Source organism: Klebsiella sp. MISC125, from assembly GCF_051131775.1.
GTDB lineage: Bacteria > Pseudomonadota > Gammaproteobacteria > Enterobacterales > Enterobacteriaceae > Klebsiella.
The window spans coordinates 4,702,055-4,758,574 of record NZ_CP180448.1 but is presented as its reverse complement, the minus strand read 5'-3'; the positions used below and the strand labels follow the sequence as shown (position 1 = coordinate 4,758,574).

Genomic DNA, 56,520 nt, shown 5'->3' with positions numbered 1-56,520 from the left:
GCGCAGCTCGCCGAGTGTCGGATGGCCGGAATGGCTGGCATCACCCTGTGCGCGGTTGTATGCCGACGCGCCGCGCTGAAAATCCTCGTCTTCTCCTTTGTTGGCAAAGCCATTAAAGCAGGCTACTGTTTCCGTTAATTGCCGCGGATCGATTGCACACTGCTGTGCCAGGGCCTCCAGCGTTTCGCCGCTTTGCAGGTAGCCGGTTCGTAACCAGGCTGTCGGTGAAAAGGGAAAGGGGCGCGCGTGGCCTAACCCATAGCGGTGCAGCGCACGACTGTCTGCTATCAGCCACGCCTGCGGCGCTTCGCCCGGTGGAGTCGCATCCAGCAGAGCGGCAATAAAATCGTGGTAGGAGTTAGCCTCGTTGGCGAAGCGTTTGCCGTTGGGCAGAATGGCGATAAAGCCTGGCTTGGCGCGTTCAACCAGATGCGGGAATACCAGTTGCAGACCGCTAGCGAGCGTGACGCGCGAAACCGGTGCCCATGCCATGGCGTGTCTGAGTGAGTCATCAAACTGGCCTCCAGCTGATTCGCCGAGCCGAATGCCATCACCCTGATTACCTGGCGGTGCAGCGGAAAAATGACCGTAGCCGCTGGCGGCGTGGGGGACATTTTGCGCCAGGCGCTGCCTGTCGTGAGGAAATCCACCGCAGGCGAGGATCACCGCCCCGGCGCGAACCGTTATCTCGCCGCCGTCGCTGCGCAATACCGCACCCTCTATGCCTTTGTCGGAAGTGAGCAGCCGTTCTACCGGCGCGTTAAGCTGAAAATTAACCCCGGTATCCAACGCCGAACGCAGCAGGCGAGCAACCAGCGCATTGCCGTTAACCAGATGTTGCCCGCGCCCGGCGCGAAGCCGCTGCCAGCCGTGGCGTAACAGGCGGCGGGTTGCGTATATCGCTGAGCGCGGCGAGCGGGTGGCGTTAAAAAAATGCGCCATGTCCGTGCCGCCAGCGATGCCCATGCCCGCGAGGCTGATGGTTTCCAACGGCGGACGCAGTCGATGCAGCCAGTCACCGAGTAAGCGCCCGTCAAAAGGCTGCGCGGTGACCGAGCGCCCACCCTGCGCATAGCCCGGCGAATTGTGGAAGTCCGGCATTTTGCTGCCGGATAGAAACTGTACCACCGTGTGACGTCGGAAGAAGTCAATCATCTCCGGGCCGTACTTTAAGAAAGTGAGCAGGCGAGCGTCGGCAGGTTGCCCATCCATCTCATGCCGGAGATAGGTGAGCGGCTCATCGAGATCTTCTTCAATGCCTTCCTCGCGCGCCAGCGGATTGCGTGGGATCCACAGCCATCCGCCGGACCACGCGCTGGTGCCGCCAATCACTGACTCTTTTTCCGCAACCAGCACGCTGGCACCGCCTAGCGCGGCGGTGACGGCGGCAGAGAGACCCGCCGCGCCGGAGCCGACCACCAGAACATCCACGTTCATCTGCCCGCTCATGCCTGACTCCTTATTGCAGTGGTGAAAAATCAGTGGGGCGCAGGAGAACTGACTCCAGGCGTTCGACGGCCGCCAGCTCGCGGTTCTTGCGTGAGAAAGTGAGCCAGCGTTCGTCTTGCGCCATCCGTGCACGGCGCACCAGACGATCGTCGAGGCTCTCGTAGGCCCAGATATGCACTACCTGATTGACCACGCCAATTTCGGTGAAGAAAAAGCCGATCAGCTTGCCGAGGTGCTCGGTCTGGACGGCGTAAGCGTCGCTTTTGTACAGCGCCAGCCAGTCGGCCATTTTCAGCGGATTGATGGTGTAGGTACGTTTTTCATAAATCATGGTTTTCTCCAGTTTACAGTGCGTGTTGTTGTGCCATATGGCTGGCTGAGAGGTAGCCGAAGGTTAGCGCCGGGCCGAGGGTGATGCCGGGGCCGGGATAGGTTCCGGCCATGATCGAATCCATATCGTTGCCGACGGCATAGAGCCCTTTAATAGGCAGGCCTTGTTGATTAACCACCTGGGCATCGGCGGTGGTGACCAGCCCGCGTGAGGTACCGAGATCGCCGGTATAGAGCATAACGGCATAAAATGGCGCGTTCGTTAGCGGGGCGTTACAGGCGTTTGGCTGGTGGCTCGGATCGCCCATTGCGCGGTTATAGCTGTTACCGCCTTTGGCAAACTCAGGGTCAAGTCCCTCGGCGGCATCATGGTTATAGCGGGTCACCGTGTCGTTGAGCACCTGCGGGTCCAGCCCTATCTGTTGCGCCAGCTCAGCAAGAGAATCGGCTTTGCGCAGATAACCTGCTTTCACCAGCGCATCGTTATTCACCGGGGCCGGTCGCGCCAGGCCAAGGCCGTAGCGCTTCATGGCCTGGGCATCGCAAATCAGAAAGCAGGGCGCATTTTCAGCCCGGCTTTGCATGGCGCTGGCAAAGTGGTGATAGGAGTTCGATTCGTTGACGAAGCGCACCGCACGTTGGTTGACGGCGATAACGCCGGGCTTTGCCCGGTCGGTGACGAGATGGGGAAAGCGCTCTTCAGTACCATCAGGACGACGTAAAACCGATACCGGGGCCCAGAAAAAGTTGGAGGATAAATTCGCGCCTTCGCAGGCGTGAACTGTTGCCGCCAGGCGAAATGCGGCACCGTCGTTGGCGGTAGGCGACATGGTGTAGTGCTCGCGGGTTTTGGGCCGATATTGCTCGGCCAGCTCACCTGCGGCAAACCCTCCGGCAGCCAGCACCACGCCGCAGCGGGCTTCCAGGGTTTGCTTCTGACCATCATGCTCAATTTCGACGCCGGTTACTTCACCGTTGCGTTCGGTAAGCGAAAGCACGTTGACGTTGAGCTTGAGGGTCATGCCTTTGCGAAAGGCGAGTGTCGCCATGCGGGCGATCAGTGCATTGCCCATTGCCAGTCGGGTACCGCGATGATGCTTCAGGCGGTCGCGACCGTAGCGCAGCAGCAGCTTGCTACAATGCGACAGCGAACGCAGGGAACGACGCATATCTAGAAAGTGCTGGATATCGACGCGGTTAACCATCATCCCGCCAAACAACAGCATTCCCGGTGGCGGCGCGCGCAGGTCGCGAAAATGCTCTCCCAGCTCCCGCCCGTCATACTCCACCACTTCCAGCGCCCGGCCTACATCAACGGCACCGGGCTCATCCGGGTAGTAATCCGGCGAGAGCGGGCGCAGGCTATATTTCACCGCTCCCTCTTTTTCCAGAAACGCCAGCGCCTCGCGACCGGAAGTGACAAAGGCGTCGACCAGATCCTGGCGATAGTTTTGTTCGCCGATAATGGTATGCAGGTAGGTTTTAATCTCCTGTGAAGGGCTGTTTTTTGCCGGTTTCCGTGCCTGATCGCTATCGTGGATCCATACTGCACCGCCGGAAATCGCCGAGGTACCGCCAAACTGAGGGGCTTTTTCCAGCATCAGTACCGACAGCCCTTTACAGCAGGCAGTCACCGCGGCGGCAAAGCCCGCGGCGCCGCTGCCGATGACAATGACATCCCAGCTTTTCATGCCGCGGCTCCTTGTTCATGCGGGATTGCGCCAATGAACTCTCCCATCAGCTTCATCTGTGCCAGCGCCATTTCCGGCCCGGTCTGGATGACGCAGCCGCGATGTTGAGCAAAAGTGAGTAATGGTGTCATTACCGGTGCGGTGACTACGTCTGCGACGTGAGTCGATGACTGGAGCGTTTCCAGTAGCGCCTGCGGTAGCGGTAAGGGATCAAAACCGGTCATTCCCGCCGGGGAGCCGTTGACCACTAAATCAAGGTCCGCGAGCGTTGCGGGCAGCTCGGTGAGATGAACCTGTGGAAAATGGGTTGCCAGACGATTGTGTAGTAACTGAAGGGTTGCCGGATTCTGGTCATAAAGCGCCAACTGGCTGATGCCTGCTTCGCAGAGTCCCCACGCAATTGCGCTGCCGACGCCGCCGCAGCCGGAGAGAAGCGCGCTTTTACCCGCGGCGTTGAATCCATGAGCCTGAGCGGCGAGTTGAAAGCCGACGCCATCGAGCATATCGCCCTGTAAACGACCATCTGCCAGCTTACGGATCACATTCACGGCGTTGAGGTGACGAGCGCGCGGCGTTAGCTCATCCACCAGCGAGGCTGCACGCTGTTTATGCGGGACGGTGACCAGCACGCCGCTCATGTTGTGCCAACCGCGTAGCGTTTTCAGGTAATCGGCGACGGCGTCGGGGGCGATATCGACCGGGATCATGATGCTGTCCATCTGCTGGTCAGCGAAGTAGCGGTTGAAGTTCTCCGGCGATTTAACCTGGGTAATCGGATGGCCGATAACGGCGACAACCTGCGTGAATCCACTGACCATTTCAAACCTCATTTTGTTAAATGAATGTTGTGAAAGTATTTCAGTGGAAGCTGAGAGCGGCAACGCAGAATTCGACCATATTGGTTGTTAATCGCACCATCACTGCGATAATCGCGCTAAACTGATTGTGTTGTTGCGAAAGTGTGAACAACTATGCAAAACGAAATACATTCCCGCGATCTGATCGTCGGCCTGCAAAAAGGACTGGCGTTGATTCAGCTGTTCTCTAAAGAGTTTCCAAGGCTCACCGTACCGCAGGCGGCGAAAATGAGTGGGCTGACGCAAAGCGCGGCGCGGCGGTTTCTTCTCACACTGCTGCACGATCGCTATTTGCAGACTGACGGACGCTATTACTGGCTAACGCCCAAAGCGTTACGTCTGGGGCAGGCGTATGTTGATTCAGCACAGTTCCCGCGCATGGTAAGGCCAATTGTTGAGTACATTGCCAGCCGAACCGAAGAACATGCCTCGGTCGGCGTGATTGATGATGATGAACTGGTGTACATCGCTCGCAGCAAACATACGCCGTTTAACTCGACCTCCGTGCGTCTGGGGGAGAGGGTGCCGATTTACTGTACTGCCGGAGGGCGGCTGTGGCTGGCTTCGTTGCCGGAAGCTGAATGCGAAGCCGTATTGCAGCGGATTAGGCGCGAGCAGCGAACGCCGTATACGGTGACGGACGTCGCGGCGCTGATGGAGAAAATCGCCCTGGTTCGTCGCCAGGGATATGCCTCTATTGAGCAGGAGTTTGAAATAGGCATGCTGGTGCTGGCGGTACCGTTGTCTGACAGAGAGGGGACTTACTGGGGAGCGCTGAGCTTAACCAGCCATCTGTCGCGTACTTCCCTTGAGGCATTGTGTCGAGACCATCTTGATTTGCTGTACAGCGCCCAGGCGATGCTGGTGGGGTAATGACTGCGAGGAGCGTTGGGCAGGTTTCAGCACCTGCCCGTTGTACTATTACGCGTTAGCGCCGTCGATAAAGCTGTTCCAGTCAGCTCCCGCGTTATTGACGAAATTTGACCAGCTATTTGCCGCGGTGTTCACAAAGCCATTCCAGTTGTTCGAACCGGCTGACACGAAGGTGTTCCAGTTCGATTGACCGATAACAAACTTGCCAAACTCTACCGCGCTGTCAATGACGAAGTTGGCGAAGGCAGCACCCGAGGTGGCAACAAACGATCCAAACCCCAGCCCGGAGTTCACTACAAAATTCGTAAAGCCGGTGGCAGCGTTCATCAGATTAAAACCACCTGAAACATATTCCATTTCGCTGAATGTTAACTCTTTCATTTTTATTCCCTTATAAAACGGATTGCGATAAGTGAGCCACTCGCTCACCGTGAAAGACTAACACCGTTAAATAAAGGCAAACCAGCCAGAGACTTAAGCATGATACTGATTTATTTATTATTTTTATGTGAACCTAATGAGCGAACGACTAATGATGGTTTTACCGGATATGAAATGATGTCGGTGATTTTTCATCTGAAGTGAATTCAGGTAGGAGAGGGGGAGTCAGACTGGCGGACAAAAAAACAACCTCCGGTCTTGCGAGCGGAGGCTGTTGAGCGGTTGCTAAATGTGGTCTTATCTGACCATCGTCAGCAGGTTATGTGAATCTGGCACCATGAAGTCAACGGACATCATCACTGATAGCGCGGTAATGGCAACGATGGAAAAGACGAACAGCTTGCGCGCCCAGACTTTATCATCCACCACTTTATAACCGCGCAGCGCCATCCCAAGCCACCAGACGCTCACTGCCGCAGCGACAACCAGATATTTATATCCAGCGTAGCCGCCCAGAGAGAGCATCAGCGTCGCGACGGCGAAAGCGATGATGTAAACGGTGATATGGTTTTTAGCCACTGAAATGCCTTTCACTACCGGCAGAACCGGAATATTCGCCGCCTGATAATCCTTGAAGCGGAAAATCGCGATGGCGTAAGAGTGAGGCATCTGCCACAGGCTGAAAATAGCCAGCAGAATGGCGGCACCGCTGTCAAAGTCACCGGTCACCGCGCAGTAGCCAATCACCGGCGGCGCAGCGCCGGAGAGAGAACCAATCAGCGTGCCGTAGACGGAGTGGCGCTTCATGTACAGGCTGTAAACGCCGACATAAACGACAAACCCCATCACTCCCAGCCAGCAGGCCAATGGGTTAGCGCCAAACCACAGGAGCATGAAGCCAGCAATACCCAGCAGGGTGGCGTATACCAGCGACGTTTTTGGCGAGATCAGCCCTTTGACCAGCACCCGGTTTTTCGTCCGTTCCATCTTTCTGTCGATATCACGGTCGATATAGTTGTTGAAAACACAACCCGAGGCGACCACCAGGGAGACTCCAAGGAGCGTCCAGATGAACAGCGGATAGTCGATGTGGCCTTTGGAGGCCAGCAGGAAACCGCCGATCACGGAGATCAGGTTGCCAAAAATGATGCCTGGTTTCGTTACTTGCAGGTATTGCTTAAACATACTCGCCGCTCTTAGTGCATCATCATGTTGTAGTTCAGGTTCCACATAATCCAGATGGAGCCGACAACTACGATAGCAATGATGATTACGGTGAAGATAAATGCGGTCAGGTTCCAACCTTCGTCCGACTTACTGTTCATGTGCAGGAAGTACACGAGATGTACCACAATCTGCACAACTGCAGTAATCAGGATGGTTCCCAGAATAACCGCATGCGATGCGGAGCCACTCATAACCATAGCAAACGGAATAACCGTCAGAATGATCGACAGGATAAAACCTGTCATATAGCTCTTTACGCTGCCGTGAGAAGCGCCGTTATGATCGCTAGAATGACTCATTACATTGCCCCCATCAGATAGACTACAGAGAACACGCAGATCCACACTACGTCCAGGAAGTGCCAGAACAGGCTCAGGCACATGATACGGGTGCGGTTAGTGCTGGTCAGGCCGCGACGTGAAACCTGTACCATCAGCACCGCCATCCAGATAAGACCCGAGGTCACGTGCAGACCGTGGGTGCCGACCAGCGCGAAGAATGCTGACAGGAATCCGCTGCGATCCGGGCCCATACCTTCAACAATCAGGTGATGGAATTCATAGATTTCCATCGCGATGAACCCTGCCCCGAAGAGGAAGGTCAGCGCCAGCCAGGAAACCACCTGGCTCTTGTTGTTTTTGTACATGGCGATCGCCGCCATGCCGTAGGTGATGGAGCTGAACAGCAGCAGAGCGGTTTCAACCAGAACGAACGGCAGTTCGAAAATATCTTTACCTGTCGGGCCGCCCGCGGTGCCGTTCACCAGAACGGCATAGGTTGCGAACAGAGTGGCGAAGATAATGCAGTCGCTCATCAGGTAGATCCAGAAACCGAATACCTTCATCGGTCCTGTATCATGGTGCCCGTGTTCGTGCGCGTGGGCGTTGTGCGCAAGAGTATCAGTTGCCATTTTTCAGCCCTGCTTTGTTAATCTCATCGAAATGCTGATTTTCCAGTTTTTCGACTACTGCAACCGGCACGTAGTAATCCACGTCCTCGTCAAAGCTCTTAATAATCCAGGTCACCAGGATACCGACGAAGCTTGCAATCGCCATCCACCAGATGTGCCAGATCATTGCGAAACCAAACACCGTTGCGAAAGCAGCAATAACGATGCCCGCGCCGCTGTTTTTCGGCATATGAATCTCTTCATAGCCTGCTGGTTTCTTATACGCATCGCCTTTTTCTTTCATTTCCCAGAACGCATCGCGCTCGTGGACGTTCGGAACAATAGCGAAGTTATAGAACGGCGGAGGAGAAGAGGTTGCCCACTCCAGAGTACGGCCGCCCCATGGGTCACCAGTCAGGTCGCGGTTCTGTTCGCGATCGCGGATGGACACATAGAACTGAATCAGCTGGCAAAGAATACCGCAGGCGATCAGCGCTGCACCACAAGCTGCAACAACCAGCATTGGGTGGAACTGCGGGTCAATCTGCTGGCTCAGGCGACGGGTCATACCCATAAAGCCCAGCACGTACAGCGGCATAAATGCAACGAAGAAGCCGATGATCCACAACCAGAAAGCGCGTTTGCCCCAGGTTTCGTTCAGCGTAAAGCCAAAGGCTTTCGGCCACCAGTAGGTCAGACCTGCGAAGCAACCGAACACCACGCCGCCGATGATGACGTTATGGAAGTGTGCGATCAGGAACAGACTGTTGTGCAGCACGAAGTCTGCGCCCGGTACCGCCAGCAGAACGCCGGTCATACCACCTACAGAGAAGGTCACGATAAAGCCAATCGTCCACAGCATTGCAGAGTTGAAGACGATGCGGCCCTGGTACATGGTAAACAGCCAGTTGAAGATCTTAACCCCGGTCGGGATGGCGATAATCATGGTGGTAATACCGAAGAAGGCGTTTACGTTCGCGCCCGCACCCATAGTAAAGAAGTGGTGCAGCCAAACGATGAACGACAGAACGGTAATACACACTGTTGCCCACACCAGTGAGGTATAGCCAAACAGACGCTTACGCGAGAAGGTTGCAGCGATTTCGGAGAAGACACCGAATACTGGCAGAACCAGGATATACACTTCCGGGTGGCCCCAGGCCCAAATCAGGTTGATGTACATCATCATGTTGCCACCCATATCGTTGGTAAAGAAATGGGTGCCCAGGTAGCGGTCCAGGGTCAGCAGCGCGACGGTGACGGTCAGAATTGGGAAGGAGGCGATAATCAGGATGTTGGCGCACAGAGATGCCCAGGTAAATACCGGCATCTTGAACATGGTCATGCCAGGGGCACGCATCTTGATAATCGTCACGAAGAAGTTAATACCGGTTAACGTGGTACCAATACCGGAGAGCTGAAGCGCCCAGATCCAGTAATCGACCCCGACTCCCGGACTGTACTCGATTCCCGATAGCGGCGGATAGGCCAACCAACCGGTCTGCGCGAATTCACCGACGCCCAGAGAGAGGTTAACCAGAATCACGCCCACAACGGTGAACCAGAAGCTCAGGTTGTTAAGGAATGGGAAGGCAACGTCGCGCGCACCGATCTGCAGTGGAACCACCAGGTTCATCAGACCGATAACAAACGGCATCGCTACGAAGAAGATCATGATAACGCCGTGGGCGGTAAAGATCTGATCGTAGTGGTGAGGCGGCAGGAAGCCTGCTTCCCCGGCCGAGGCCAGCACTTGCTGGCTACGCATCATTACGGCGTCAGCAAAGCCACGCAGCAACATCACGATTGCTACGATAACGTACATGATACCGAGACGTTTGTGGTCAACCGAAGTCAGCCACTCGTTCCATAGGTAGGACCACTTACCGAAGTAAGTAATAGCCGCCAGAAGCGCCAGTCCCCCAAGGATAATCGCAGCCACCGTAACCACAATAATGGGTTCATGGTAGGGCACTGCATCCAGTGTAAGTTTTCCGAACATCGTTTTCTTCCTCGGCCCCTTAGTGAGCGGTTTCCGCGTGGCTCATGTCCATGCCTTCCATTCCTTCGTGCGCTGTGTGCTCGCCTTCAGGTTGGGACATATCCATGCTCTTACCGTGAGACATAAATTTGTTAACAACATCTTTGAACAAATCAGGTTTCACGTTAGAGAAGTATTCCACTTTGTTGTATTCGCTAGGCGCTGCCAGTTTGTCGAACGTATCCATAGAATCCATGGCATTCGCAGACTGTTTTGCTTTCGCTACCCACTGATCGAAGGTTGCACGATCCGGCGTGGCGATAGCTTTGAACTTCATTCCAGAGAAGCCCGGGCCGCTATAGCTGGCGGAGATACCGTCGTAAGTACCAGCTTCGTTCGCAATGAGGTGCAGCTGAGTCTGCATCCCGGCCATTGCGTAAATCTGGCTGCCTAAACGTGGGATAAAGAACGAGTTCATCACGGAATTGGAGGTCACTTTAAAGTGTACCGGTACGTTCGCCGGGAAGGCGATTTCGTTGACGGTAGCAATACCTTGTTCCGGATAGATGAAGAACCATTTCCAGTCCATCGAAACGACTTCGATAACGATTGGTTTTTCATCGTGAGCAAGCGGTTTGCTTGGCTCTAATGCGTGAGTTGTTTTCCAGGTCAGAACGGCCAGGAACAGGATGATCAGAATAGGAACCGTCCAGACCACAGCTTCAACTTTGTTGGAGTGTGACCAGTTCGGGCTATACTTCGCATCTTTATTGCTCGCACGATACTTCCAGGCAAATCCTACTGCCATCAAGACGGCTGGAATAACGACAATCATCATCAGGCCAAAGGCCGTCAGAATCAGAGAGCGTTGCTCCAGTCCAATCTGTCCTTTTGGGTCGAGGAGCGCAGAATCACAACCACTGAGTAATACAGTACCTGCGATTAATGACATCCATCCCAAACTTTTATTGTATTTCCTAAGTCTCATTGAACGACCTCAATTCCACGGAATCTGGTGGCGCTTAAAGTGTACGGGCATTTTACGGGAAGGTTGCATTACTGTAAACATCATTGGATCTGTGTCTGTTCCGTGTTAGCGGCTTCTGCTTGGTTTGTCACATATGTTACGGAGTGTGACATAATAGCTTGCAAAGCTTGATTTATGCGGGATTGATAGCGAAAGAGATAAGAATGGAGTGACTTATAAGAGAATGAGTATAACCATACGTAAAATAAAACAAATAATTAACAATTACGCATCAAATAAAAGACGTGATAAAAGCGGAAAAATAAATCACGCGAGCTGAATCGGTTAAATTTTTTATAAAACAGAATGAAAATTGTCAATAATTTCCAGAAATCTAAAACGCACAAAACAACAAATGAAGTATGATGAATATAAAATCGTTAATAAGACGTTATAATTACGTTTCGTAATTACAACGTCCCCTAACGTTTTCTGGATGATTTAAATCAGCTCAGTTTTGCGTAACGCCAGATAATCAAGGAGAGCACCGAGCAAAATACCGCCAACGGCTGTTAGCACGGCGATCTCCAGCAGGCCAGCAAGGAAGGAAAAGTTGGTGTAATCCAGCGCATTTAGCACCAGTAAAAGCAGCCATATTGACAGCATCAAACACCCTATCGCCAGAATCATTAATGCCAGCGAATAAGTCTGTGGAAAGTGCGTGCGTGGCATGAAACTCTCCGAGCGCTGGGTATGTTCCAGCGTCCGTCGGCAGACCAGCAGCAGTAAAATCCCCGGCACAGCGGCAACCACAGAGAAGAGATAGAACGTAGGCCAGCCGTGCGCTTCAACAAACCAACCCGCAATAGGGCCGACGTACACGCGCCCGACGGCGGAAAGTGCGGAGAGCAGCGCAAATTGCGTGGCTGAGAAGGATTTATTGCACAGCGTCATCAGCAGCGCGACGAATGCTGCCGTACCCATCCCGCCGCACAGGTTTTCGAAAAACACAGCCGTCGCCATCGAGAAAAGGTGTTTATCGGTAATCGACAGCAGCCAGTAACCGGCGTTGGACACGCCCTGCAAGAGCCCAAAAATGAACAGCGCGCGGAACAGCGTCAGGCGCTGCATTAATACTCCACCATATAGTGCGCCAACAATGGTGGCGAACAGGCCCAGCGTTTTATTGACCATACCCACTTCGCCAGCATCGAAGCCGACGCCGCGAATCAGGAATGTTGTGGTCAGGCTCATGGCAAAGGCATCGCCAAGCTTATAAAGGACGATCAGCAGCAGAATCAGCCAGGCGTTATTGCGCCCAAAGAAGTCACGCAGCGGCGCGGCAACGGCCTGCTCCAGCGTTTTTGGCACAGGAATAACGTCGCTGGGCTCCGGGGCTAACAGGGTGGCGATGATGCAGGGGATCAGCAGTGCGGCCATCAGCCAGTACATCCCCTGCCAGCCTAACCAGCGATCGGCAAGCCAAAGGGCGAGTCCGCCGGAAACCAGCATCCCCAGGCGATAGCCCAGTACGCTAATCGCCGCGCCGGTACCGCGTTCTTCCGCTGCCAGCACATCCGTTTTCCACGCATCGAAGACGATATCCTGAGAGGCGGAGCAGAAGGCGATAACCACCGCCAGCGCCGCCATCCAGCGCAATTGCGTGGACGGCTCAAGGAATCCCATTGCCGCAATAGCGATAAGTAACAGGAACTGGGTAGCTAACAGCCAGCCGCGACGGCGACCAAGAAAAGGCGGCGTGTAGCGGTCCATCAGCGGCGACCAAAGAAACTTAAAGACGTAGGCCTGGCCGACGAGGGAGAAAAAACCAATCGTTTTTAGATCGATATTCTCAACGGTCATCCAGGCTTGCAGCGTACCGGATGTGAGGGCGAGGGGTAACCCAGAAGCAAAGCCAAGGATCAGCAAAATGGCCGATTTAGGCTGTGTGAAAATGCGTAAGTAATGATTGGACATAAGGTATATAGCGCAGACCCGGCGCGAGGCCGGGTCTGCGGTTAATTAACGAGCGTTTTGTTTGATGAAATCGTGAATGCTGGTGTCCTGTGCCATATCGGCGATGGTATCGGTCAGGACGCTATTAACCGCGTTGGCGATATTCTGGTTGGAGGCCTGGAATGCGCCTTCAACGGTGTAGCTGGCACGATAGTTTTTGTTCATTTTATTGCCGTTTGCAGCGGTCGCGATGATCGCAATATCGGCTTTGGTTGCGATGTTGTAACGCACATTGCCCTGGGAGACGTCAGCGTACAATTTGTTAACGATAATTTGCAGATCAACAGCGCCGTTCGGACCAATCATATAGCCGCGAGAGGTCATCTGTTTTTCCAGCACTTCCTGCAGTAAGAAACGCAGGTCGCGGGAGGCCGTCAGCGTGACCTGCTGGTTGTCGCGAGTGACTTTTGCCAGCGCCTGGTCTGGACGCTGATCGGCGCCGTTGATGCTGACGGTCACGCCCATCAGGCTTGGATCCTGCTGCGGCAGGGTTATTTTTGGTGAAACATCAATAGTGGTCGGCGGAGTGGCGCATCCGGCCAGCATAAACAGCGCGACCAAAGGAAAAAGAATTTTCTTAAACATGTTCAGGGTCTCAACGCGTGGTGGAGTGGTAATTGAGGAAATTCCCGTCATCATAACATCGCCAACGGCAAGGGGAAGTAGCAACGCATGTAAATTCATCGTCTTGTGCGTTTTCTGTTCTTGCCTCATTTATTATCATGATTTTGGCGGTTGTTCTGACGGACTGAGTGAGTAAACCCGATACTTTTGAATGAAAATATCGGAGGAATGCTAATTTTTTGTTGTTTTCCCCTAATGGAAGCGGTAAAAGCGGCTAACATTTAAAGGGAATGGCGGCAATACAGCGTTGTCGGAGGAGAAAATTCATGATGATACGTGAACAGATCGAAGCAAAACTTAGAGCAGCGTTCGACCCGGTGTATCTTGAAGTCGTGGATGAAAGTTATCGCCACAACGTTCCTGCGGGCTCTGAAAGTCATTTTAAAGTGGTGTTGGTGAGCGATCGCTTCCTTGGCGAGCGTTTTCTCAATCGTCATCGCATGATTTATGGGACGTTGACAGAGGAACTCTCAAGCACCGTGCATGCTCTGGCGCTGCATACCTATACGATTAAAGAGTGGGAAGGACTGCAGGATACCATCTTCGCTTCTCCTCCTTGTCGCGGAGCTGGAAGTATCGCGTAGAAATCGCATTTGCAACCGCTGGAGCTTTTCCAGTATGTTGCGTGAAGATTTATCAGAAAACGGCCTACGGGCCGTTTTGTTTTGCCTGGAAAACATTCAGCTTGAGCGTTTTTACAGGCAGATTTGCTCGGGAAATGTGAAAAATGCCGCAACAGTGGGCGACAACCGTTCTCGACTCACAAAAGTGATGCCGCTATAATGCCGCGTCTTTTATTATGAATGTCTTCGGGATGATTCTGACGACAGGGAATGTGTTTCTGATTTGAAGAGGGCATCCCGGTTCTGCGAAGCAACCTACACGCGCTTCCAGAGTTGACCGAGCACTGTGATTTTTTTGAGGTAACAAGATGCAAGTTTCAGTTGAAACCACTCAGGGCCTTGGGCGCCGTGTAACGATTACTATCGCCGCTGACAGCATCGAGAATGCTGTCAAAAGCGAGCTGGTCAACGTAGCGAAAAAAGTTCGCATTGACGGCTTCCGTAAAGGCAAAGTGCCGATGAATGTCGTTGCTCAGCGTTATGGCGCTTCTGTTCGCCAGGACGTGCTGGGTGACCTGATGAGCCGCAACTTTGTTGACGCGATCATCAAAGAGAAGATTAATCCGGCTGGCGCACCGAACTACGTTCCGGGCGAATACAAGCTGGGTGAAGATTTCACTTACGCAGTTGAGTTCGAAGTCTATCCGGAAGTTGAACTGCAGGGTCTGGAAGCAATCGAAGTTGAAAAACCGGTTGTTGAAGTCACTGACGCTGACGTTGATACCATGCTGGATACCCTGCGCAAGCAGCAGGCTAACTGGAAAGATAAAGACGGCGCTGTTGATGCAGAAGATCGCGTTACCGTTGACTTCACCGGTTCCGTTGACGGCGAAGAGTTTGAAGGCGGCAAAGCGTCTGACTTCGTACTGGCGATGGGCCAGGGTCGTATGATCCCAGGCTTTGAAGACGGTATTAAAGGCCACAAAGCGGGCGAAGAATTCACTATCGACGTGACCTTCCCGGAAGAGTACCACGCAGAAAACCTGAAAGGTAAAGCGGCTAAATTCGTTATCAACCTGAAGAAAGTTGAAGAACGTGAACTGCCGGAACTGACTGAAGAATTCATCAAGCGTTTCGGCGTTGAAGATGGTTCTGTAGCGGGTCTGCGCGCTGAAGTGCGTAAAAACATGGAGCGCGAGCTGAAAGGCGCAGTACGTAACCGCGTTAAGTCTCAGGCTATCGAAGGTCTGGTAAAAGCTAACGATATCGACGTACCGTCTGCACTGATCGACAGCGAAATCGACGTTCTGCGTCGCCAGGCTGCTCAGCGCTTTGGTGGTAACGAGCAACAGGCTCTGGAACTGCCGCGTGAACTGTTCGAAGAACAGGCTAAACGCCGCGTTGTTGTTGGTCTGCTGCTGGGCGAAGTGATTCGTACCCACGAGCTGAAAGCTGACGAAGATCGCGTAAAAGGCCTGATCGAAGAGATGGCTTCTGCTTACGAAGATCCGAAAGAAGTTGTTGAGTTCTACAGCAAAAACAAAGAGCTGATGGACAACATGCGCAACGTCGCTCTGGAAGAGCAGGCTGTTGAAGCCGTGCTGGCGAAAGCTAAAGTGTCTGAAGCGGCCACTTCCTTCAGCGAGCTGATGAACCAGCAGGCGTAATTTCGCCCCAAGGTTTAAGGTTTGAGCAAAAACCCGTTGCCGAAAGGCGGCGGGTTTTTTATTGCAATGATAGCCTTAGGATGAGTGCGAAAAGCCGATTTCAGTGATAGCGTTACGCCAAAAGGTTGTTATGCTTGAATTATGGCAACGCCATCCCCATAACCGAGAGACGTAACTGCATCGGCATGATCATGCTTTGTCATAAAGTATGCATATATGCACTTCTGCCTGAGGCAGAAATTCTGGCTGATAATCCGTCCATAAGGTTACAATCAGTGCAGCGGTTTTTTTCAAATTAATCCAGGAGACGGAAATGTCATACAGTGGCGAACGAGATAACTTTGCACCCCATATGGCCCTGGTGCCGATGGTCATTGAACAGACCTCACGCGGCGAACGTTCATTTGATATTTACTCCCGTCTGCTCAAGGAGCGCGTCATTTTTATGACCGGCCAGGTAGAAGACCACATGGCTAACCTGATCGTGGCGCAGATGCTGTTTCTGGAAGCGGAAAACCCGGAAAAAGATATCTACCTGTACATTAACTCGCCGGGTGGGGTGATCACCGCCGGGATGTCTATCTACGACACCATGCAGTTTATTAAGCCTGACGTCAGCACCATCTGTATGGGGCAGGCGTGCTCAATGGGCGCGTTCCTGCTGACTGCCGGGGCGAAAGATAAACGTTTCTGTCTGCCAAACTCCCGTGTGATGATTCACCAACCGCTGGGCGGCTACCAGGGCCAGGCGACGGATATTGAAATCCACGCCCGTGAAATCCTGAAAGTGAAAGGGCGCATGAATGAACTGATGGCGCACCATACGGGTCAATCCCTTGAGCAGATCGAGCGCGACACCGAGCGTGACCGCTTCCTTTCTGCCTCGGAAGCAGTGGAATACGGCCTCGTCGACTCCATTTTGACTCATCGTAATTGATGCCCCTGGCGCAAGGGTGCCGCTATACTTGTTTGAAAGAGGGCGGCACAACGCTTGCGAGCGGCTTGCGCCTGAGAATGGCATTTGCGTCGTCGTGTGCGGCACAAAGAACTTAATAAGAGGTTTGGACTCATGACAGATAAACGCAAAGATGGTTCGGGCAAACTGTTGTACTGCTCTTTTTGCGGCAAAAGCCAGCATGAAGTGCGTAAGCTAATTGCCGGGCCATCCGTGTATATCTGCGACGAATGCGTTGATTTATGTAACGACATCATTCGCGAAGAAATCAAAGAAGTCGCGCCGCATCGCGAGCGCAGTGCACTGCCGACTCCGCACGAAATTCGCCACCATCTTGACGATTATGTTATCGGCCAGGAACCGGCGAAAAAAGTGTTGGCAGTGGCGGTATACAACCACTACAAACGTCTGCGTAATGGCGATACCAGCAATGGCGTTGAACTGGGTAAAAGTAACATTCTGCTGATCGGGCCGACCGGTTCCGGTAAAACGCTGCTGGCGGAAACGCTGGCGCGCCTGTTGGATGTTCCGTTCACCATGGCTGATGCGACCACCCTGACCGAAGCCGGTTATGTGGGTGAAGACGTTGAGAACATCATCCAGAAGCTGTTGCAGAAGTGCGATTACGACGTGCAGAAAGCGCAGCGCGGCATTGTCTATATTGATGAAATCGACAAGATTTCCCGTAAATCGGATAACCCGTCGATTACCCGCGATGTTTCTGGCGAAGGCGTGCAGCAGGCGCTGCTGAAGCTTATCGAAGGCACCGTTGCTGCCGTACCGCCGCAGGGCGGGCGTAAGCATCCGCAGCAGGAGTTCTTGCAGGTTGATACCTCCAAGATTCTGTTTATCTGCGGTGGCGCATTTGCCGGGCTGGATAAAGTCATTTCCCACCGCGTAGAAACCGGTTCAGGTATTGGTTTCGGCGCGACGGTTAAGGCTAAATCCGACAAAGCCAGCGAAGGCGAGCTGCTGTCTCAGGTTGAGCCGGAAGATCTGATCAAATTTGGTCTGATTCCGGAATTCATCGGTCGTCTGCCGGTAGTGGCAACGCTGACAGAGCTGAGCGAAGAAGCGCTGATTCAGATCCTGAAAGAGCCGAAAAACGCCCTGACCAAGCAGTATCAGGCGTTGTTCAACCTGGAAGGCGCTGAGCTGGAGTTCCGCGAAGAAGCGCTGGACGCCATCGCTAAGAAAGCGATGGCGCGTAAAACCGGTGCTCGTGGCCTGCGTTCCATCGTCGAAGCTGCGTTGCTTGATACCATGTACGATCTTCCATCAATGGAAGATGTCGAAAAAGTGGTTATCGACGCATCAGTCATCGACGGGCAAAGCAAGCCGCTGCTGATTTACGGTAAACCGGAAGCGCAACAAGCATCTGGTGAATAATTAGCCAACTTGCTCAAGCAGTTAACCAAAAAGGGGGGATTTTATCTCCCCTTTTATTTTTCCTGCATTCCCGCCGTTGAATGTGTGGAATACATCCCCATATACTGGTTTACATATTAACGGCGACGCGTCGTTGAATTGCGTCGTCGGCTACCTGGCGGACTTTAAACTAAGAGAGAGCTCTATGAATCCTGAGCGTTCTGAACGCATTGAAATCCCCGTATTGCCGTTGCGCGATGTGGTGGTTTATCCGCACATGGTCATACCCCTGTTTGTAGGGCGGGAAAAATCTATCCGTTGTCTCGAAGCGGCCATGGACCATGATAAAAAAATCATGTTGGTTGCGCAGAAAGAAGCGTCGACGGATGAGCCGGGTGTAAACGATCTTTTCACCGTCGGGACCGTGGCGTCTATTTTGCAAATGCTGAAGCTTCCGGACGGTACGGTAAAAGTACTGGTCGAAGGTTTGCAGCGTGCGCGTATTTCTGCACTGTCTGATAACGGCGAGCATTTTTCGGCGAAAGCGGAATATCTTGAATCGCCGGCGATTGACGAGCGCGAGCAGGAAGTACTGGTTCGCACCGCTATCAGCCAGTTCGAAGGCTACATCAAGCTGAACAAAAAAATCCCACCAGAAGTGCTGACGTCGCTCAATAGCATCGACGATCCGGCACGCCTGGCGGATACCATCGCTGCGCATATGCCGCTGAAGCTGGCGGACAAACAGTCCGTGCTGGAGATGTCCGACGTTAACGAACGTCTGGAATATCTGATGGCGATGATGGAGTCAGAAATCGATCTGCTGCAGGTTGAAAAGCGTATTCGCAACCGCGTGAAAAAGCAGATGGAGAAATCTCAGCGCGAGTACTATCTGAATGAGCAAATGAAAGCCATTCAAAAAGAGCTCGGCGAGATGGACGACGCCCCGGACGAGAACGAAGCGCTGAAGCGTAAGATCGACGCGGCGAAAATGCCGAAAGAGGCAAAAGAAAAAACCGAAGCGGAACTGCAAAAACTGAAGATGATGTCCCCGATGTCGGCGGAAGCGACCGTCGTTCGTGGCTACATCGACTGGATGGTGCAGGTGCCGTGGAACGCCCGTAGCAAGGTCAAAAAAGATCTGCGTCAGGCGCAGGAGATCCTCGACACCGACCACTACGGTTTGGAGCGCGTGAAGGATCGTATTCTTGAGTACCTCGCAGTGCAAAGCCGCGTAAACAAACTCAAAGGGCCGATCCTGTGCCTGGTTGGGCCGCCGGGGGTGGGTAAAACCTCGCTGGGCCAGTCCATTGCCAAAGCAACCGGACGTAAATACGTGCGTATGGCGCTGGGCGGTGTGCGTGATGAAGCGGAAATTCGTGGCCACCGTCGCACCTATATTGGTTCTATGCCGGGCAAGCTTATCCAGAAGATGGCGAAAGTGGGCGTTAAAAACCCTCTGTTCCTGCTCGATGAGATTGACAAAATGTCCTCCGACATGCGCGGCGATCCGGCCTCGGCATTGCTGGAAGTCTTGGATCCGGAACAGAACGTGGCCTTTAACGACCACTATCTGGAAGTGGATTACGATCTCAGCGACGTGATGTTTGTTGCGACCTCTAACTCCATGAACATTCCGGCACCGCTGCTGGACCGTATGGAAGTGATTCGTCTCTCCGGCTATACCGAAGATGAAAAGCTGAACATCGCTAAACGTCACCTGTTGTCGAAACAGATTGAGCGTAACGCGCTGAAAAAAGGCGAACTGACGGTTGATGATAGCGCTATTGTTGGCATCATTCGTTATTACACCCGTGAAGCGGGCGTGCGTGGTCTGGAACGTGAAATCTCTAAACTGTGCCGTAAGGCGGTTAAACAGCTGTTGCTGGATAAAACGCTGAAACACATCGAGATTAACGGCGACAACCTGCATGATTTCCTTGGCGTACAGCGCTATGACTATGGCCGTGCGGATAACGAAAACCGTGTCGGTCAGGTGACCGGCCTGGCGTGGACGGAAGTGGGTGGCGATCTGCTGACTATTGAAACCGCCTGCGTCCCAGGTAAAGGCAAATTGACCTATACCGGATCGCTCGGTGAAGTCATGCAGGAATCCATCCAGGCAGCGTTGACCGTGGTGCGTTCGCGTGCGGATAAGCTGGGAATTAACTCAGATTTTTACGAAAAACGCGATATCCACGTTCACGTACCGGAAGGGGCAACGCCGAAAGATGGTCCAAGCGCCGGTATTGCGATGTGTACCGCGCTGGTTTCCTGTCTGACGGGGAATCCGGTGCGTGCCGATGTGGCAATGACCGGGGAAATTACCCTGCGCGGTCTGGTGCTGCCAATTGGTGGTCTGAAGGAAAAACTGCTGGCTGCACATCGCGGCGGTATTAAGACTGTTCTGATTCCTGATGAAAATAAACGTGACCTTGAAGAAATTCCAGATAACGTTATTGCCGATTTAGATATCCATCCGGTGAAACGAATCGAGGAAGTTCTGGCACTTGCGCTGCAGAACGAACCGTTCGGCATGGAAGTCGTCACGGCAAAATAGTGACTTTGCGCAAATAGCGCTAAGAAAAATAGGGCTGGTAAGTAAATTCGCACTTGCCAGCCTTTTTTTGTATCGCTAACTTAGATCGCTGGCAGGGGGGTCATTTACAACGCTGTTGTAAGGGCATGACAGTCCTGATATAACTGCTGCGCGGTCGCACCACGAAGGATTCTGGTGCGATATAAATTATAAAGAGAGGAAGAGAACAGTGAATAAATCTCAACTGATTGACAAAATTGCTGCCGGTGCGGACATTTCTAAAGCCGCAGCTGGACGTGCGTTAGATGCTTTAATCGCTTCTGTTACTGAATCTCTGCAGGCTGGGGATGACGTTGCGCTGGTAGGGTTTGGTACTTTTGCTGTTAAAGAGCGCGCCGCCCGTACTGGCCGCAATCCGCAAACAGGTAAAGAAATCACCATCGCCGCTGCTAAAGTACCGGGTTTCCGTGCAGGTAAAGCGCTGAAAGACGCGGTAAACTGATCGACTTCCCCACTGGGGTCTGTGACGAAGTACAAGGGCGCATCGTGAGATGTGCCTTTTTTATTTGCCAGAATGCGACTTAATGTGAGTTTATACGCACTTGTGGGCTGACAATCACCCTGTTTTCTTGTCAAAATACGTCCTCACGCGCAGTAGCCATCACATGCTATGCTGCGCGAGCAAAAGTCATCTACAGCGGAGCGTTGTTACACCATGATGGACAACCTACGCACGGCCGCCAATAGCGTCGTGCTCAAGATTATTTTCGGTATCATTATTGTCTCGTTCATTTTGACCGGGGTGAGTGGTTACCTGATTGGCGGTGGTAACAACTATGCCGCGAAAATTAATGACCAGGAGATTGGTCGCGCCCAATTTGAAAATGCCGTTGCCAGCGAACGTAATCGCATGCAGCAGCAGCTTGGCGATCAGTTCTCTGAACTGGCGGCCAATGAAAATTACATGAAGACCATGCGCCAGCAGGTGCTGAATCGTCTGATTGACGAGGCGCTGCTTGACCAGTATGCCCGTGAACTCGGTCTTAATGTCAGTGACGACCAGGTTAAGCAGGCCATCTTCCAGACCCAGGCTTTCCAGGCTGATGGCAAATTTGATAACGAGCGCTTCAGCCGTATCGTTAATCAGATGGGTATGACTACGGACCAGTATGCACAAGCGCTGCGTAATCAGTTGACCACGCAGCAACTGATTACCGCTGTAGCGGGTACCGACTTTATGCTGCCGGGCGAGTCCGATCAGCTGGCGGCACTGGTTTCCCAACAGCGCGTGGTGCGTGAAGCAACCATCGACGTGAACGCGCTGGCGGCGAAGCAGTCCGTAACCGACGACGAAATTAACGCTTTCTATCAGCAGAATCAGGCGCGTTTTATGTCGCCGGAACAGTTCCGCGTAAGCTACATCCAGATGGATGCCGCGAGCATGCAGGAAAACGTCTCTGACGAAGAAATTCAGTCATGGTATGACCAGCATCAGGAACAGTTCACTCAGCCGCAGCGTAACCGCTACAGCATCATTCAGACCAAGACTGAAGCGGATGCTCAGGCGGTGCTTGATGAGCTGAAGAAGGGGGCTGATTTCGCCACCCTGGCGAAAGAAAAGTCCACCGATATCATCTCTGCTCGTAACGGCGGCGATATGGGGTGGCTGGAAGATGCAGCGACCGTGCCTGAGCTGAAAGATGCGGGCCTGAAAGACAAAGGCCAGCTGTCTGGCGTAATTAAATCTTCCGTGGGTTTCCTGGTGGCGCGCCTTGATGACGTTCAGGCAGCACAACTTAAACCGCTGGCTGACGTGCGCGCTGATATCGCGGCGAAAGTGAAACAGGATAAAGCTCTGGACGCTTACTACGCGCTACAGCAGAAAGTGAGCGATGCGGCGAGCAACGATAACGAGTCTTTGGCGGGTGCCGCACAGGTTGCCGGACTAAAAGTCGTTGAAACCGGCTGGTTTGGTCGTGACAACCTTCCGCAAGAGCTGAACTTCAAACCGGTTTCTGACGCTATCTTCAACGGTGGTTTGGTTGGTGAAAGCGGTACTCCTGGTAGTAACTCCGACATCATCACCGTTGATGGCGATCGTGCATTTGTTCTGCGCATCAGTGAGCATAAACCGGAAGCGGTGAAACCGCTGGCGGATGTGAAAGCGCAGGTCAGCGATATCGTCAAGCACAGCAAGGCGGAGCAGCAGGCTAAACTGGACGCCGACAAGCTTCTGGTGGCGCTTAAAGAGGGCAAAGGCGATGAGGCGATGAAAGCCGCTGGCCTGAGCTTCGGCGCTCCGCAGACGCTGTCCCGCACCGGTCAGGAAGCGCTGAGCCAGGCAGTATTTGCACTGCCGTTGCCGCAGTCGGGCAAACCGAGCTACGGTGTGAGTTCTGATATGCAAGGCAACGTCGTACTGCTGGCGCTGGACGAAGTGAAAGCAGGCACGATGCCGGAAGAGCAGAAAAAAGCGATGGTTCAGGGGATCACCCAGAATAACGCTCAAATCGCTTTCGAAGCGCTGATGAGTAACCTGCGTAAAGCAGCGAAAATTAAGCTCGGTGACATCATCGATCAGCAGCAATAATTTCGCGTAGCTTCGCAAAAGCAAGTAACGTGATGTAATTCTCAAAGGCCGCTTTCGCGGCCTTTTCCATTTCTGCATTTTGCCTTTTGTACTCTTTTTCTCCACTCGCTATCGTGCCCTTGCTGTCAACAAACAAGGAGATAACAGCATGAAACGAGGAATGAGAACGCTTATTGCCGCCGCCGTACTGGTTTGCGCGGCGGGGGGGCAGGTAGTGTTAGCTGCACCTTCGAGTGGTAAAGCGTCGGCGGCGACGAGTAAGGAGAGTGTGCAAGCGCCGCAGGCGAAATCGCCTGATGCGATAAACGCGGCTGATAGTGAAGGAACCAGGGTTAGTATTAATAACGCCAGTGCAGAAGAACTCGCCCAGGCTTTGAATGGCGTTGGCCTAAAGAAAGCGCAGGCTATTGTGAGCTATCGCGAGGAATACGGACCGTTTAAAACCGTTGACGATCTTAAACAGGTTCCGGGGATGGGCAACTCGCTGGTGGAGAGAAATCTGTCTCATCTGAAGCTATAAATTTTCAGTTGAAGTTTGCACAGTCGTAAATATTTGCCAGACTGAAGAGGTCGCACAAGTGGTGTGACCTCTGACCTCAAAATAACAATTCAAGTAAGGCATTTGCGCTATGCAGACACAAATCAAAGTTCGTGGCTATCATCTGGATGTTTACCAGCATGTGAATAATGCACGTTATCTGGAGTTTCTCGAAGAGGCGCGCTGGGATGGGCTGGAAAATAGCGCTGCCTTTCACTGGATGACCGGGCACAACATCGCCTTTGTGGTGGTGAACATCAATATCAACTATCGCCGCCCGGCGGTATTGGGTGATGTTCTTACCGTTACCAGCAAGCTGGAGCAGTTGAATGGGAAAAGCGGGACGTTAAGCCAGGTCGTGACCCTGAACCCTAATGGAGAAGTGGTCGCTGATGCGCTCATCACCTTTGTCTGCATTGATTTAAAAACGCAGAAAGCGCTGCCGCTTGAAGGTGAACTGCGTGAAAAGCTCGATCAAATGAATTTACGCTAATATAGCTTCCGCTTTCTTCCCGGTGGCGCTGCGCTAACCGGGCTACGGGTTCACAGTCGCCAGCAGGCCGGTAGCCCGGACAAGGCGCGTCGAGCGCCGCCTCCGGGGAAATAGCTGATTACTTCAGCCCTGTTTTGCGCTTCATCACCGCCATAATACCCAGCTTATCAGCCTGATATTGATTCAACCCGTTAGCGCGAAGATGACAGGCGGCGCATTGTCCGCAGCCGTCGCCTTTAATGCCGTTATAGCAGGTCAGGGTTTCCTGGCGCACCAGATCTAACTGACCCCAATAATCGGCCAAGGCCCAGGTCTCGGCTTTATTCAGCCACATCAGCGGCGTCTCAAAGCGGATCTCCTTTGCCATTCCCAGGCTAACCGCGTGGTGCAGCGCTTTTACAAACTCATCGCGGCAGTCCGGGTAGCCCGAAAAATCGGTCTCGCAAACGCCGGTAATAATCGCTTCCGCCTTAACCTGATATGCGTAAATCGCCGTCAGAGTTAAAAACAGAATGTTGCGTCCGGGCACGAAGGTATTGGGAATACCGTTGGCATCCGGTTCATAATCCGGCACCGGAATGCTATCGCGAGTTAAGCTACTGATCGCCAGTTCGTTAAGCAGGGTGACATCAAGCACTTTGTGAGCGACCGCCCCCAGTTTCATCGCCAGCTCACGAGCGACATCAATCTCGGCGCGATGGCGTTGGCCATAATCAAACGTGACGCAATGCACTTCATCATACTGTTGCAGAGCCTGCACCAGGCAGGTCGTTGAATCCTGTCCTCCACTGAAGACAACTACGGCGCGTTTCATGGTAATTCCTGACTATCAATGTAAAGGGGATATGGTAGCGCCTGATGAGCGCGGCGACCAGCTCTGTCACGGCGTTGATGCCGGGAGCCAGGCGCTGGCAAAATCAAACCAGCCACGAGCGTTCAGACGCAGGCCGTTGACGCCCGGCGGAGCGCTAATACGATAATTATAATTAAATAGCGGCGTCATGATGGCGTCATCCATCAGGTTGTTAAACACATTGCGCAACGCTTCGTTGCGGCTGCGTTCGTCCGGTAGCGCCTGCACGGCATCGAGAGTGGCCTGTAAGTGGGCATATTGTGCCCCGGTCAACAAATTAGGCCACAGTGCATCGCAGCGTAACCACTGTTCCAGCGTGTACTCAGGCGCTTCGCCTATCAGACGATCGCCCATCATCAGGTCCGCTTTCGCAAACTGCTGGCAGCCATCCCAGTTTTTAGCATCGTGAAAAATAATTGTTAACTCGCAGCCTAATGTCGCCAGTCGTTGCCTGAGCTGCTCTGCCATGGCGTGTAGTTCTACGGGAAGGTGATAGAGCAGGATGAGTTTCTCTGGCAGTGATACATCAAGATTTTCCGGCCCTTGCGGAATAGACCAGCCGGGCAGCACCTCATTGCTGGGAGCGATCAGATCTTCGTCCAGGGGGAGGGTTTCCAGTAGCGTTGAATGATGAATTAACGACACCAGCCGCTGAGCTTGCGCTTTGCTTAGGCGATGGCTCTGACGCAGAGTCAGATAGCAAAAACCGAGGCTAATACTATTGCTGACCTGCCGTAAATTGGCCAACTCATCGGGGTCGCCAATCGTTATCTGCACCGGATGACGGCAGCTGGTGCCCAGATCCCGCTCAAATAACTGCGGAGTGATCCAAAACTCAACGGCCTGAATCAAAGGATGGCTAAGGTGATAACGCGGATGATTTTCTAGTCGTACAAGCTCCGGGCTAAATAACTTCAGGCGGAAGGGTCCGCTACCAATGGCCGGATTGTCCGGATGCGCCAATACGCTACAGTAACTCGCCAGGCGAAACGGTAGCCAAAAATCCGCCCGATGCAGGGTGATTGTCAGACATTGGGCATGAGTGACGCTAATCTCGCTGATGCTGGCGAATAGCGTTCGCAGCGCGGGGAGTTCCAGTAGCATGAGTAGCTGCTGGCGTAGTTGTGATGTCTCAACAGGATCGCCGTTATGCCAGAATAGCGTGGAACGGATATAAAAATTCCAGCGTAGGCCATCAGGCGAGACTTCCCAATGGTGCGCTAAATCTCCAATTGGACCGGTGCTTAGCGCATCAAATCGGGTCAGGCCAGAAAAAATCTGTCCGGCCAGATGTTGTTCAGCCCGTCCGGGTAAAAAACCAGGGCGCAGAGGTTCCAGCGGGCGATAGTAAGGAATACGTAGCGTGGGCGTATTGTTTTGCCATTGCCCCCCAAGAAAAGGATAGAGCAGCGCTTTGAGTTCCACCGGTGCAAGCTGGGCCAGCTCAAGCGCATTCTGCTGCTGCCCTTTATTTAACGCCTGCTCCATCATCTCATTGCGTAGCGTCTCCGGCGCTTTATAAAACTGGAGTTGCCCGCGTTTTCCGCGACCAGAGCTGGCCTGCCAGCTTAACCAGCCAGCCTCCTGTGCCTGGCGCAACAGCGTACGAATATGGCGCTCGCTACAAAAACAGCGTTCCGCCAGTTCGCCAACGGTGACCTGCTGCGGCTCGCCCTGAGAGGGTTGCCAGAGGCGCTGGTACTGATTCAGGCGGTTTAATAGCCTCATCTTCGCTTTATCCTGATGTTTACCTAAAAACCCGGAACAATAAAATTCATCTATTCACTATTACTTCCGTATATCTCAGGCAATACTGCAACACAAGCAAAATCCATCACGCTTCGGGGAAGAGAATATGGCAAGACTGGCTGCATTTGATATGGACGGTACGTTACTGATGCCGGACCATCGTCTGGGAGACAAAACGCTTTCGACGCTCAAACGCCTGCGCGATCGTGATATCACCCTGACGTTTGCTACTGGTCGCCATGCGCTGGAAATGCGCCATGTTATTGGCGAGTTCTCGCTTGATGCCTTTCTCATCACTGGTAACGGAACGCGCATTCACTCTCTGGAGGGGGAAGAGCTGCATCGTCGCGATCTCGCTCCGGAAGTGGCGGAAGAGGTATTGCATAGTGCCTGGGAAACGACGGCCAGCATGCATATCTTTAATGACAATGGCTGGTTTACCGGGCGCGAAATCCCAGAAATGCTGAAGGCGCATGTCTATAGCGGCTTCCATTATCAGCTTCGCGATCCGAAACGCATGCCAGCGCATCAGGTAACCAAGATCTGCTTCTGTGGCGATCATGACGATCTGCGTCGGTTGCGGATCCAACTGAACGAAGCGCTGGGGGCTAGCGCGCATTTGTGCTTTTCAGCGATGGATTGCCTGGAAGTGCTGCCAACGGGATGTAACAAAGGTTCTGCGCTGGCGGTGCTGAGCCAGCATCTCGGCCTGACGTTGCAGGACTGCATGGCGTTTGGTGACGCTATGAACGACCGGGAAATGCTTGGCAGCGTCGGGCGCGGCGTGATTATGGGCAATGCCATGGCTCAACTCAAAGCACAGTTACCTCATCTACCGATTATTGGCGACTGCCGCCATCAGGCGGTCTCCCACTTTTTGACGCATTGGCTGGATAATCCTGATCTTCCTTATTCCCCCGAATAGAGAGACCCTACCAGCGAGCCAGATATCTTGTGATATCTGGCTTTTTTTATTTTACGTGCAGCATTTCGGCGATTTTTGCCTGCCATGGGGCGATATCGCCGATATTGGCTGCTACCCACAGTGGGTTGTAATAGCTTTCCAGGTAGCGTTCGCCGCTGTCGCACAGTAACGTGACGATGGAACCAGTGCGGCCTTCTTCGCGCATACGTACTGCCAGTTGCAGTACGCCCCACATATTGGTGCCGGTTGATGCTCCAACCTTACGCCCGAGCAGCGTTTCCAGCCACAGTGCGGTGGCGACGCTGGCTGCATCCGGCACGCGCAGCATCTCGTCGACCACATCGGGAATAAATGAAGGTTCGACGCGCGGGCGACCAATACCTTCAATTTTGCTACCGACCGGGCTGCGCAGGCTGGCATCGCGGCTTTGCCAGTAATCCATGAATACGGAGTTTTGCGGGTCAACCACCATCAACCTGGTATCGTAACCCTGGCTGCGAATATAGCGGCCAATGGTGGCTGAGGTGCCGCCGGTGCCCGCGCTCATCACGATATATGATGGCTGCGGGTGCGGTTCATGGGTCATCTGGCGGAAGATGCTGTCGGCGATATTATTGTTGCCCCGCCAGTCGGTGGCGCGCTCGGCAAAGGTAAACTGATCCATATAATGACCGTTCAGCTCGCGAGCCAACGTTTCGGACGCGGCATAGATTTCGCAGGCGCTATCGACAAAGTGGCAGCGACCGCCGTAGAACTCAATTTGCTCAATTTTGCGCTTTGCGGTGCATGAGGGCATAACGGCAATAAACGGCAGACCCAGTAGTCGAGCGAAGTAGGCTTCCGAAACGGCAGTCGAACCCGAAGAGGACTCAATAATCGTCGTCCCTTCTTTAATCCAGCCGTTGCACAACCCATAGAGAAACAGCGAACGCGCCAGACGATGCTTCAGGCTACCGGTTGGGTGAGTGCTCTCATCTTTAAGGTAGATTTGAATCCCGGTGAATCCCGGCAGCGCCAGACGAATAAGGTGCGTGTCGGCGGAACGCTGATAATCGGCATTAATTTCACTAATCGCGTGTTTTATCCAGGCGCTGTTCATCTTGATTTCCTGTTTGTCATTTTGTGCCCAGCTTAACGGAAATCGAAGGAAAAATTGTTGCCATTTAGCCTTTCAATTACAATAAAAGGAGTAAAATTTTCTCCTGAGGCGCATAATGTTAGATAAAATTGACCGCAAGCTGCTTTCTCTACTACAAACCGACTGTACCCTCTCTTTGCAGGCGCTGGCTGATGCCGTTAATCTGACCACCACGCCCTGCTGGAAACGCCTGAAACGTCTGGAAGACGAAGGTATTCTCCGCGGGCGAGTCGCTCTGCTGGATGCTGAAAAGGTTGGACTTGGCCTGACGGCGTTTGTGCTGATTAAGACTCAGCACCACAGTAGCGACTGGTACTGCCGTTTTGTCAGCGAGGTCACGCAAATGGCGGAGGTCCTCGGCTTCTGGCGTATGGCGGGGGAATATGACTACCTGCTGCGGGTTCAGGTTGCTGACATGAAAAACTATGACAATTTTTATAAACGTCTGGTTAACAGCGTGCCGGGCCTGTCGGATGTCACTTCGAGTTTCGCCATGGAACAGATAAAATACACCACAGCCTTGCCTATTGATTAACGGCATCCGCCGCTACGAATTACATACTCAGGATTTAACTGCTTGCGATTATTTGCTCAACTTAGCTGGTATTTCCGCCGGGAGTGGCGTCGTTACCTCGGCGCTATTGCTCTGCTGATCATCATTGCCATCCTACAACTGGTACCGCCGAAAGTGGTCGGCATCGTGGTTGACGGCGTCACGAAACAACATTACACCGCGGAAAAGGTGTGGATGTGGATCGGCCTGCTGGTGGTTATTGCGGTGATGGTTTACCTGCTGCGCTACGTCTGGCGCGTGCTGCTGTTCGGTGCTTCCTATCAGCTGGCCGTCGAACTGCGTGAAGATTTCTATCGCCAGCTCAGTCGCCAGCATCCGGCTTTTTACCTGCGTCATCGCACCGGGGACCTGATTGCCCGGGCGACTAACGACGTTGACCGGGTCGTTTTCGCCGCAGGGGAAGGGGTGTTGACGTTAGTTGACTCCATGGTGATGGGCTGCGCGGTGCTGATTGTGATGTCCACGCAAATCAGCTGGCAGTTAACCCTGCTGGCGCTGCTGCCGATGCCGATTATGGCTCTGGCAATTAAGCGTAACGGTGATGCGCTGCATGAGCGCTTTCGCGTAGCGCAGGCAGCATTCTCCAGCCTGAACGACCGTACTCAGGAGAGCCTCACCAGCATCCGTATGATCAAAGCCTTTGGCCTTGAAGATCGGCAATCGGCGCAGTTCGCCGCCGATGCCGCGGATACCGGGGCGAAAAATATGCGCGTGGCGCGCATTGATGCCCGCTTTGACCCGACGATCTATATTGCGATTGGTACCGCGAATTTGCTCGCGATCGGTGGCGGTAGCTGGATGGTGCTGCAAGGCAGCATGACCCTGGGTCAGCTTACCAGCTTTATTATGTACCTTGGCCTGATGATTTGGCCGATGCTGGCGCTGGCGTGGATGTTTAATATCGTCGAGCGCGGGAGTGCTGCCTATTCGCGTATTCGTACCATGCTGGAAGAGGCTCCGGTAGTTAAAGACGGAAGCGAACCTACACCTGAAGGCCGCGGTACGCTCAACGTAGCCGTTCGCGAATTTATCTATCCGCAGGCGCATAAATCCTCACTGGAAAAGGTCAACTTTACGCTACAGCCTGGTCAAATGCTGGGGATATGTGGGCCGACGGGTGCCGGTAAAAGTACCATTCTGGCGTTGATTCAGCGTCATTTCGATGTAACCGATGGGGATATCTGTTTCCACGGCGTTCCCCTGACCCGACTCCAGTTGGATAGCTGGCGTGCCCGGCTGGCGGTGGTGAATCAGACCCCGTTTTTATTTTCCGATACCGTCGCCAGCAATATCGCGCTGGGTAGACCGGACGCTACGCAGGAGCAAATCGAACACGTAGCGCGGCTCGCCAGCGTACATGAGGATATTCTGCGCCTGCCGCAGGGATATAACACCGAGGTCGGTGAGCGCGGCGTGATGCTTTCTGGTGGGCAGAAGCAGCGCATTTCCATAGCCCGCGCGCTGCTGCTGGAGGCCGAGATCCTGATTCTTGATGATGCGCTGTCGGCAGTGGATGGCCGTACGGAGCATCAAATTTTGCATAACCTGCGACAGTGGGGTGAGGGGAGAACGGTGATCATCAGCGCCCATCGATTATCGGCGTTGACTGAGGCCAGCGAGATTCTGGTGATGCAGCATGGGCACGTTGCCCAGCGTGGTCGCCACGAAGCCCTGGCCGCACAGCCTGGCTGGTATCGCGATATGTATCGCTATCAGCAGCTCGAAGCGGCGCTGGATGATGTTGTGCAGGAGCACGAGGAGGTCACCGGTGCGTAGTTTCACTCAACTCTGGCCGACGTTAAAACGCCTGCTGGCCTACGGTTCTCCGTGGCGGAAACAGCTGATGATTGCCGTTGCCATCATGTGGGTAGCGGCGGTGGCTGAGGTCAGCGGCCCGCTGCTGATCAGCTACTTCATCGATAATATGGTGGCGAAGAATTCTCTGCCGCTGAAGCTGGTTAGCGGCCTTGCGGTAGCCTATCTTGGCTTGCAACTTCTGGCAGCTGGCCTGCATTACTGCCAGTCTCTGCTGTTTAACCGTGCGGCGGTTGGCGTCGTGCAGCAACTGCGCAGTGACGTGATGGATGCCGCGCTGCGCCAGCCGCTCAGCGAGTTTGATACTCAACCGGTGGGGCAGCTTATTTCGCGAGTCACCAACGATACTGAGGTTATCCGCGATCTGTACGTGACCGTGGTGGCAACGGTGTTGCGCAGCGCCGCACTGATTGGCGCGATGCTGGTGGCGATGTTCAGCCTTGACTGGCGGATGGCGCTGGTGGCGATCGCTATCTTCCCGGCGGTGTTGATCGTGATGATGATTTATCAGCGCTACAGCACGCCAATCGTCAGGCGGGTTCGCGCCTGGCTGGCGGATATCAACGATGGCTTCAACGAAGTGATTAACGGTATGGGCGTCATTCAGCAGTTCCGCCAGCAGGCGCGGTTCGGCGAGCGGATGCGCGAGGCCAGCTACGCGCACTACCTGGCGCGGATGCAAACTTTGCGCCTTGACGGTTTCTTGTTACGCCCGCTGCTGAGCCTGTTCTCTTCACTGATCCTCTGCGGCCTGCTGATGCTGTTTGGTTTCAGCAGCACCGGGACCATCGAAGTGGGGGTCCTCTACGCCTTTATTAGCTACCTTGGTCGTTTGAACGAACCGCTGATCGAACTGACAACTCAACAGTCGATGCTACAGCAGGCGGTTGTGGCGGGGGAGCGAGTTTTTGAACTGATGGACAGGCCGCGTCAGGCGTGGGGAGAGGATAGCGACCCACTGCGTAGCGGGGCCGTCAGTATCGATAATGTCTCTTTTGCCTACCGCGATGACAGTCTGGTATTGCAGGATATCAATCTTGATATCCCATCCCGCAGCTTCGTGGCGCTGGTCGGTCATACTGGTAGCGGCAAAAGTACTCTGGCTAGCCTGATGATGGGCTACTACCCGTTGACCAAAGGTGAAATTCGTATCGATGGCCGTCCGCTCTCTTCATTAAGCCACAGCGCGCTGCGTCAGGGGATTGCGATGGTGCAGCAGGACCCTGTGGTGCTGGCCGATACCTTCTATGCTAACGTTACCCTCGGTCGTGACATCAGCGAAGAGCAGGTTTGGGAGGCGCTGGAAGCGGTGCAGTTGGCAGAGCTGGCCCGCGAAATGGAAGACGGGATTTATACGCAACTGGGCGAGCAGGGGAACAATCTTTCCGTTGGTCAGAAGCAGCTGCTGGCGCTGGCGCGGGTGCTGGTTGATACCCCGCAGGTGCTGATCCTTGATGAAGCAACGGCCAATATCGACTCAGGTACTGAGCAGGCGATCCAGCAGGCCCTGGCGCGAGTTCGCGAGCACACTACGCTTGTCGTTATCGCCCACCGTTTATCGACCATCGTTGAGGCCGATACTATCCTGGTGCTGCATCGCGGCCAGGCCGTAGAGCGCGGGAATCATCAACAGCTGCTGGCGGCAAAAGGTCGTTACTGGCAGATGTACCAGCTGCAGCTGGCTGGCGAAGAGCTGGCGGCCAGCGCGCAGGAAGAGTCGCTTATTGCCTGATGCACCATGAGCAGGCAGCGCGGGTTTGGCGGTTTGCGGTGGTGCAAAAACGTCACATATCACGCACTGAAATGGTGCATTTTTAGGCGGTCATAGCGTTTTCCCGCTTCGTTTCAAGCGATTTCTTTTCTTTATCCCTCCAGAAGGGCCGCTTTGCGGTCCTTTTTCATTTCTGGCATAGCCCTTGCTTTATTCCCTATGTGTTAGCCGTGGCCATTACCGAATTCTGACTGGAGGGGACTTATGAAGCTGGTTACCGTGGTAATCAAACCATTCAAACTGGAAGACGTGCGTGAAGCATTATCTTCGATGGGAATTCAGGGCCTGACGGTCACTGAAGTAAAAGGGTTCGGCCGTCAGAAAGGCCATGCGGAACTTTATCGCGGCGCCGAATACAGCGTCAATTTTTTACCGAAGGTGAAGATTGACGTGGCCATTGCCGACGATCAGCTCGATGAAGTCGTCGATGTCATTAGTAAAGCGGCTTATACCGGAAAAATTGGCGACGGCAAAATCTTTGTCGCCGAGTTGCAGCGCGTCATTCGCATCCGTACCGGCGAATCTGACGAAGCGGCACTGTAACTTTCAGACCACACAGTGATGGGGAACGAAACAATGAAGATAGCAACAATGAAAACAGGTCTGGGAGCGCTGGCGCTTCTTCCGGGGTTGGCAATGGCCGCTCCGGCAGTAGCGGATAAAGCCGACAACGCCTTTATGATGATTTGCACCGCACTGGTGCTGTTTATGACCATTCCGGGCATCGCGCTGTTCTATGGCGGCCTGATTCGCGGTAAAAACGTTCTCTCCATGCTGACTCAGGTTATTGTGACTTTTGCGCTGGTCTGTGTGCTGTGGGTGGTTTACGGATATACATTAGCTTTCGGCACTGGCGGCAGCTTCTTCGGTAGCTTTGACTGGGTCATGCTGAAGAATATTGAACTCAAAGCGCTGATGGGCAGCTTCTATCAATATATTCACGTTGCTTTCCAGGGCTCTTTTGCCTGTATCACCGTCGGCCTGATTGTTGGCGCGCTGGCGGAACGGATCCGTTTCTCTGCGGTATTGATTTTCGTGGTGGTGTGGATGACGCTCTCCTATGTGCCGATTGCGCATATGGTCTGGGGCGGTGGTCTGCTCGCAACGCATGGTGCGCTGGACTTCGCGGGTGGTACCGTTGTACATATCAACGCCGCCGTCGCCGGGTTGGTGGGTGCTTACATGATGGGCAAACGCGTTGGCTTCGGCAAAGAAGCGTTCAAGCCGCATAACTTGCCGATGGTCTTCACCGGTACCGCGATCCTCTACGTTGGTTGGTTTGGCTTCAACGCCGGTTCTGCTGGCGCGGCGAACGAAATTGCGGGCCTGGCTTTCGTCAACACAGTGGTGGCGACTGCGGCGGCTATCCTGGCGTGGACCTTCGGTGAATGGGTTACCCGCGGTAAGCCATCTCTGCTGGGCGCATGTTCTGGGGCGATTGCAGGGCTGGTTGGGGTTACACCAGCATGTGGCTATATCGGCGTCGGTGGTTCTTTGATTGTCGGTATCGCGGCGGGTCTGGCCGGTCTGTGGGGCGTCACCGTACTGAAACGCTGGTTGCGTGTTGATGACCCGTGCGATGTGTTCGGCGTGCACGGTGTCTGCGGTATCGTCGGCTGTATCCTTACCGGCATCTTTGCCGCAACCTCTCTGGGCGGCGTCGGTTACGCAGAAGGCGTGACCATGGGCCATCAGGTTCTGGTACAGCTGGAAAGCATCGCCATCACCATCGTCTGGTCCGGCATCGTCGCGTTCATTGGCTACAAAGTTGCTGATATGACCGTTGGCCTGCGCGTACCGGAAGATCAGGAACGCGAAGGTCTGGATGTGAACAGCCACGGCGAGAACGCCTACAACGCCTGATTCATCGTCATCTTGCTAAAGTGAAAAGCGGAGCCTGGCTCCGCTTTTTTACATGGTTAACTAATAGACTGAATCCACGGTAATAATGTTGAGGCCCACAGCCAGGAGATGGGCATGACGATGATCAATCCAGGGAGTAAGTTGGCCACCGGGAATGATTTAATCCCACAGATTCTTAATCCCGTCACAAACATAATGAAGCCGCCAAGCCCTGAGAAATCAGCAATCATTTCCGGCGTTAGCATGGGCATTATTGATTGTCCGATAAACAGGAGGAGCATTTGGACAATAAATTGTGGGATCGCGATAGTCGCAACTGAAAGGCCAAGCGCGGTGGCGAAAATACCTGCGGTCAGAATATCGAGGAATGATTTGGTTAACAGAATAGAGATATCGCCGGTTATCCCTTCCTGCATCGCCCCAAAAACACCTGTACCTGATGCCACGAAAAGCACCAAAATACCCACAAATTTGTCGAGATATTCCTCTTGCGATAATGGACTACCGCTTTTTTGTGGGGCAATTTTATCGATGATAAAACGCAATTTTGATGCACCACGGCCAATATTTTTCTCGATGGAGAATATTTCACCGATAATGGCACCGAATAATAATGAAGCAACGACAACGGGTAGCGCGTGTAACTTAACGACCACGGTCATCCCCATTCCCATGGATGCCGCACCAAAGGTGAGGGGCAATGCAGTACGGAATTTTTCACTCAGGCGATCGCCAATTAGGCCACCGACGATTCCGCCGATGAGTGTTGATGCGGAGTTAATTATTGGCCCAATCATTACTTTTCCTTGTTAACATTCACAAAATACCTATCTCTGGCGGCGGACCGTAAACAGACTCACCATTCGACAGGTTCTGTAGATAGCGAGCCTGTCAAATGTGAACGACTATTTTTTGAAGCCTGGAATGAAGCGATTAACATCCACTTCAAGGAATTTGCTACGCTGAAAATTTGCTTTCAGATTCCATGGAACGGTGCAGTCAAAAATAGTCTTACAGGCAATACCGTGGCCGAGTATTGATGGGCTGAATGCCGGGTCGGATGAAGGGTCGAGCGGATGGCAGCGCACGCCGGGAATAAATATGGTGCTCACATCGCCCTGATAACGCGTCGTCATGGCCCATATCACATCGTTAATATCAAAAACGTCGACGTCCTCATCGACCAACATAACATGCTTCAATTCTGAGAAGGCTGAAAATGCAAGAAGCGCGGCCTGACGCTGCCTACCTTCATCTGCGGGTGTGCGTTTTTTTACCTGTAAAACAGCGAGGTATTTCCCGGTACCCGGCGATGGACAATGGACATTCTGAACAAAGCCTGGCAGCGCTTTTTCGACCATTTGTAAAATACTGGCTTCGGTAGGGATACCGGCCAGATTGGTGTGCTCATCGCTTGCCCCAATGCAGGTTTGCAGGATGGGATGGCGGCGGTGGGTGATGGCTTTGACTTTGATAATCGGAACCTGAGCCTGGGCGCTGCCGGTGTAGCCTGGAAATTCTGGCATGGCCTTACCGGTGTCGCTATTTTGGTCTTCACGAACCCGAACGTTAGGTAAGAGTTCACCTTCGATAACGATTTCAGCGTTGGCGATAGCAAGGGCATTCACGCTTACGCAATTGGTAAGCTCTACTGCCTGTTTCCTCAGGCCTCCTGCAATCGACAATTCATCAAAACCTAGCGGTGTTGTCGGCGGTTCGAAGCAGGCACCGATTTCAATGGCCGGGTCGACGCCAATACTGATGGAGATGGGTAATGCTTTCCCGGCCGCTTCGGCTTTCTGACGGAAGCTGTCAAGATGGCGTCCTGGAACGAAATACATTGAGATTTCGTCTTTGCTTTGCACACATAAACGATGGATTGTGACGTCATGTTCACCCGTTTCCGGGTCGGCGGCATAGCACATACCGAGGGTAAAGTAGGGGCCTGCATCTTCTGGGGTATTGGTTGGCGCAGGTAATATTTTCAGAATATCGAAATCAGGATCGGTTGCCAGGTGGACAACCTCCTGACATGCCGCCTGGTCACGTGGGATCACAATCGGCGCGATAGCCGTTGCGACGGAATCTTTTAGCATAAAAGCCAAATTTTCGGGTGTGGTGCCAAATAGGCGAGCAACGCGTTTGCGCGAGCAGAGCAGGCCAATCAATACTTTTACATCATCGTACCCTTTGACTTTATTGAATATCATGGCCGGCCCCACCTGAGTTGGGCGCTGTACGGTGCCATGCGCCCCAACATAGCGGTATACCCCGGATAATTCTGCAATAGGGTCGACGGGTTCATCGGTATAAATCAATTCATCATCATATTGGCTTAATACCGCGAGTGCGGAACGAAGATCGGTTACTTTTTGCTGTTCCTTAAACATTAATCTCTCCTTTAATTTTTTACTAAGCGATGACGCGCTGGTCATAAAACACGCATGCTCTGATTTTTATCATCACGGTGAGTTTAATTTTCAATAAATACAAATAAGAGTCCAATAACATTGCCCCGCATTTTAATAAGGATTTATTATTAGTGGCTTCCAGGAGGTTGCTATGGATTATCGGCAGTTACATGCATTTGTTGTACTGGCAGAAGAACTACATTTTGGGCGGGCTGCACAGAGGCTAAACGTCACTCAACCTGCGCTTACCCAGCAAATTAAAAGCCTTGAGAACACGTTGGAACTGATGTTGTTTGTTCGCGACCGGCGTCATGTTTCATTGACCGCTGAGGGGTTGTTTTTAATTGAAGAGGCGCGAACTATTCTTGGTCATTATGATAAGTTTCGCGAGAATGCAAATAGCTTGCGTTCAGGGCATAAGGGGCAATTAAAAGTCGGCTATGTGGGATCCTCTATCCTTGATCCGGCATTAACATTGTTAATAAAAAATTACCGGCACAAAAAATCAGAGGCCGACCTCATTATAGAAGAACATAATGCTCATGATTTATTAACATTTTTGCTGGATAAACGAATAGACCTTGCTTTTGTTCGCTCTCCGATACCGCAATTTGAACAGCTGGAATATATGAATATTGCTACCCGTTCGCTGATTGCCGTGTTACCGCGTCATCATGAACTGGGTCATAGCCGAAAAATCTCTTTGTCATCACTGGCGGGTGAGCAATTCTTTATTCAAAAGGATCCCTACGGCGTGGGATTGGGTTGGTCGGCGATGAGTGCCTGTCAGCAGGCCGGGTTTATTCCTCAGAAAATTCAGTATACGCGTGATGTGTCGGTTGCTATTGGCCTGGTATCCATGGGAATGGGCGTTGCGCTGGTACCTGAAACACAAAGCTCGATGCTGATGTCAGACGTGAGCTACTGTCTGCTGGAGGAGGCATTTGCCACCACGACCTTGACCTTATGCTGGCGACGGCAAATAAAAAATAACCTTTTACGCGACTTTATCAACTATACCCGGGAGCTGACTAGCCGCCAGGAACATCGGGTTACTCAGCGTGTAGCGGCTAAAAATTGACAAGATTTGGCGTGAACCCATTTTTCAGAAGACGATATTCCCTTCTTAGCAGGCCCGTTTCCGGGCCTTGCAGAGATGGGATTAGGCTACTGGGTAGATATTGCGGTTGCGCATGACCCCTTCCTGTACCGTCGAAGCCACCAGAGTGCCGTCCTGGGTATAGAACTCCCCGCGTACAAAACCGCGAGCGCTGGAGGCCGATGTGCTTTCAACGCTATAAAGTAACCATTCGTTAATATTGAACGGACGATGGAACCACATTGAATGATCGATAGTAGCAACCTGCATTCCCGGCTCAAGAAATCCCACGCCGTGCGGCTGCAGAGCTACTGGCAGGAAGTTGAAGTCTGAAGCATAGCCCAGTAAATACTGATGAATACGGAGATCCTCCGGTACTGCGCCGTTAGCGCGGATCCACACCTGACGCGTTGGTTGTGCAACGTGGCCTTTCAGCGGGTTATGGAATTCAGCCGGACGAATCTCCAGTGGTTTATCGCAGAGAAACTTATCTTTAACCTGCGGCGGCAGTAAATGGGCCAGCTTGCGGGCAATATCTGTTTCAGAGGGGAGGTCGTCCGGCGCAGGAGCTGACGGCATCGGTTTCTGATGTTCGTAGCCGGACTCCGGGGCCTGGAAAGAGGCTGTCATGTAGAAAATCGGCTTACCGTTCTGAATGGCCGCGACTCGCCGGGCGCTGAAGCTATTGCCATCACGCAGGACTTCCACATCATAGATTATCGGTTTCTGGCTATCGCCGGGCCGCAGAAAATAGCTATGAAATGAGTGAATCAGGCGTTCAGTGGGGACCGTCTCTTTTGCCGCATACAATGCCTGGCCAACCACCTGGCCACCAAAAACCTGGCGCAATCCCAGATCTTCGCTCTGCCCGCGGAATAGCCCTTCTTCAATTTTTTCCAGATTTAACAATGCCAGCAGATTAGATAGTGCCTGACTCATAGTGACCCTCAATCAATGATAACTGCCTTTTGCAGCGCGTAATTGAGGCAAAGTATAACCTGGAATCGCAAGTGGTCCGATGGGTGTAATAATCTGAATATGAGCTCCTTTCCAGGAAGAGATCTGAGATCTGTGCCACACTTATTCACGATACTAATGTCCTGTCCCTGATTCTGGCAGGATGTACTCCTGTTACAGTAGGGATGAAAAGGAGAACATAATGAAATTTGCCTATATGTTAAGTGCCTTAGCCGTAGCGGCTACGTTGACCGCCTGTGCGAATAATCACAACGGCAATGCAGCAAATCAAACGGCAGCGCCCGATCCTTATGGCATTGCCTCACTGAGCTCCTCGCAGCAGCAGCCTAACGTTTCCGGGACAATCAATATTAGACAGCGCGTGGCGTTGCCGCCGGACGCAGTATTGACCGTCACCTTGTCAGATGCATCTCTGGCTGATGCTCCAGCGCACGTGTTGGCGCAAAAAGCAGTAAGGACGGAAGGGAAGCAGGCGCCGTTTAACTTTGTGCTACCTTACAACCAGGCAGACATTAAGCCTAACGCACGCATTTTGTTAAGTTCTGCAATTACTGTGAATGGCCAGTTGATGTTTATCACTGATACCGTGCAAACGGTGATAAACCAGGGGGGCAATCGTGCCGATCTGTTACTGGTGCCGGTCCAGCAGACGGCTGTTCCGGTAGCCAACGCTGCCCCTGTCGCGCAATAAAATCATCAGCGCCCCTGCCTGTTCAGGGGCCTTTTTTGCCTCTAATAAATCCAACGGTAGTGCTGCAGGTCAATATGACCGCTACCGGAAACCTGCACGCCTTCCGCCAGTAGCGCCTGTCGTTGACGTTGCAGATCGGGACCATTCAGAGAGATGTCCCCGTGACGGTTGACCACCCGATGCCAGGGGAGAGTAGAGCCTTCCGGTAGACGCTTTAACACTCCCCCGACCTGGCGTGCAGCGCGCGGCGAGCCTGCCAAATGGGCAATGTCGCCATAGGTGGCAACGTAGCCTTCCGGTATCGAGGCGATTATCTGCCAGACCCGCTGTGGAAAGGTATCGTGAGAATCCATGGTACGTCCTGCTGCCGGAAAACGTTCAGGATAAGCTTTGGACGGCAGACTGTACAGATGACGACTCAAGCCGTTTTTGCAACGGTAAATTCCAGTGCCAGGCCAAGGATCTGCATACCATGGATATTTTCGTTCGGGGTATTGCTCAGCAGGCTTTCAAGAAACTTCAGGCGTTTGGACTGAGCGTTAATGATAAGTTTAGCCCGCATCGCCGGGAGCTTAAGCGTTGATATCGGGTACACCACGCGGCCGCTAACTTCGATGGGCAACTTGCGCAGTTCAACGTGCTGGAGCACGCCGACGCTGGAGTAAAGCAGCGCAACCGGCGTCACAGCCAGCAGTTGGGCATCGCTAATCGTGATGAAATCCAGCATCAGCTCTGGGCGCAGGAAGTTTAAACCGTGGAAAGGAACGGTGACTTCATCGATAGGGGGCATCGCCAGGGTGGTGATTAAACGCGGTAATTCACTCATTCAGGTACCATTGGGATAACGTATTGATTAAAAAGGATACAAAGCATGTATGGTATTATGAATGACGACGGGAAATTGTGCTGAGAGTATGCTCGCAATCTCTTTATTTCACCCCGCTGAAGTGTATCGATAAGTATCCTGTGATACTCATTTGCTGGTTTTGCGCAATAAATCAGCAGCCGATCGGCAGCAGCTTGCAATTCACTGGTTCAGCAGGGATAATGCGCCAGCGCGTTAGGTAACTAACGCTCTCAATGGGGGCTCTGTTGGTTCTCCCGCAATGCTACTCTGTTTACCAGGTCAGATCCGGAAGGAAGCAGCCAGAGCAGACGACGTGTGTGCCGGGATGTAGCTGGCAGGGCCCCCACCCATTTCTGGGTCTCAAAATTTTCTATCCCACAGTAAAGTGGCGACTTTTCCCTCTCTCAATATTTAATATCCACAGTTATTCTGTGTATTTTTTTATTCCTAAAATGCCTGGTTCTTATGCCAAAAAATTATTATGTCATAAAATTGAAATTTAACTGAAATATTAATGTCATTTTCGTGTCATATATGGCGTGCAAATTAGTTATGGGAAAATGTTGTTAGATATAAGCTGGAAATATATCTCTGGATCAGCATGTTAACTTCGTGTATTAATTATATGATAATTTTATTTCACGGGAAGCGTGATTATGACCACTGTGGTTCTGAACGTAAAAATTGATAGCGAGTTAAAAGAAAAACTGCGTCAGTATGCGGAAGAAAATAACGAGAATTTAGGGACAGCGACGGAGAAACTACTGTTGCTAGCTTTTCAGGTAGTGGATTCAGCAGACGAGGCGGGGGTTTCGGAAGAAGATATCGATAGCCAGCATACCGAAGAGGAAACGTCTCCATTGACCCCTAAAGAAATCAAAGCATTACGTAAAATTCTGAAGAAGAGAAAATGAAACAACAACTCTCTACAGCCAGCAACTATAGCGAAGCCTGCGACATGCTACGATCCGGCTACGTTAAGCATGTACGTCTGAACTGGAATATTGGTAGCGATGAGTTTTTTCGCATTGCATCCGATTGGTGTGATACCGGTGCAAAAATTAAAAAAGATGAAGATGGTTTTATTATATCGCTAAAAGGTTTTGCGATTCCGCGCCAGCATTGATGAAATTATTTCATTTTTGTCATCGGACTGACATGTCGTAATGACAAGATTGAATGGCAATTTTATAAAAACATCTCATATGCATCATGGATGATGGTTTTTGACGGGCTGGCTCCAGCCCGTCGATATTTTATTATATAATTTTCCGCAGGCGAAAATTATCCTTCTGTTCCGTAAGGCTATGCCATAGCGGCTGCAGCGTATTGAAGGCGTTGCGTAGTTCCTCATCAGACAGCGTGAAGGGCAAACGTAAATAACGGTCAAATGCGCCTGCCAGACCGAAACGCGTTCCTGTTCCGATATGAATCCCGCGACTTTCTGCCCGCACCGAAAACAGTGTCGCCAGCATTCCTGGTAATTCCACCCAAAAAGAGAGCCCCCCCTCGGGCAACGTAAAACGCCAATGCGGGAAAAACTCAGCCATCAGTTCGCCACACATGTCCCTGCGGGCGGCCAGCATCGTCCGGCGTGATGGTAACAGCGTTTTTTCATTTTCCAGTAACCAGCAGCAGGCCAGTTGCTCCAGCAGCGGAGAGCCCAGATCGAGGGAGTCGCGTGCCTGGACCAGCGATGCAATGGTTCGTGAAGACGCGCGGATCCAGCCTATGCGCAACCCTCCCCAAAAACTTTTCCCCGCAGAGCCGATAGTGATTACCGGCGCGTCCGGATTAAACGTCGCTAATGGAGGCGGTGGTGGGGCGTCGTACCATAAATCGACCATCGTCTCATCGATCACCAGAGTAGTGCGGGTTTGCGCCGCGATATCGGCAACCCGCTGGCGCGTGGCGCTATCCATACAACGACCAGTGGGGTTATGAAAGTCGGGCATCAGCCAGGCCAGTCGCGGGGCCGTTTGCGCGATCGTCGCTGCCAGACCGTCGCAATCCCATCCCTGCGCTGGTAACGCGACGCCAACCGGCCGGCACGATGCTCCCTGAATTGCGCTGATCGCCATGGGGTAAGTCGGCGCATCTACCACCACGCGATCGCCTGGTCCGGTTAATAAACGCAGCACCAGAGCAAATCCGCTTAGCGCTCCATTGACGATCATCACTTCGTCACTGCGCGTCGGCAGGCCGCGCTCGCTATAGCGGTGGGCGATCGCTTCGCGAAGAAGCGCCATGCCTTGCTGATCGTAACCGGTATTGGATAAATGCTGAGGCATGATCTTGAGAGCCTGACTGTAGGCTTGATGGATCTCAGGTCCAGCGCTGAGCGCAGCAACAGCCAGATTGACTGACAACGGGTCCGGCGTTTTGGCTACCATATTTACGGGGCGTTCCGGCAGAGCGATACGCGATCCGCTACCCTGGCGACTGTAGAGATAGCCCTCCTCTCGTAGTTGCCCGAGCGCGCTGGCAACCGTAGTGCGGCTGATATTCAGAGCGGCTGCCAGTTCACGTTCGCCGGGTAGCCGGGTTTCCAAAGCCAGGCGACCATCGAGGATTAGCAGGCGTAGAGCTTCAGCTAACTGACGCCAGAGCGGCGTACGGGAGGCGGATTCTTGCCAGTTACCGAGCAATCGGACCAGCGATTGTGAACCAAAGCGACGAGATGACATAGCAATCCACTTTTTAAAAACTGGCCATTAATTATCAATCCATTTTTACTGATGATAGCGGAAATCGCAATGACTCTGAGGTGAAAAATGGTACGTCGCTTACTGCAACTTTACATCGGTCTGGTCCTGTACGGCGTATCGACCGCGCTATTTGTTCATGCCAATCTCGGGGCCGATCCGTGGGATGTTTTTCATCTGGGGATTGGCAAACAATTCAGTCTGGATTTCGGCACTGTGATGATCCTGACAGGCGCGGCGGTACTGCTGTTGTGGATCCCGCTACGGCAAATGCCGGGTCTGGGTACCGTGAGTAATGTGGTTGTGTTAGGGCTGGCAGCAAATGCCACTCTGGCGGTATTGCCGCCTATAGAATCGCTCGTGTCGAGCAGCCTCCTGCTGGTGGGAGCTATCGTGCTGAATGCACTGGCAACTGGCATGTATATTGGTGCCGGTTTCGGCCCGGGTCCTCGCGATGGTCTGATGACTGGCCTGCATGCACGTACAGGGTGGTCGTTGCGCGGCATTCGTACGGCGATTGAAGTATCGGTTCTGCTGATTGGCTGGCTATTAGGCGGTAAATTTGGCGTAGGTACCGTACTTTATGCGTTAACGATTGGGCCGTTGATTCAGCTGTGCTTGCCGTGGTTTCGCCAGCCAATTACGCGCAAAGCGTCGGCAAAACGCAGTGAGGTTATTTCCTGATTTTAAGCCGTCATCAAGTGCAAAGACTAAACTTATCAATTCAGATACAGCCGGGTTCTCCGGCTGTGCTGTTCACTTCGGAGAATTAACTCATGAAGTACGTTGATGGTTTTGTTGTTGCCGTACCGGCGGAAAATAAGGAGGCATACCGCGAAATGGCAGCAAAGGCCGCGCCACTCTTTAAAGAGTTTGGCGCGCTGCGCGTGGTGGAGTGTTGGGCGGATGATGTCCCCGATGGAAAGTTGACCGACTTCCGTATGGCAGTGAAAGCTGAAGATGATGAAGAGGTGGTGTTTAGCTGGATTGAATATGCTTCGAAAGAAGCCAGGGATGCCGCCAACGCCAAAATGATGGCCGATCCGCGGATGAAAGAGTTCGGCGATAATATGCCATTTGACGGTAAACGAATGATTTTCGGCGGTTTCGTACCGCTACTGGATGAGTAATTCATCTCTGCCATCCCCGCAGCCAGTGGGGATGGCAATAGCTTCGTTACAAACTGCTCCAGCCATGCAGCATCATATAGAAACCCACCACGATAATCAGCGTGCCGGAAATCCACGGGGCTTTTCGCGACAGATTGTTCAGCCCCGGCCAGCGGTTGGCGACGTGTTTCACGCTTAAAGCCGCAATCGCGCCAGAGGCGACTAAGGTAAGCGCCAGCCCCACGCTAAACCCCAATACCAGCGTCGCTCCCAGTGAGAATTTTTTCAACTGCAGGCAAATGAGCAATACGGTAATTGATGCCGGACAGGGGATTAAACCACCCGTTAGCCCGAATAACATGATTTGCCCGGTGGTGACTTGTTGTCCGTTAAAGCGACGATTGATCTCTTCTGCATGCGCTCGCTGGTGCGCGTCCTGCCAGTCGGCGGTAACCAGCGGACCTTGATGAGGGCGAGAGTTGTATTCATGTGGATGGTGGTGATCATGATGATGTTCATGTTCATGTTCATGTTCATGTTCATGTTCATGTTCATGTTCATGTTCATGTTCATGCGGGCGAGATTCGCACCAGGTTCGCCACAGCATCCAGCAGGCGATCAGTACGATAAGGATCCCTGAAATCAGCTGAAACCAGGGTTCTGATGTCTGCGCATCCCAGCCGCGACCAAACCATAAACCCGCCATCGCCACCAGCCAGACGACCGCCGTATGCGATATGGTCGCAGCTAGCCCCAGCAGTACCGCCTGCTTCAACGTGCCACGCACCGCCACAATAAATGCCGCCATCATTGTTTTAGAGTGCCCCGGCTCGAGGCCGTGTAGTGCGCCGAGCAGAATGGCGCTGGGTATAAATAACCAGGCATTGCCTTGCTGCAAAAGTGAAGTGAAATCGTTCATAACCAGCTCCCGCTAAAAGTGATCGTATGCTACTCCCCCCCAGTACATAAATACTACCCCCCCAGTAGAAAAATACTCCGGGGGAGTAGAGCATGTTATGCTGTTGTCATTCCATACAAAGGCCTTTAGCGGCAAAAATTGACTTATTAAAGAGTGGATCGCGATATGTCACATACTGTTCGTCACAAGAAGATGTTATTGACCAGATTGAAGAAAATTCAGGGGCAAAGTGCGGCGCTGGAGAAAATGCTCAATCGGGAACATGAATGCGCAGAGGTTTTGCAGCAGCTTGCGGCGATCCGCGGGGCGGTCAACGGTATGATGTTGCAGGTCATCCAGGGACACTTAACGGACCATGTCGTTAAAGAACCAGAAGAAGGCCAGCGTGAAGCCGACCTTGAAGTGGTCATGCAGGTGGTCAAATCTTACCTGAAGTGAATTCAGGCGCGATTTTCATCAGCCTCTGTGGGGTGTGCTTTGAGGTTATTCTCTGCCCACAGGATAAACTTCTCTTTCGGCAGAGCCTTGCTGTAAAGCCAGCCTTGGGCATATTGCACACCATGATCGCGCAGCCAGTCGCGCTGGCTTTCGGTTTCCACACCTTCCGCGACGGTCGCCAGATTAAGCGCTTTCGCCATCTCGATAATGTGCGGGGTAAGCGGTTTGTACTCCAGCGTATCGACAAACGATTTATCGATTTTCAGAGTATCAACGTCCAGTTTTTGTAAATAGCTCAGGCTGGAGTAGCCGGTACCGAAATCATCAATGGAGATACGATGCCCTGCCTGGCGGTAGCCCGCGATAACCGGCAGGGTGATTTGCGGATCAACAAAACCGCGTTCGGTAATTTCCAGGATGATTTGCTGGGCATGGATATTCCAGATAAGAAGCTGTTCGCGTAAAAGCTGCGGCAGCTTTGGCGAACGCAAGTCATCGACCGACAGATTAATCGCAATATGGATATCCGGACGCTGGCGTAACCAGGGGCCAAGGTCGGCAAATATTTTTCTGACAATATCTTCCGTTAAGCGGGTGATAAGCCCGGTCTGTTCGGCAAGCGGAATAAAAATATCCGGCGATAAAAAGCTACCATCCGGTTGCTGCCAGCGCGCCAGCGCTTCAGCGCCAACGATTTTTCCACTTTGTAGCGAAATTATGGGTTGGTAATACACCTGAATGGCGTTGGAGTGCAGGGCGTCCAGCATCCCGTAGCGCGGTGAGCGTAATCTTCTTAACAAGCGAAGAAGCAGGAACGAGGCCAGCAGGCTAGTGAATAAACCAATCGGTAGCCACAGTATCAGCTGCTGATGGAGTTTTTTCTGTAATGGCAGCGTGGATGACCAGGTGGCGATAGCCAGACCCAGCTCAGGAATGGTGTGAATACGATAAACGGTATTATTGAGAGTCAGCGTATCGGCATCCAGACGTTTAATTTTCGCCCAGGCTACCGCATCGAGCGGCTTACTACTGATAATAATCTGATTGCGCTTGGTTCCGAACAAGAGAGTGTGAATCTCTTCCTGGCCTAATGGAATCACATCAATAAACGAAGTGGGATCAATCATCACCACGTGATGTTCGCTGCCCATTGCCGTCATTTTATGTTGCAGGCCCAGGTCGTTAACCGATGTAAGCCAGGCACGATAGCCGTCGCTAGTGATGTGATCAGGTACCGGAAAGGTTACTGAAACCTGGTGATCTTCAAGAGAAGAGCACTGCGGAATGCCATCGCGTAACCACAGAACCTCCTGCACGTAGCGATGGGTATAGGCAATGCGCCGCATTTCGAGTAAGTGCTGTGGGCTACAGGTGGCGGCCGTATGGGTATCCGCTTCCTTGAGCGCTTCTCGTGCCTGGTCGGCTACCTGCTGGACGCGCTCCAGAACGCGGGCGGAAAAATTATCCAGTTCGGTGTAAAACTGCATTTTGGCCTGCTGGGTTGCTAACCAGATACTCAGGACTATGGGCAAAATAATGGCAAGTATTAGTACCCCTGTAACCAGACTCACTTGATGCCGGGTCGTCATGAGTATTTCCTTAATTTATCGAGGGGTTCGATGAGTATACGCGAAAGATAAAAAACGTAGTGGTCAGGAAATCAGAGTTGCGCGGGATAAAAAAGCCCGAATCGCGAGATACCGACGATTTCGGGCAAACAGTGGATGATCCGCGACGCTTAACGCTTTGAGCGATGCGGAGAAAAACGAGGGCTAGCATGCTGACAATAAGGGTTATCAGCATATATTCATATTCTAAAGCGTAATCATGACAGCCAGATGTTGTGCTTAATGGGCATCCGGTGCAGAGATATCGGTGCTAATCCGCAGGTCATTTTCATCGAACACCATGCAGTAGCGATCGTCGAACGCAACGCTAATTTTCTGCCATGGGCGGAAATGAACGTCGCCGGGCAGCAGGATTTTGACGTTATCATGGCCATAACACTGACCGAACAGATAGGTATTGTTGCCCAGTCTCTCGACCACTTCACATTGAAACTCAACGACGGTCCCTGTGTTCACATTCGTTGAGAGATGTTCAGGGCGAATACCGAGCGTAACGGGGGCACCTGGCTGCAGCGGCGAGGTAGTGATATTGAGCGTCAGGTGGTGATCTTGCGCCATCTTCACGCTGAGCTGGCCTGGCTGCCAGGCGGTCACCGTGGCGGGAAGGAAGTTCATTTTCGGTGAACCGATGAATCCTGCAACGAATTTATTTACCGGATTGTAATACAGCGACATCGGTGAGCCCATCTGCTCAACTTTGCCGTAGTTCATCACGACTATTTTATCGGCCAGAGTCATTGCTTCGACCTGATCGTGGGTGACATAGACCATGGTGGTCTTGAGTTCGTGGTGTAGTTTGGCGATATGCAGACGCATCTCGACGCGTAATTCAGCATCAAGGTTGGAGAGCGGTTCATCAAACATAAACACTCGCGGATTGCGCACAATAGCGCGGCCAATCGCCACGCGCTGGCGCTGACCACCTGAGAGCTGTTTAGGTTTACGATCCAGCAGATGCGAAAGCTGCAGCGTTTTTGCCACCATCTCAACCTGACGGCGAATTTCATCTTTCGGGACTTTATTGACCTTAAGGCCATAGCCCATATTTTCCGCAACCGTCATATGCGGATAAAGCGCGTAAGACTGAAATACCATCGCTACGCCACGATGGGCTGGTACCACGTCGTTCATCACTTCATCACCAATCAGCACTTCACCGTCGCTGACCTCCTCGAGTCCGGCAATCATGCGCAGTAGCGTAGATTTACCGCAGCCGGACGGGCCGACGAAAACCGCAAATTCACCATCTTCAATATCAAGATTTACCTGATGCAGCGTCACTGTACTGCCGAACCGCTTGGTGACATTCCTCAGTCGTATATTGGACATCAACATTCCCCGGGTTAGTAGCCGTTGTTTGCCGTTGGGACTAGGGCTGCAATGTGGTTTTGTATAACGTATAACAATTCAGCCTGACGATGCTCAACGACACTAAAGTCATGTGATGACTATAACTTCCAGCGTTTTTGCGCCATATAGTGATGTTTCATTTCTGCAATCATGATCACACAACTGGCAGCTTTCAGTAGTTTTATCCGCATTCAAAGCGTAGCGTATAACAAATTCAATGTGACGGAGGTTTTCATTATGAATCACCGTTTATCAATAAATTCAAACATTACAAAAAGTCGTACCACCCAATAAAAACCATTTAATTGTTATACCTTCACATGAGGTTGATAATGAAAAAGAACACTCTTGCTGCACTGATCCTTACCACTTTGTCTGCCGGGCAGTTAGTGAGCCTGCAGGCGCACGCGGCTGGGCAGCTCAACGTCTGGGAAGACATTAAGAAATCTGACGGTATCAAAACCGCGGTGAGTGATTTTGAAAAGCAGTACAACGTTAAGGTGAATGTGCAGGAGATGCCTTACGCCCAGCAGTTGGAAAAGCTGCGCCTTGATGGCCCGGCGGGTATTGGCCCTGATGTACTGGTTATCCCGAACGATCAGCTAGGCGGCGCGGTTGTACAGGGGCTTTTATCGCCTTTGACGCTGGACCAGGCAAAACAAGACGTTTTCACACCTGCGTCAATCAACGCTTTCCACATGGATAATGTGTTGTACGGCGTGCCGAAAGCGGTGGAAACCCTGGTGCTGATTTACAACAAAGACCTGATTGCCCAGCCGCTGGATAGCCTGCAGGCGTGGTTCGACTATTCGAAAAAACAGCGCGAAGAGGGCAAATACGGCCTGTTGGCGAAGTTTGATCAGATCTATTACAGCTGGGGCGCTATCGGGCCAATGGGCGGCTACATCTTCGGCAAGAACGACAAAGGTGGTTTTAACCCGCAGGACGTTGGCCTGAATAAACCTGGCGCGGTGGAAGCGGTCACCTTCCTGAAAAAATTCTATGCCGAAAAGGTTTTCCCGGCCGGAATCCTTGGGGACAACGGACTGAATGCTATCGATTCACTGTTCACCGAGAAGAAAGCGGCGGCAGTGATTAACGGTCCGTGGGCCTTCCAGCCGTATGAAGCGGCAGGCATCAACTACGGAGTCGTGCCGCTACCAACGCTGCCGGACGGTAAACCAATGAGCTCCTTCCTCGGTGTGAAAGGTTATGTGGTCTCGACGTGGAGCAAAGACAAAGCTCTGGCGCAGCAGTTCATCGAATTCATCAACCAGCCGCAGTACGTGAAAGCGCGCTATATCGCGACCGGCGAAATTCCGCCGTTGAAAGCGATGATTGACGATCCGGTGATTAAGAATGACGAAAAGGCCAGCGCGGTGGCCGTGCAGTCGGCGCGGGCGACGGCGATGCCTGGCATTCCGGAAATGGGCGAAGTCTGGGGTCCGGCGAATGCCGCTCTGGAGCTGAGCCTGACCGGGAAACAGGATCCGCAGGCGGCGCTTGATGGGGCTGAGAAGCAGATCAAGATGCAGATCGAAGCGATGCAGGCCAGCAATCAATAATCAGGTGATGTAACAGAACGGGAGGTACTCCTCCCGTTTTCAGAAGGAGTCGTGTGTGATTATCAATCCCAGCGAAAATATTGCCGAGGTGCGCGGCGCAGGACGCCATGCGTGGTGCGGCCTGTTGCTGGCTATCGTGCCGGGTTTTGGGCAGTTTTATCACCGTCAGTGGTTGAAGGGGATTGTCTTCCTGGTGCTGCTGAGTAGCTTTATGAGCGTTTTTTATGATTTTCTCAGCGAGGGCTTATGGGGGCTATATACCTTAGGCGAAGAGGTACCGCGGGATAATTCTATTTTCCTGCTGGCGGAAGGGATTATCAGCGTACTGATTGTCGCCTTTGGCCTGCTGGTCTATTTTCTCTCGCTGCGCGATGCCTGGGTAAATGGCAAAAAGCGCGATGAGGGCATGGCGCTAAATAGCGTGCGCAAGCAGTATCAGATGCTGCTCAGAGACGGTTTTCCCTATCTGATGATTAGCCCCGGCTTTATTCTGCTGGTGTTTGTCGTCATCTTCCCGATTTTGTTTGGTTTTGCCATTGCCTTTACCAACTACAACCTTTACCACACGCCGCCGGCGAAGCTGGTGGATTGGGTCGGGTTCAAAAACTTCATCAACATCTTCACATTATCCATCTGGCGCTCAACCTTCTTTGATGTGTTGCAGTGGACAGTGGTGTGGACTTTACTGGCGACGACGTTGCAATGTACCGTCGGTGTGCTGCTGGCCATTCTGGTCAACCAGAAAGATCTGCGCTTTAAGCCGATGATTCGTACTATTTTTATTCTGCCGTGGGCGGTGCCGGGGTTCGTGACAATTCTGGTTTTTGCCGGGATGTTCAACGATTCGTTCGGGGTGATTAATAACGCAATTTTATCCTTCTTCGGCATCAGCCCGAAGGCGTGGCTGACCGATCCGTTCTGGACCAAGACTGCGCTGATCATGATGCAGACCTGGCTGGGCTTCCCGTTTGTCTTTGCCATGACTACCGGCGTACTGCAGGCGATACCGGACGATCTTTATGAAGCGGCCACCATGGACGGCGCAAGCGCGTATACCCGTCTGCGCACCATTACTCTGCCGCTGGTGCTGTACTCGATTGCGCCGATCATCATCACCCAGTACACCTTCAACTTTAACAACTTCAACATCATCTATCTGTTCAACAACGGCGGCCCTGCGGTGGCGGGTTCCAATGCTGGGGGTACGGATATTCTGGTGTCGTGGATTTATAAATTGACGATGTCGTCTTCGCAATACGCCATCGCGGCCACCATTACGATCCTGCTGTCGATTTTCGTTGTCGGCCTGGCGTTGTGGCAGTTCCGCGCCACTAAATCCTTCAAAAACGACGACATGGCGTAAGGGAAGCAAATGGCTAAATCACCGAGTATTAAACGCGAAAAGTGGATTCGCCTGTCACTGACCTGGCTGGTGGTAATCCTGGTGTCGACGATCATCATCTACCCGTTGGTATGGACGGTAGGGGCATCACTGAACGCCGGGAATAGTCTGCTGAGTACGTCGATTATTCCAGAGAACCTGTCGTTCCAGCATTACGCAGACCTGTTTAATGGCAATGTGAACTACCTGACCTGGTACTGGAATTCGATGAAGATCAGTTTCATGACCATGGTGCTGACCTTAATCAGCGTGAGCTTCACCGCCTACGCGTTCTCTCGTTTTCGTTTCAAAGGACGACAGAATGGGCTGATGCTGTTCCTGTTACTACAGATGATCCCGCAGTTCTCGGCGCTAATTGCGATCTTTGTTTTGTCGCAGTTGCTGGGGCTGATCAACAGCCATCTGGCGCTGGTGCTGATCTACGTTGGTGGCATGATCCCGATGAATACCTGGCTTATGAAGGGATATCTGGATGCGATCCCTAAAGATCTGGATGAGTCCGCACGTATGGATGGCGCCAGCAGCTTCCGCATTTTTTTCGAAATCATCATGCCGCTGTCAAAGCCGATCCTCGCGGTGGTAGCGCTGTTCTCGTTCACCGGCCCGCTGGGGGATTTTATTCTCTCCAGCACTATCCTGCGTACCCCGGATAAGTACACGCTGCCGATCGGCCTGTACAACCTGGTAGCGCAGAAAATGGGTGCCAGCTACACCACTTATGCAGCGGGAGCGGTGCTGATTGCCGTCCCGGTCGCGATTCTCTATCTGGCGCTGCAAAAATACTTTGTTTCCGGCCTGACCTCTGGCAGTACAAAAGGATAACCTCATGAAAAGATTAACACCCGCGTGGCTTGCTGTTTCTCTGGCATGCTGTTTCTCCGCCAGTACGTTTGCCGCCGATGCGCTGCAAACGAAGGCGTTCAACAATATGCCCGCTGATTTTATTAAAGGTGCGGATATTTCCACGTTGCTGGATGCGGAAAAGCACGGGGCAAAGTTTTATAACCACAATAATCAGCAGCAGGATCCGATCGCGATTTTGAAGGCTGATGGCGTGAATTATGTTCGCCTGCGTCTGTGGGTTGATCCTAAAGATGCTCAGGGTCAGGGCTACGGTGGCGGTGATAACGATCTGGCGGCGACGCTGGTGCTGGCGAAACGTGCAAAAGCGCAGGGTATGAAGCTGCTGCTCGATTTCCACTACAGCGATTTCTGGACCGACCCGGGTAAGCAGTTCAAGCCGAAAGCCTGGGATAAAATGGACTATCCACAGCTGAAAACCACCATCCACGACTACACCCGCGACACGATTGCCCGCTTTAAACAGGAGAGCGTGCTGCCGGATATGGTGCAGATCGGTAACGAGATTAACGGCGGTATGCTGTGGCCGGAAGGCAAAAGCTGGGGTCAGGGCGGTGGTGAATTCGATCGCCTCGCAGGACTGCTTAACGCGGCTATTGATGGCCTGAAAGAAAATCTCACCGGCGGCGAGCAGGTGAAAATTATGCTTCATCTGGCGGAAGGGACCAAAAACGATACCTTCCACTGGTGGTTTGATGAAATCAGCAAGCGCAACGTGCCTTACGACATTATCGGTCTGTCGATGTACACCTACTGGAATGGCCCGATTAGCGCGTTGAAAGCCAATATGGACGATATCAGCAAGCGCTATAACAAAGACGTGATTGTTGTTGAGGCTGCCTACGCTTATACCCTGGAGAACTGCGATAACGCGGAAAATAGTTTCCAGGCGAAAGAGGAAAAGGATGGCGGTTATCCGGCGACCGTACAAGGGCAATATAATTATATTCACGATTTAATGCAGGCCGTTATCGACGTGCCAGAACATCGCGGAAAAGGTATTTTTTATTGGGAGCCGACGTGGATCGCTGTGCCGGGAAATACCTGGGCGACACCTGCCGGAATGAAATATATCCACGATGAGTGGAAAGAGGGCAATGCCCGGGAAAATCAGGCGCTGTTTGATTGCCAGGGAAAAGCATTGCCATCGATGAAGGTATTTAATTAATCATTCAGCTTTAAACTTCAGGATGTTTATTATGAAAAAATTTGCGCCTTTGAGTCCTAAGGTTAATGCGCTATTGCATGGCGCTGACTATAACCCGGAGCAGTGGGAGAATTATCCCGATATTATCGACAAAGATATTGCCATGATGCAGCAAGCAAAATGTAATGTGATGTCGGTGGGGATATTTAGCTGGGCGAAGCTTGAACCTCAGGAAGGCGTATTTGAGTTTGGCTGGCTGGACAGTATTCTCGATAAACTGTATGCCGCCGGAATTCATGTCTATCTCGCCACTCCAAGCGGCGCGCGTCCGGCGTGGATGTCGCAGAAGTATCCTCAGGTGCTACGCGTTGGTCGCGATCGGGTGTCTGCACTGCACGGTGGACGCCATAACCACTGCATGTCATCACCGGTTTATCGTGAGAAAACCCTGAAAATCAACACGCTGCTGGCTGAACGTTATTCGCAGCACCCGGCGGTGCTGGGCTGGCATATCTCCAACGAATACGGTGGTGAGTGCCACTGCGGGCTGTGTCAGGAGCGGTTCCGTGACTGGCTGAAGGCGCGTTATGAAACCCTGGATAATCTCAACCACGCGTGGTGGAGCACTTTCTGGAGTCATACTTACAGCGACTGGTCGCAGATTGAATCTCCAGCCCCGCAGGGGGAAGTCTCAATTCATGGTCTTAACCTTGACTGGCATCGTTTCAACACCGCGCAGGTGACTGGCTTCTGCCACCATGAAGTTGCCCCTCTGAAAGCAGCGAATGCTGAACTGCCGGTGACAACCAACTTCATGGAGTATTTTTACGATTACGACTACTGGCAGTTGGCGCAGGCGCTGGACTTCATCTCATGGGATAGCTATCCCATGTGGCACCGTGACAAAGATGAAACCACGCTGGCTTGCTATACCGCCATGTATCACGACATGATGCGCAGCCTGAAGGGCGGTAAACCGTTTGTGCTGATGGAATCCACGCCGAGCTCGACCAACTGGCAGCCGACCAGCAAACTGAAGAAGCCGGGAATGCATATTCTCTCTTCTATGCAGGCCGTCGCGCACGGTGCCGATTCGGTGCAGTATTTCCAGTGGCGCAAGAGTCGTGGTTCGGTAGAAAAATTCCACGGGGCGATTATCGATCACGTAGGCCACCTGGATACTCGAGTAGGCCGTGAAGTGACTAAGCTCGGCGATATGTTAAGCAAGTTGCCGGGCGTGGTGGGTTGCAGGACGGATGCCAAAGTGGCGATTATCTTCGACCAGCAAAACCGCTGGGCGCTGGATGACGCCCAGGGACCGCGTAATCTCGGGATGGAGTATGAAAATACCGTAAACGAACACTATCGTCCATTCTGGGAGCAGGGGATCGCTGTCGATATTATTGATGCGGATGTTGACCTGAGCGCCTATCAGCTGGTTATTGCACCTATGTTGTACATGGTACGCGAGGGATTCGCCGAGCGCGCCGAAGATTTCGTTGCCAACGGCGGTCAGTTAGTTACAACATACTGGACGGGTATCGTTAACGAAACTGATCTGTGCCATCTCGGCGGCTTCCCTGGCCCATTACGTAAGCTGCTGGGCATTTGGGCGGAAGAAATCGACTGCCTGAACGATGGTGAATATAATCTGGTGCAAGGACTGGCGGGGAATAAAGGCGGATTGCAGGGGCCGTATCAGGTACGCCACCTGTGTGAACTGATTCATACTGAAGCCGCGCAGCCGCTGGCGACATACCGCGATGATTTTTATGCCGGAAGACCAGCGGTTACCGTCAATCACTTCGGTAAAGGTAAGGCCTGGCACGTTGCTTCACGTAACGATCTTGCCTTCCAGCGCGATTTCTTCGCTACCATAAGCAAAGAGTTGGCGCTGCCGCGTGCCGTTGAGGCTGATTTGCCGCCGGGGGTCGTGGCAACTGCGCGAACTGATGGCGAAACCACTTATGTATTCCTGCAAAACTACAGTACCCAGCAACATAGCATTACGCTGCCGCAGGGTTACCAGGATAGCCTGACCGGTGCGGCGCTGAACGCGCCATTGACCTTAACAGCATGGGATTGCCGTATCCTTAGCCGTCACGCGTAATTCCTCTCCACCCGCGCCTGCTCATTGAGCAGGCGTTTTTTTATCTGCTTATCAGGAGTCTATTATGGTGAGTTTAAAATCCTTTCTGAATTATTTCTCCCAACCCCGCACCGCAGTGCCTTTGAGTACAACGGAGCAACAACAGATTGAATCTTTGATTCAGGCTTTCGGCGGTGAGTCGAATATTATTCATGTTGATGCTTGTATTACCCGTTTACGCGTCACGGTGAATAACCTGGCGATTGTTGATTCTCAGGCATTACAGCAGCAGGGTGCGCTGGGGGTTATTATTTTGGGGCAGCAGGTGCATGCTATTTTCGGTAAGCAGTCGGATGCTTTACGACAATTACTTGACGAGCACTTTGCAAGTCGTAAATAAAATAAAACGGGATAACGCAATAATGGGTTATCCCGAAAATATAACAAGTTATTCAATGGCAATAATCATTACCGGAGGGTAATTAACGACCTTACAGTTGGAGAGAAAACGGTTTAAATTTTATTACCACCAGGCTTCTACCTGGACACCAAAGTTCCACGTATTGTTAGCAGTTTGATCTTCAAATGGTTTGCC

General features: G+C 52.6%; 55 protein-coding genes and 1 other RNA gene (2 of these 56 only partly in view). 31 read left to right on the top strand and 25 right to left on the bottom strand.

All coding sequences use genetic code 11. The features are described 5' to 3' along the window. The 4 genes in view from ACMYSL_RS22350 to ACMYSL_RS22335 are tightly spaced (at most 13 nt apart) and all read right to left on the bottom strand, a layout consistent with a single transcriptional unit that may run on beyond the window. A protein-coding gene (locus tag ACMYSL_RS22350; RefSeq protein WP_434659977.1) for an FAD-dependent oxidoreductase crosses the window boundary here: on the bottom strand, positions 1-1,449 show its 5' portion. Its footprint begins 252 nt before the window's first position; 1,449 of the gene's 1,701 nt are visible here — the first part of the coding sequence; it begins with the start codon at positions 1,447-1,449; its stop codon lies beyond the left edge, outside the window. Between the two features lie 10 nt (positions 1,450-1,459). Continuing rightward, positions 1,460-1,780 carry an NIPSNAP family protein gene (locus ACMYSL_RS22345; protein WP_004099512.1) on the bottom strand — a complete coding sequence of 107 codons (321 nt, stop codon included), beginning with the start codon at positions 1,778-1,780 and terminating at the stop codon, positions 1,460-1,462. A 13-nt stretch (positions 1,781-1,793) separates the two neighbouring features. Then, on the bottom strand, positions 1,794-3,470 hold the full coding sequence (locus ACMYSL_RS22340) for an FAD-dependent oxidoreductase (protein WP_434659976.1): 1,677 nt from the start codon (positions 3,468-3,470) through the stop codon (positions 1,794-1,796). Further along, on the bottom strand, positions 3,467-4,288 hold the full coding sequence (locus ACMYSL_RS22335; protein ID WP_304256589.1) for a shikimate dehydrogenase family protein: 822 nt from the start codon (positions 4,286-4,288) through the stop codon (positions 3,467-3,469). The genes ACMYSL_RS22340 and ACMYSL_RS22335 overlap by 4 nt, the downstream gene beginning before the upstream one ends. A 153-nt stretch (positions 4,289-4,441) precedes the next feature. On the opposite strand from ACMYSL_RS22335, the gene ACMYSL_RS22330 reads away from it, so the two are divergent. Further along, a complete protein-coding gene (locus ACMYSL_RS22330) occupies positions 4,442-5,200 on the top strand; it encodes an IclR family transcriptional regulator domain-containing protein (protein WP_182236738.1) in 759 nt (252 codons plus the stop codon). A gap of 48 nt (positions 5,201-5,248) precedes the next feature. Here ACMYSL_RS22330 and ACMYSL_RS22325 read toward each other — a convergent pair whose 3' ends face one another. The 8 genes from ACMYSL_RS22325 to ACMYSL_RS22290 form a co-directional block, all read right to left on the bottom strand. Continuing rightward, on the bottom strand, positions 5,249-5,581 hold the full coding sequence (locus tag ACMYSL_RS22325; protein ID WP_182236740.1) for a hypothetical protein: 333 nt from the start codon (positions 5,579-5,581) through the stop codon (positions 5,249-5,251). 297 nt (positions 5,582-5,878) lie between these two features. Then, a complete protein-coding gene (gene cyoE, locus ACMYSL_RS22320; protein WP_110273751.1) occupies positions 5,879-6,766 on the bottom strand; it encodes a heme o synthase in 888 nt (295 codons plus the stop codon). An 11-nt stretch (positions 6,767-6,777) separates the two neighbouring features. Then, complete coding sequence (locus tag ACMYSL_RS22315; protein ID WP_110273750.1) at positions 6,778-7,107, bottom strand: cytochrome o ubiquinol oxidase subunit IV; 330 nt, start codon at positions 7,105-7,107, stop codon at positions 6,778-6,780. Beyond that, complete coding sequence (locus tag ACMYSL_RS22310; RefSeq protein WP_110273749.1) at positions 7,107-7,718, bottom strand: cytochrome o ubiquinol oxidase subunit III; 612 nt, start codon at positions 7,716-7,718, stop codon at positions 7,107-7,109. The genes ACMYSL_RS22315 and ACMYSL_RS22310 overlap by 1 nt, the downstream gene beginning before the upstream one ends. Then, positions 7,708-9,699 carry a cytochrome o ubiquinol oxidase subunit I gene (gene cyoB / locus ACMYSL_RS22305; RefSeq protein ID WP_110273748.1) on the bottom strand — a complete coding sequence of 664 codons (1,992 nt, stop codon included), beginning with the start codon at positions 9,697-9,699 and terminating at the stop codon, positions 7,708-7,710. The genes ACMYSL_RS22310 and cyoB overlap by 11 nt, the downstream gene beginning before the upstream one ends. A gap of 19 nt (positions 9,700-9,718) precedes the next feature. Then, positions 9,719-10,666 carry a cytochrome o ubiquinol oxidase subunit II gene (gene cyoA, locus ACMYSL_RS22300; protein WP_434659975.1) on the bottom strand — a complete coding sequence of 316 codons (948 nt, stop codon included), beginning with the start codon at positions 10,664-10,666 and terminating at the stop codon, positions 9,719-9,721. Positions 10,667-11,146: 480 nt separating this feature from the next. Then, positions 11,147-12,622 (bottom strand): muropeptide MFS transporter AmpG, encoded by a 1,476-nt coding sequence (gene ampG, locus ACMYSL_RS22295; RefSeq protein WP_182236744.1) that lies wholly within the window; start codon positions 12,620-12,622, stop codon positions 11,147-11,149. Between the two features lie 45 nt (positions 12,623-12,667). Next, complete coding sequence (locus ACMYSL_RS22290; protein WP_110273918.1) at positions 12,668-13,246, bottom strand: lipoprotein; 579 nt, start codon at positions 13,244-13,246, stop codon at positions 12,668-12,670. A gap of 305 nt (positions 13,247-13,551) precedes the next feature. On the opposite strand from ACMYSL_RS22290, the gene bolA reads away from it, so the two are divergent. The 10 genes from bolA (at position 13,552) to ACMYSL_RS22240 (ending at position 23,998) form a co-directional block, all read left to right on the top strand. Continuing rightward, complete coding sequence (gene bolA / locus ACMYSL_RS22285; RefSeq protein WP_110273745.1) at positions 13,552-13,869, top strand: transcriptional regulator BolA; 318 nt, start codon at positions 13,552-13,554, stop codon at positions 13,867-13,869. 34 nt (positions 13,870-13,903) lie between these two features. Continuing rightward, the gene (locus ACMYSL_RS22280; protein ID WP_167492816.1) at positions 13,904-14,068 is read left to right on the top strand and encodes a hypothetical protein; all 165 of its coding nucleotides are present in this window, start codon (positions 13,904-13,906) and stop codon (positions 14,066-14,068) included. 148 nt (positions 14,069-14,216) lie between these two features. Beyond that, positions 14,217-15,515 (top strand): trigger factor, encoded by a 1,299-nt coding sequence (gene tig, locus ACMYSL_RS22275; RefSeq protein WP_181483313.1) that lies wholly within the window; start codon positions 14,217-14,219, stop codon positions 15,513-15,515. Positions 15,516-15,828: 313 nt separating this feature from the next. After that, the gene (clpP, locus tag ACMYSL_RS22270) at positions 15,829-16,452 is read left to right on the top strand and encodes an ATP-dependent Clp endopeptidase proteolytic subunit ClpP (RefSeq protein WP_110273743.1); all 624 of its coding nucleotides are present in this window, start codon (positions 15,829-15,831) and stop codon (positions 16,450-16,452) included. A gap of 132 nt (positions 16,453-16,584) precedes the next feature. Continuing rightward, positions 16,585-17,859, top strand: a complete 1,275-nt coding sequence (gene clpX, locus ACMYSL_RS22265; RefSeq protein WP_182236746.1) for an ATP-dependent protease ATP-binding subunit ClpX — start codon at positions 16,585-16,587, stop codon at positions 17,857-17,859. A 184-nt stretch (positions 17,860-18,043) separates the two neighbouring features. Then, a complete protein-coding gene (lon, locus tag ACMYSL_RS22260; protein ID WP_110273741.1) occupies positions 18,044-20,398 on the top strand; it encodes an endopeptidase La in 2,355 nt (784 codons plus the stop codon). A 208-nt stretch (positions 20,399-20,606) separates the two neighbouring features. Next, entirely contained in the window at positions 20,607-20,879 is a 273-nt protein-coding gene (gene hupB / locus ACMYSL_RS22255) for a nucleoid-associated protein HU-beta (protein ID WP_002444653.1), read from the top strand. A 213-nt stretch (positions 20,880-21,092) separates the two neighbouring features. After that, the gene (ppiD, locus tag ACMYSL_RS22250) at positions 21,093-22,967 is read left to right on the top strand and encodes a peptidylprolyl isomerase (protein WP_434659974.1); all 1,875 of its coding nucleotides are present in this window, start codon (positions 21,093-21,095) and stop codon (positions 22,965-22,967) included. Between the two features lie 148 nt (positions 22,968-23,115). Beyond that, positions 23,116-23,487, top strand: a complete 372-nt coding sequence (locus tag ACMYSL_RS22245) for a helix-hairpin-helix domain-containing protein (RefSeq protein ID WP_434659973.1) — start codon at positions 23,116-23,118, stop codon at positions 23,485-23,487. A 109-nt stretch (positions 23,488-23,596) separates the two neighbouring features. Next, positions 23,597-23,998 (top strand): YbgC/FadM family acyl-CoA thioesterase, encoded by a 402-nt coding sequence (locus ACMYSL_RS22240; protein ID WP_434659972.1) that lies wholly within the window; start codon positions 23,597-23,599, stop codon positions 23,996-23,998. Positions 23,999-24,116: 118 nt separating this feature from the next. Here the strand turns inward: ACMYSL_RS22240 and queC are convergent, their stop codons facing one another. Both queC and ACMYSL_RS22230 read right to left on the bottom strand, forming a co-directional pair. Continuing rightward, positions 24,117-24,812, bottom strand: a complete 696-nt coding sequence (gene queC, locus ACMYSL_RS22235) for a 7-cyano-7-deazaguanine synthase QueC (RefSeq protein WP_434659971.1) — start codon at positions 24,810-24,812, stop codon at positions 24,117-24,119. 66 nt (positions 24,813-24,878) lie between these two features. Further along, a complete protein-coding gene (locus ACMYSL_RS22230) occupies positions 24,879-26,579 on the bottom strand; it encodes an SgrR family transcriptional regulator (protein ID WP_434659970.1) in 1,701 nt (566 codons plus the stop codon). A gap of 127 nt (positions 26,580-26,706) precedes the next feature. On the opposite strand from ACMYSL_RS22230, the gene cof reads away from it, so the two are divergent. Further along, complete coding sequence (cof, locus tag ACMYSL_RS22225) at positions 26,707-27,525, top strand: HMP-PP phosphatase (RefSeq protein ID WP_110273735.1); 819 nt, start codon at positions 26,707-26,709, stop codon at positions 27,523-27,525. Between the two features lie 46 nt (positions 27,526-27,571). Here the strand turns inward: cof and ACMYSL_RS22220 are convergent, their stop codons facing one another. Next, positions 27,572-28,624 (bottom strand): PLP-dependent cysteine synthase family protein, encoded by a 1,053-nt coding sequence (locus ACMYSL_RS22220; protein ID WP_434659969.1) that lies wholly within the window; start codon positions 28,622-28,624, stop codon positions 27,572-27,574. 115 nt (positions 28,625-28,739) lie between these two features. On the opposite strand from ACMYSL_RS22220, the gene ACMYSL_RS22215 reads away from it, so the two are divergent. The 5 genes from ACMYSL_RS22215 (at position 28,740) to amtB (ending at position 34,686) form a co-directional block, all read left to right on the top strand. Further along, positions 28,740-29,198, top strand: coding sequence for an Lrp/AsnC family transcriptional regulator (locus ACMYSL_RS22215; RefSeq protein WP_110273733.1), 459 nt, complete (start codon positions 28,740-28,742; stop codon positions 29,196-29,198). 42 nt (positions 29,199-29,240) lie between these two features. Next, positions 29,241-31,013, top strand: a complete 1,773-nt coding sequence (locus ACMYSL_RS22210) for a SmdA family multidrug ABC transporter permease/ATP-binding protein (protein ID WP_434659968.1) — start codon at positions 29,241-29,243, stop codon at positions 31,011-31,013. Beyond that, complete coding sequence (locus tag ACMYSL_RS22205; protein ID WP_434659967.1) at positions 31,006-32,784, top strand: SmdB family multidrug efflux ABC transporter permease/ATP-binding protein; 1,779 nt, start codon at positions 31,006-31,008, stop codon at positions 32,782-32,784. Before ACMYSL_RS22210 ends, ACMYSL_RS22205 begins: the two co-directional genes overlap by 8 nt. 243 nt (positions 32,785-33,027) lie before the next feature. Beyond that, positions 33,028-33,366, top strand: coding sequence for a P-II family nitrogen regulator (gene glnK / locus ACMYSL_RS22200; RefSeq protein WP_004099573.1), 339 nt, complete (start codon positions 33,028-33,030; stop codon positions 33,364-33,366). 33 nt (positions 33,367-33,399) lie between these two features. Continuing rightward, on the top strand, positions 33,400-34,686 hold the full coding sequence (gene amtB, locus ACMYSL_RS22195; protein WP_167492815.1) for an ammonium transporter AmtB: 1,287 nt from the start codon (positions 33,400-33,402) through the stop codon (positions 34,684-34,686). A 56-nt stretch (positions 34,687-34,742) separates the two neighbouring features. Here amtB and ACMYSL_RS22190 read toward each other — a convergent pair whose 3' ends face one another. Further along, the gene (locus tag ACMYSL_RS22190; protein WP_434659966.1) at positions 34,743-35,483 is read right to left on the bottom strand and encodes a DUF554 domain-containing protein; all 741 of its coding nucleotides are present in this window, start codon (positions 35,481-35,483) and stop codon (positions 34,743-34,745) included. 108 nt (positions 35,484-35,591) lie between these two features. Beyond that, positions 35,592-37,076 carry a UbiD family decarboxylase gene (locus ACMYSL_RS22185; RefSeq protein ID WP_434659965.1) on the bottom strand — a complete coding sequence of 495 codons (1,485 nt, stop codon included), beginning with the start codon at positions 37,074-37,076 and terminating at the stop codon, positions 35,592-35,594. 172 nt (positions 37,077-37,248) lie between these two features. Between ACMYSL_RS22185 and ACMYSL_RS22180 the strand changes: the two genes are divergently transcribed. Further along, positions 37,249-38,178 (top strand): LysR substrate-binding domain-containing protein, encoded by a 930-nt coding sequence (locus ACMYSL_RS22180; RefSeq protein ID WP_434659964.1) that lies wholly within the window; start codon positions 37,249-37,251, stop codon positions 38,176-38,178. Between the two features lie 81 nt (positions 38,179-38,259). On the opposite strand, the gene tesB is transcribed toward ACMYSL_RS22180, so the two are convergent. Then, a complete protein-coding gene (gene tesB / locus ACMYSL_RS22175) occupies positions 38,260-39,135 on the bottom strand; it encodes an acyl-CoA thioesterase II (RefSeq protein ID WP_434659963.1) in 876 nt (291 codons plus the stop codon). Between the two features lie 220 nt (positions 39,136-39,355). Here tesB and ACMYSL_RS22170 point away from each other — a divergent pair, with 220 nt between their 5' ends. Continuing rightward, positions 39,356-39,865: a YbaY family lipoprotein gene (locus ACMYSL_RS22170; protein ID WP_181483302.1), complete on the top strand. Its 510-nt coding sequence runs from the start codon at positions 39,356-39,358 to the stop codon at positions 39,863-39,865. Positions 39,866-39,906: 41 nt separating this feature from the next. Here ACMYSL_RS22170 and ACMYSL_RS22165 read toward each other — a convergent pair whose 3' ends face one another. Both ACMYSL_RS22165 and ACMYSL_RS22160 read right to left on the bottom strand, forming a co-directional pair. Continuing rightward, on the bottom strand, positions 39,907-40,218 hold the full coding sequence (locus tag ACMYSL_RS22165; RefSeq protein ID WP_434659962.1) for an MGMT family protein: 312 nt from the start codon (positions 40,216-40,218) through the stop codon (positions 39,907-39,909). A gap of 65 nt (positions 40,219-40,283) precedes the next feature. Further along, on the bottom strand, positions 40,284-40,691 hold the full coding sequence (locus ACMYSL_RS22160; RefSeq protein ID WP_434659961.1) for a dTDP-glucose pyrophosphorylase: 408 nt from the start codon (positions 40,689-40,691) through the stop codon (positions 40,284-40,286). Between the two features lie 264 nt (positions 40,692-40,955). On the opposite strand from ACMYSL_RS22160, the gene ffs reads away from it, so the two are divergent. The 3 genes from ffs (at position 40,956) to ACMYSL_RS22145 (ending at position 41,838) form a co-directional block, all read left to right on the top strand. Further along, positions 40,956-41,052, top strand: an RNA gene (gene ffs / locus ACMYSL_RS22155) — signal recognition particle sRNA small type. Positions 41,053-41,368: 316 nt separating this feature from the next. After that, on the top strand, positions 41,369-41,626 hold the full coding sequence (locus ACMYSL_RS22150; RefSeq protein ID WP_110273725.1) for a hypothetical protein: 258 nt from the start codon (positions 41,369-41,371) through the stop codon (positions 41,624-41,626). Continuing rightward, positions 41,623-41,838: a hypothetical protein gene (locus ACMYSL_RS22145; protein WP_110273724.1), complete on the top strand. Its 216-nt coding sequence runs from the start codon at positions 41,623-41,625 to the stop codon at positions 41,836-41,838. The genes ACMYSL_RS22150 and ACMYSL_RS22145 overlap by 4 nt, the downstream gene beginning before the upstream one ends. Positions 41,839-41,971: 133 nt before the next feature. Here the strand turns inward: ACMYSL_RS22145 and ACMYSL_RS22140 are convergent, their stop codons facing one another. After that, positions 41,972-43,399, bottom strand: a complete 1,428-nt coding sequence (locus tag ACMYSL_RS22140; RefSeq protein WP_434659960.1) for a PLP-dependent aminotransferase family protein — start codon at positions 43,397-43,399, stop codon at positions 41,972-41,974. An 87-nt stretch (positions 43,400-43,486) separates the two neighbouring features. Between ACMYSL_RS22140 and ACMYSL_RS22135 the strand changes: the two genes are divergently transcribed. Beyond that, positions 43,487-44,101 (top strand): YczE/YyaS/YitT family protein, encoded by a 615-nt coding sequence (locus ACMYSL_RS22135; protein WP_304256624.1) that lies wholly within the window; start codon positions 43,487-43,489, stop codon positions 44,099-44,101. 92 nt (positions 44,102-44,193) lie between these two features. Beyond that, positions 44,194-44,547: a DUF1428 domain-containing protein gene (locus ACMYSL_RS22130; RefSeq protein ID WP_181483296.1), complete on the top strand. Its 354-nt coding sequence runs from the start codon at positions 44,194-44,196 to the stop codon at positions 44,545-44,547. 46 nt (positions 44,548-44,593) lie between these two features. Here the strand turns inward: ACMYSL_RS22130 and ACMYSL_RS22125 are convergent, their stop codons facing one another. Then, positions 44,594-45,445: a nickel/cobalt efflux protein RcnA gene (locus tag ACMYSL_RS22125; RefSeq protein ID WP_434659959.1), complete on the bottom strand. Its 852-nt coding sequence runs from the start codon at positions 45,443-45,445 to the stop codon at positions 44,594-44,596. A gap of 165 nt (positions 45,446-45,610) precedes the next feature. Here ACMYSL_RS22125 and ACMYSL_RS22120 point away from each other — a divergent pair, with 165 nt between their 5' ends. Next, the gene (locus ACMYSL_RS22120) at positions 45,611-45,883 is read left to right on the top strand and encodes a metal-sensing transcriptional repressor (RefSeq protein ID WP_110273719.1); all 273 of its coding nucleotides are present in this window, start codon (positions 45,611-45,613) and stop codon (positions 45,881-45,883) included. A gap of 2 nt (positions 45,884-45,885) precedes the next feature. Here the strand turns inward: ACMYSL_RS22120 and ACMYSL_RS22115 are convergent, their stop codons facing one another. Both ACMYSL_RS22115 and ACMYSL_RS22110 read right to left on the bottom strand, forming a co-directional pair. Continuing rightward, positions 45,886-47,472 carry an EAL domain-containing protein gene (locus ACMYSL_RS22115; protein WP_434659958.1) on the bottom strand — a complete coding sequence of 529 codons (1,587 nt, stop codon included), beginning with the start codon at positions 47,470-47,472 and terminating at the stop codon, positions 45,886-45,888. A 258-nt stretch (positions 47,473-47,730) separates the two neighbouring features. Continuing rightward, a complete protein-coding gene (locus tag ACMYSL_RS22110) occupies positions 47,731-48,840 on the bottom strand; it encodes an ABC transporter ATP-binding protein (protein ID WP_434659957.1) in 1,110 nt (369 codons plus the stop codon). Between the two features lie 353 nt (positions 48,841-49,193). On the opposite strand from ACMYSL_RS22110, the gene ACMYSL_RS22105 reads away from it, so the two are divergent. From ACMYSL_RS22105 to ACMYSL_RS22080, 6 genes are all read left to right on the top strand, one after another. Further along, positions 49,194-50,426, top strand: a complete 1,233-nt coding sequence (locus ACMYSL_RS22105) for a maltodextrin ABC transporter substrate-binding protein (protein WP_304256632.1) — start codon at positions 49,194-49,196, stop codon at positions 50,424-50,426. Positions 50,427-50,481: 55 nt separating this feature from the next. Next, positions 50,482-51,789, top strand: a complete 1,308-nt coding sequence (locus ACMYSL_RS22100; RefSeq protein ID WP_181483292.1) for a carbohydrate ABC transporter permease — start codon at positions 50,482-50,484, stop codon at positions 51,787-51,789. Positions 51,790-51,798: 9 nt separating this feature from the next. Further along, positions 51,799-52,650, top strand: coding sequence for a sugar ABC transporter permease (locus tag ACMYSL_RS22095; protein WP_112214163.1), 852 nt, complete (start codon positions 51,799-51,801; stop codon positions 52,648-52,650). Between the two features lie 4 nt (positions 52,651-52,654). Then, positions 52,655-53,857, top strand: coding sequence for a glycoside hydrolase family 53 protein (locus tag ACMYSL_RS22090; RefSeq protein ID WP_434659956.1), 1,203 nt, complete (start codon positions 52,655-52,657; stop codon positions 53,855-53,857). 31 nt (positions 53,858-53,888) lie between these two features. Beyond that, a complete protein-coding gene (locus ACMYSL_RS22085; protein ID WP_434659955.1) occupies positions 53,889-55,946 on the top strand; it encodes a beta-galactosidase in 2,058 nt (685 codons plus the stop codon). A gap of 64 nt (positions 55,947-56,010) precedes the next feature. Beyond that, on the top strand, positions 56,011-56,325 hold the full coding sequence (locus tag ACMYSL_RS22080) for a glucose PTS transporter subunit EIIB (protein WP_182236798.1): 315 nt from the start codon (positions 56,011-56,013) through the stop codon (positions 56,323-56,325). A gap of 123 nt (positions 56,326-56,448) precedes the next feature. Here the strand turns inward: ACMYSL_RS22080 and ACMYSL_RS22075 are convergent, their stop codons facing one another. Next, on the bottom strand, positions 56,449-56,520 hold the end of the coding sequence (locus tag ACMYSL_RS22075) for a maltoporin (protein ID WP_182236800.1). 1,200 nt of this gene lie beyond the right edge of the window; only the last 72 of its 1,272 coding nucleotides appear in the window; the start codon falls outside the window, past its right edge — the gene reads right to left on this strand; the stop codon is at positions 56,449-56,451.

Excerpts from the sequence above, each read along its gene's own strand:
- cyoA (WP_434659975.1), bottom strand. The coding sequence starts at position 10,666 with ATGAGACTTAGGAAATACAATAAAAGTTTGGGATGGATGTCATTAATC.
- cof (WP_110273735.1), top strand. The coding sequence starts at position 26,707 with ATGGCAAGACTGGCTGCATTTGATATGGACGGTACGTTACTGATGCCG.
- tig (WP_181483313.1), top strand. The coding sequence starts at position 14,217 with ATGCAAGTTTCAGTTGAAACCACTCAGGGCCTTGGGCGCCGTGTAACG.
- ACMYSL_RS22135 (WP_304256624.1), top strand. The coding sequence starts at position 43,487 with ATGGTACGTCGCTTACTGCAACTTTACATCGGTCTGGTCCTGTACGGC.
- amtB (WP_167492815.1), top strand. The coding sequence starts at position 33,400 with ATGAAGATAGCAACAATGAAAACAGGTCTGGGAGCGCTGGCGCTTCTT.
- ACMYSL_RS22130 (WP_181483296.1), top strand. The coding sequence starts at position 44,194 with ATGAAGTACGTTGATGGTTTTGTTGTTGCCGTACCGGCGGAAAATAAG.
- ACMYSL_RS22080 (WP_182236798.1), top strand. The coding sequence starts at position 56,011 with ATGGTGAGTTTAAAATCCTTTCTGAATTATTTCTCCCAACCCCGCACC.
- ampG (WP_182236744.1), bottom strand. The coding sequence starts at position 12,622 with ATGTCCAATCATTACTTACGCATTTTCACACAGCCTAAATCGGCCATT.
- ACMYSL_RS22240 (WP_434659972.1), top strand. The coding sequence starts at position 23,597 with ATGCAGACACAAATCAAAGTTCGTGGCTATCATCTGGATGTTTACCAG.
- ACMYSL_RS22085 (WP_434659955.1), top strand. The coding sequence starts at position 53,889 with ATGAAAAAATTTGCGCCTTTGAGTCCTAAGGTTAATGCGCTATTGCAT.
- ACMYSL_RS22105 (WP_304256632.1), top strand. The coding sequence starts at position 49,194 with ATGAAAAAGAACACTCTTGCTGCACTGATCCTTACCACTTTGTCTGCC.
- bolA (WP_110273745.1), top strand. The coding sequence starts at position 13,552 with ATGATGATACGTGAACAGATCGAAGCAAAACTTAGAGCAGCGTTCGAC.
- ACMYSL_RS22145 (WP_110273724.1), top strand. The coding sequence starts at position 41,623 with ATGAAACAACAACTCTCTACAGCCAGCAACTATAGCGAAGCCTGCGAC.
- ACMYSL_RS22160 (WP_434659961.1), bottom strand. The coding sequence starts at position 40,691 with ATGAGTGAATTACCGCGTTTAATCACCACCCTGGCGATGCCCCCTATC.
- ACMYSL_RS22170 (WP_181483302.1), top strand. The coding sequence starts at position 39,356 with ATGAAATTTGCCTATATGTTAAGTGCCTTAGCCGTAGCGGCTACGTTG.
- ACMYSL_RS22095 (WP_112214163.1), top strand. The coding sequence starts at position 51,799 with ATGGCTAAATCACCGAGTATTAAACGCGAAAAGTGGATTCGCCTGTCA.
- ACMYSL_RS22345 (WP_004099512.1), bottom strand. The coding sequence starts at position 1,780 with ATGATTTATGAAAAACGTACCTACACCATCAATCCGCTGAAAATGGCC.
- ACMYSL_RS22230 (WP_434659970.1), bottom strand. The coding sequence starts at position 26,579 with ATGAGGCTATTAAACCGCCTGAATCAGTACCAGCGCCTCTGGCAACCC.
- ACMYSL_RS22315 (WP_110273750.1), bottom strand. The coding sequence starts at position 7,107 with ATGAGTCATTCTAGCGATCATAACGGCGCTTCTCACGGCAGCGTAAAG.
- cyoB (WP_110273748.1), bottom strand. The coding sequence starts at position 9,699 with ATGTTCGGAAAACTTACACTGGATGCAGTGCCCTACCATGAACCCATT.
- ACMYSL_RS22190 (WP_434659966.1), bottom strand. The coding sequence starts at position 35,483 with ATGATTGGGCCAATAATTAACTCCGCATCAACACTCATCGGCGGAATC.
- ACMYSL_RS22120 (WP_110273719.1), top strand. The coding sequence starts at position 45,611 with ATGTCACATACTGTTCGTCACAAGAAGATGTTATTGACCAGATTGAAG.
- ACMYSL_RS22340 (WP_434659976.1), bottom strand. The coding sequence starts at position 3,470 with ATGAAAAGCTGGGATGTCATTGTCATCGGCAGCGGCGCCGCGGGCTTT.
- ACMYSL_RS22090 (WP_434659956.1), top strand. The coding sequence starts at position 52,655 with ATGAAAAGATTAACACCCGCGTGGCTTGCTGTTTCTCTGGCATGCTGT.
- ACMYSL_RS22290 (WP_110273918.1), bottom strand. The coding sequence starts at position 13,246 with ATGTTTAAGAAAATTCTTTTTCCTTTGGTCGCGCTGTTTATGCTGGCC.
- ACMYSL_RS22280 (WP_167492816.1), top strand. The coding sequence starts at position 13,904 with ATGTTGCGTGAAGATTTATCAGAAAACGGCCTACGGGCCGTTTTGTTT.
- queC (WP_434659971.1), bottom strand. The coding sequence starts at position 24,812 with ATGAAACGCGCCGTAGTTGTCTTCAGTGGAGGACAGGATTCAACGACC.
- clpP (WP_110273743.1), top strand. The coding sequence starts at position 15,829 with ATGTCATACAGTGGCGAACGAGATAACTTTGCACCCCATATGGCCCTG.
- ACMYSL_RS22325 (WP_182236740.1), bottom strand. The coding sequence starts at position 5,581 with ATGAAAGAGTTAACATTCAGCGAAATGGAATATGTTTCAGGTGGTTTT.
- ACMYSL_RS22140 (WP_434659960.1), bottom strand. The coding sequence starts at position 43,399 with ATGTCATCTCGTCGCTTTGGTTCACAATCGCTGGTCCGATTGCTCGGT.
- cyoE (WP_110273751.1), bottom strand. The coding sequence starts at position 6,766 with ATGTTTAAGCAATACCTGCAAGTAACGAAACCAGGCATCATTTTTGGC.
- ACMYSL_RS22165 (WP_434659962.1), bottom strand. The coding sequence starts at position 40,218 with ATGGATTCTCACGATACCTTTCCACAGCGGGTCTGGCAGATAATCGCC.
- lon (WP_110273741.1), top strand. The coding sequence starts at position 18,044 with ATGAATCCTGAGCGTTCTGAACGCATTGAAATCCCCGTATTGCCGTTG.
- ppiD (WP_434659974.1), top strand. The coding sequence starts at position 21,093 with ATGATGGACAACCTACGCACGGCCGCCAATAGCGTCGTGCTCAAGATT.
- ACMYSL_RS22220 (WP_434659969.1), bottom strand. The coding sequence starts at position 28,624 with ATGAACAGCGCCTGGATAAAACACGCGATTAGTGAAATTAATGCCGAT.
- ACMYSL_RS22215 (WP_110273733.1), top strand. The coding sequence starts at position 28,740 with ATGTTAGATAAAATTGACCGCAAGCTGCTTTCTCTACTACAAACCGAC.
- ACMYSL_RS22150 (WP_110273725.1), top strand. The coding sequence starts at position 41,369 with ATGACCACTGTGGTTCTGAACGTAAAAATTGATAGCGAGTTAAAAGAA.
- ACMYSL_RS22245 (WP_434659973.1), top strand. The coding sequence starts at position 23,116 with ATGAAACGAGGAATGAGAACGCTTATTGCCGCCGCCGTACTGGTTTGC.
- ACMYSL_RS22185 (WP_434659965.1), bottom strand. The coding sequence starts at position 37,076 with ATGTTTAAGGAACAGCAAAAAGTAACCGATCTTCGTTCCGCACTCGCG.
- glnK (WP_004099573.1), top strand. The coding sequence starts at position 33,028 with ATGAAGCTGGTTACCGTGGTAATCAAACCATTCAAACTGGAAGACGTG.
- ACMYSL_RS22110 (WP_434659957.1), bottom strand. The coding sequence starts at position 48,840 with ATGTCCAATATACGACTGAGGAATGTCACCAAGCGGTTCGGCAGTACA.
- ACMYSL_RS22125 (WP_434659959.1), bottom strand. The coding sequence starts at position 45,445 with ATGAACGATTTCACTTCACTTTTGCAGCAAGGCAATGCCTGGTTATTT.
- ACMYSL_RS22330 (WP_182236738.1), top strand. The coding sequence starts at position 4,442 with ATGCAAAACGAAATACATTCCCGCGATCTGATCGTCGGCCTGCAAAAA.
- tesB (WP_434659963.1), bottom strand. The coding sequence starts at position 39,135 with ATGAGTCAGGCACTATCTAATCTGCTGGCATTGTTAAATCTGGAAAAA.
- ACMYSL_RS22310 (WP_110273749.1), bottom strand. The coding sequence starts at position 7,718 with ATGGCAACTGATACTCTTGCGCACAACGCCCACGCGCACGAACACGGG.
- ACMYSL_RS22115 (WP_434659958.1), bottom strand. The coding sequence starts at position 47,472 with ATGACGACCCGGCATCAAGTGAGTCTGGTTACAGGGGTACTAATACTT.
- ACMYSL_RS22335 (WP_304256589.1), bottom strand. The coding sequence starts at position 4,288 with ATGGTCAGTGGATTCACGCAGGTTGTCGCCGTTATCGGCCATCCGATT.
- ACMYSL_RS22180 (WP_434659964.1), top strand. The coding sequence starts at position 37,249 with ATGGATTATCGGCAGTTACATGCATTTGTTGTACTGGCAGAAGAACTA.
- clpX (WP_182236746.1), top strand. The coding sequence starts at position 16,585 with ATGACAGATAAACGCAAAGATGGTTCGGGCAAACTGTTGTACTGCTCT.